This is a genomic window from Paenibacillus sp. GCM10027626 (genome assembly GCF_042676285.1).
In the GTDB taxonomy this organism is placed as follows: domain Bacteria; phylum Bacillota; class Bacilli; order Paenibacillales; family Paenibacillaceae; genus Paenibacillus_Z.
Genome location: NZ_JBHTHC010000004.1, coordinates 1 through 57,671 on the forward strand (window position 1 = coordinate 1; position 57,671 = coordinate 57,671).

The window sequence follows — 57,671 nt, forward strand, 5'->3', positions numbered from 1 at the left end:
CTCGCGTTTGGCGTAGCTGATCCCGGTCGTGTCCTGTATGCACAGAAACACGGTCTCCCCGGTTTGTTTCATCTGCCGCAGCGTTTCCTGTCGATAGCAGTCTATGACGTTTTCTTCAGTGAGCTCGGGATTCTGTAGAAGGCGGTAGATGGCTTTCGCCTCTGCTGCGTCTGCACTAGCTGCCGCTATGGAAGCCCCAGGGTGACGAGACAAAGTCGTCAACGTTTGGATGAAGCGATTCAGAACACGGGTGCTGCGAATATACATGCGACGGAAAAAGTTGAACTGTGGCTGAAGCAACGAGTATGTGGAAGAAGTGGACATGAATCATTCCTACCTTTGTATGAAGAGTTGTCTCTATCCTACCACGTTGTATGGTATATCGCATACCAAAAAATGGAACCCTTGTGGGGCAAGCTTAGATCGTACAATCGTTATTTGCCAAAATAGAAAGGAATATAGCAGTATTTCGTCCGAATAACGATTGTGAGGTTCGTTAAAATTTAAATACCGCCGTTTTTGCAGCTATAACGATTGTCAGATTCGTTAGCTAACTCGGATTCGCTCCGTTGGCAAACATAGGGGTACGCCCCCTTGCCGCAGCGCATTAGCCCGGTACCTTATGGAGGACATCCCGTAAAACAGCCGCCCACTCCTGCGGCATATCAAAAAAAGAAAGATGATGACCCGGAAATGTTACAAGTTCGCAGTCCAGCTTCTCGGCTAGAATGGGTGCTGTTCGTCCGTAATATTTCCCCTTATCCAGCGTCATCCTGCCTGCTGCGGCAAATATTTTCACTCCATTCTGCTTAATCCGCTCGATATCAGGCATATAATTCACACTGGGAATCATTTCGTACCTGATCAGGAAGCTTTCATTACTTGCTTCCGTTACCCGCTTTTGAAAATCCTTTGGAACGCTTTTAAAAGCACTGAAAGGGATGGAAAGGGACAGATTGAACTTGAAGCTGGCCATTTGAATGCCAAAGCGAAACGATGTCCGGTAAACGCCCGCAAAAAACCTTTGCCATTTTTCAGAATCGGGAAGCATTCTCACTACAGGCGGTTCGTGGATCACCATCGCTTTGACGGATTGCGGATGCCGTGCTGCCAATTCCAGCGCAAAAACAGCGCCTCCGCTATTCCCGAAAATATAGGCTGACTGATGACCGGCGGCTTCCAGCACGGCTACTGCGTCTCTGGCCTGCTGGCTTACCTCAAAATTTTGCGGATCGTTTCTGGTGCTGCGCGAATTGCCGCGGCGGTCATATGTGATAACCTGATATTCATCGGCAAGAATATCGGCCACATACGAATAAAAGCCAGCATCTCCATTGCCGCCTGAAATCATTAAAAGCGGTTCTCCTTCTCCCCGAATTTCATAATATAGTTCATCGCCTTCGGTCTTTACTCGTCCAGATTTAACCATATGTTCTCCCTCCTGCTTCGCGCGGTCTTCACTTCTTTAAAAATGGATTAGAACCTCGTATTAATACAAGTGCACCCCAAAACAATGCTAGAGCAAGAACGGGATGAAGCGCACCGGCAATGCCATGCGCCGTATAGTATTGAATATTGAAAAGGACAAATAAACCGAGACTCCCCCAGACCAGCTTCCGGGAAAGTTTCCCGACGATGCCGAGGATAAACATGACAAGCGAAATATATTCAAACATGTGAACAAACGTCCTATGCCATTGCCAAGCGTCCGAATGCTCGAACAAGGCCACTCCGGCTAAAAATACTTGTACGACAATACAAATAAATAACACCCACGAAAGAATGAAATAGGCCATCCTGCAATTTCGTACCCGGGGCGTCTCCGTTTTATTAACTTCAACTGTCAATTTCAAGCTCCTTTCGTCAGATATAATTGTCCATGCCCAATTTTTTTAGTTCTTCGGCAATTTGACCATAAATTTTGTTTAAAGTCTGAATAAGGTTGTCCTTTTCCTCATCGCTCAATTGACTGAAAAATCCGCTGTCTCTTTCGATTCTCATCTGATGCATGTTTTCGTGCTCCTGATAAATCTCTCTGCCAATGTCGGTAAGCTTGAAGTAGATTTCCTTTTTATTGTCAGGCTTCTGATATCGTTCTATAGCTCCCGTCTCGAGTAATCGCTTGGTTACCTTACTGATCGCCCCTCTCGTTACTTGAAAAGCTTTCGCCAGTTTGGACACATTGGCGTCTTGCATCTTCTCGATGAAATCAATGCAGTGAACCTCCATAAACGTGTTCTCTCTCATGAACCTATACTTTTTCTCTTCGATCGTTTTGATCAAGTTATGCCTTTCCGAAACCCGGTTAAAAATTCTGCTTAATTCCTCATCTTTGTCCATAATACACCTCAATATTGTATACTCAGGAAACAATATCATTATAATAACTTTTTGTTTCCTGTGTCAACAAAAAAAGATACAATCTTTGCAGGAATAAAAAAAGCCGCTATGTGACCGCTTCTCTCATAAAGAAAAAGCGATCCAGCAGCGGCTTCTGTTTCAGTCTTTTACATCATCCAAATATTCATTGGCTGGCTCACTGGGTATCGGATTGTGATTTTTGAACATGCTGAGCCGGCCGCTTCTCAGTTCGCCGTGCTCGCTTGGCTGCTTTGTCTTGCTGCCTTGAGCATTCTGCACCGGATCATGCTTGCTGTTGTTGTACTTGTTGGACATGACAGTCTCCTCCTTCGGTTCAAGTCATGCCTTAGGATGCACCAAGTCGCTTGCCATTATGTGCCTGCAATCGTGTGAAGCAGACGAGGCGGAGGCCAGTTACCGCCTTTTTGTTACGACAAGCCGCCATCGAGAAATCGCTCCAGCAGCGCAATCCGCTCCGTGGCCAGCGCTTCGGAATTGTCGAAATACAAAACCGAATCATCCTTCAGCCTCCAACGAATCATCCGGGGCTGCAGACTGGCTTTGAAGCTGTCCCAATTGTCCAGCTTCCAGCGATCCAGTTCCGAATTGCGCGCCCCAAAGCGCGCGCGATACGTCTCCTCCCCGGCAAGCGAGACGCAGATTACTTTCACATCCACCTCCGCCTGCGATAAACCGGCGTTCCTCAGCTCCTGCTCAAGCCAATCCGCGTCGTCCGTTTCTTTCGTAAACGGGCCGATCACAATCGCATCTGTCCCAACCGCTACATTCTCCCATGCAGCATCCATTGTGATCCGGTACCCGAGATCCCGGCATAACCGTTTGTATTCCGCCGAATCCCGGTCATGCGGGTCAAGCCCTTTTAATGTCATAATCGACACTGCAGCAGGCCGCAACAACGTGTCCATATCCAGAAATGCCAGCTTCCGTTTTCCGGCCAAGGCTTTCGCAATCGTCGTTTTCCCTGCTCCCGCTCCGCCAACGACAAAAATCAGTTGAGGCATGCTAGCCGCTCCTTTCTCCCAGTCGTGCTTAAAAAGTGATACTGCTGAGACTGACTATAATATTATAAGTCTTTGACGGTCCTTGGCGCGAGGTAAGTTTCTTCCCTGCATTTTATAGAATTTATCAGGTAAAACATATAAATTCTATAAAATGCATAAAAACCCGCGAAGCTTACCTTTCGCGGGCTCGTATTTTGTTCATCTATGGATCGTCCTCTCCTCGTCCTCAACTGCCATTATGCTCTTTCGGTTTGTTTGGCCGCCTCTCTATTGCTTTCCCGGTACTCGCTTGGCGTCATGCCGGTATATTTCAGAAATACTTTTGTAAAGTAGCGCCGCTCGACATATCCGACCATCTCGCCGATCTGCGCGATATACCGGTCGCTGGTGACAAGCAGCGACTTGGCGGTTTCCATACGCAGCTTCGTCAAATACTCGACATATGTCATCCCGAAATGCTGCTTGAACAACAAACTGAAATAACCGCTGCTTATCCGCAAATAATCCGCTACTTCTTCGACGCTCAAATTGTCGGCAAGCCGCTTATCAATATAGTCCTTGGCCGCCATCATCAGAACATCTCTTGATTTCCTGCCTTCAACGCTCTGCAAGCATTGATTAATAAGCTCATTAATAAGCGAGAGCAGCTCCTTCGGCGATGTACAATGACCGATCTTGCTCCACAACGCTTCCTCATCCGTTTGCGTCAGGACAGCGATCTCGCGCATTTCCCGCAGCAAGTGAAGTACGAGAAAATGCAGTACCTGCTGTATGCGGCGCATAGAATCGTCGGGCAGCGTCATCAGATGCCGGTTCAGCTCGTGAAGCGCTTCTTCTGTCTGGCGGCGGCTGCATTGCTTCAGTCCGGATACAATCCCCTCCGTAAGGTTCCACCATGCTGCGGTAAGTTCATCCTGCCCGCGAAACGATCCCGCCGAGGCCACCAGCAACCCCTCCTCCGGCGCGAGGGCAATCATTTGCTGCACGTTTTTGTAGACAGCGGACAACTGTTCTGCCGATACCAGACGGGGATACACGCCGATACTGACATTCAGCTTAATATTTTCCAGCACCGCCCGGTAAACGCGCTCCGACCATTCCCGCGCCTGCTCGGCGCCATATTCCGACTCGCCGCGCCGATGCTCGATAAGCAGGCACCATTCTCCCTCCCGCATCTGCAGTACCGCGCATTTGCGGCTTTCTCCTGCAAGCACCTCTGCCAGTACATTACGGATTGCAAAATTGCACAGTTTGCGATCTTGATCATTCCATAGCCCTGAATCAGGAGAGAAATGGTTTAAATCAACTAGCAGCAGTGCAAATTCAAGCTCCTCGAGACAGACCCCTTCGGCGGCCAATAACGGGTGAACGAGAACCGATGTATAATCCATCAGCACATCATACAATATTTTCTCATACGCCACGCTAACAAAGTTTCCCCACTTGCGCCGCTCATAGCTGGCTTGCTTCCGCTTGGCCCGAATCGTCTCAGCCGCACGGCGCACCACCTGCTGCAACTCATCATAATCGATCGGCTTGAGCATATACTCTTTTACTCCATATCGCATAACCGAGCGCGCATATTCAAAATCCTGGTAGCCGCTCAGCATGATGCATTCACATTCCAGCTTCAATTCGCGCAACTTGCCGATTAACGCGATGCCATCCATGACCGGCATGCGTATATCTGTCAGGATGAGGTCGGGTTGAAATTCCTGGGCCATCTCTAGCGCCACTACGCCGTTTCCGGCCAGACCGATCACTTCAAACCCGATCTCTTCCCATGGAATAACCACTTGCAAATTGCGAAGAATGTTGATCTCATCATCGACAAGCATCGCTTTCAACATTCTCGTTCCCCTCCTGCTGATGTTTCGCAGCCACTGCAGGAATCGTACACTTGACAGTAGTGCCAAGCTGCGGGTGACTGCATACGAATAACCCGTAACGGGCGCCATAACGAATACGAAGGCGCGCTGCCACATTGCCGACTCCAAGCCCCCTACACTCATCGATTGCGCTTGTTAGCGCCGATTCATCCCCAGTTGGGTTCAGCGCAGCCGCATAGTTGAACAAGTAGAGTCGCTCCGGTGCAATTCCGATGCCGTTGTCCTCCACATAATAGACTAAGTCCCCCTTCTCCAGCCTTACCCGAACACAGATGCGACCCTTGTAGCCGATGCCTTCAAAGCCGTGCTGAATGCTATTTTCTATGAGCGGCTGCAGCGTAAGCTTCGGAACCCGGCAGTTCATCAAATGATCGGGAATGTCCAACTCGTACTCAAATAAATTTTCGAACCGGTAGCTCTGAATCTCCAAATAACTGCGCAAATGCTCAATTTCCTGCATCAATCGCACATCTTCATCCCGATGAATGCTGACGCGCAATATTTTACTGAGCTGGCGAACCATCAGACTGACCTTGCGGCCTTCGTTCTGTGTGGCCAGTGCGTTGATCGACTCCAGCGTATTAAACAGGAAATGCGGCTTAATTTGCGCCTGCAGCAGCAGAAGCTCTGCCTTATTCTTACGCTCCTGCTCGCGCCTTACCTCGTTCAGCAGCTCATTAATACGCGCGACAAGACTGTTGAAGCCGCGTGACAGAACTGAGGTTTCATCATTGGCCCCGGCCGCTACCCGGATAGCCAAATCTCCGTGTTCGACCTTCCGCATCGCCACTGATACCCTCAGAATAAAACGAATAATGCGGTTCACAAACAGAAAGACAAAGATAAGCGCCAGTCCCAAAATACCTGAAAGGCCAATGGCGATCCAGCCCATAATGGTTTTCATCTGGCCGCTGATCGCGCCAAGCGGCGTCACGGCGACAACGCTCCACCCCTCGACCCCCAGACTGTCAAGCTGAAGCTGATGAAACGATAGCATACTGGGCCGGGAATCAAACTCGACACGCTTGCTTTCAAACCAGCTGACTGGCTCCAAGTCAACGCCAACAGTCTGAAAGAGATTTTGTCCGCGCAGTTCCGGTTTATTGTTATCGAATAGCACGAGCCCTTCCTTATTAATAAGCATAAATCGCTGATAGTTGGAGCCGCCTGCAGTATATAGGTTGAAGATGTTCTCCAATTCCTTGAAATCGACTTGCAAAATAAGCAGGCCGCGATCTTTCATATTGTAAAAGTCCTTGATGACGCGCAACTGATAAAAATAAGTATCATCTACCCCGAGCTCCGGATGCTCCTTCGGCCCGATCCATTTCGGCGAACCGGTCAGCCCAAGCACCTTCGGATGTAACGGGCTTTCCATTAATCTGTTGAAAGAAAGCTGACGGCTGAGAGCGCCCACCGCATAAGATGAGCCCGAGTTCGAATACATCGCCACTGAGCGGATGGGCTGGTAGGTCAGCATCGTCCGCCGAATGTTCCGTTCAAAAGATGAGTTTAATTCATCGCTCTCCCGCGAAGGGGTTTTCCGCCAGTACATTTCGCGGTACATGTCCTGCATCTCTTCGCGGATGATCGCGTAGTAGTCCGAAAAATAATTGGCTTCTTTAAACATATAACGGATATTGCGGCCGATCGCCTTAAGCGTCAGCTCCGTCTGCTCATTGTACTTGTCTTCTATCAGCCGTTCCGATAAGGTGTAGGTTACCCAGCCAAGTCCAAGCAGCGGCAAGATGATCAGGAGAATGAATGCGCCGAATATTTTCAGTTTCAATCCCATACATCATCAAGCTCCTTCAAAGACTTAGCCCTTCAGACTGCCGGCGGCCACGCCTTCAATAATTTTGCGCTGCAGGATCGCATAAACGATAATGACGGGCGCCGCGCTCAGAACGACCGACGCACAGACAGCTCCGTAGTTAAAGTTAAACTTATCCATAAAAAATTTAACCGCTACGGGCAGTGTACGCAGCTCCTGACTTGCTAATAGCAAGCTTGCGAAGATATATTCATTCCAATGGCCCAGGAAGTTCAGAATAAACACCGTCACAAGTGTAGGGGTCGTAAGCGGCAGCACAATTCGAAACAACAGGCCATACACCGTCAAGCCGTCGATCACTCCCGCTTCTTCAAGCTCCCTTGGCACCGATTTGAGAAAGGCGGCGATAATAAAGACGGAGATCGGGATTCCGAACGCTGTATAGGGTATGATCAGTGCCCAGTACGTATTATAAAGATTCATATCTTTAATCAGGATGTACAGCGGGATCAACAGCGATACCGGCGGAATAAGCAGCGAAAATAATAGTACGCCATAGACAAGCTTGTTTAGATGCGGAAAACGCATTCGCGATACTGCATAAGCGATCATTAATGCCAGAATCAGGCCTGCAACCGTGGCGACCGTCGTCACAAGCAAACTGTTAAAAAAGTATATACCGATCGTGTTGCTCGTCAACACGTTCTGGTAATGCTCAAGGTTAAAGCTTTTCGGCAGTCCCCAGGGATCAAGCCGGATTTGCGAGCTTTCCTTGAAAGAAGTAGTTAATACAAAATATAACGGATACAGAATAATCAGGATATAAGGCAGCAGAAACAGATGAGGCAGGATTTGTTTGCGTCTGTTCATATTAGTATTGATCCTCCTCTGACCGTCTTGTCACCAAGTGGAATATTATGGTCAGCAAGCTGGTAAAAAGGAAAATGATGATCGAAATGGCATTCGCATATCCGAACTTGCTCATCGAATAAGCTTGCTTGTACATATAAGTAGCCATAACTTCGGAACTGCCAAACGGGGCGCCTGCAGTCATAATCTGCACAATATCAAGTGCCTTCATCGCACCAGTGATCGATAGCAGCATCGTCACCATAATAACAGGGCGAATAAGCGGGATCGTCAAATAGCGGGCTTTGAGCCAGCCGGTCGCGCCGTCGATCTCGCCCGCCTCTTGCATCTCCTTGGAAATGGCAAAGATCGCGGATAGCACCAAAACGACATAAAAGCCGATCCATTGCCATGAATTTGTCACCAGAATGGCCAGAAAGGCAAAATTTTCGTCCCCCAGCCACCCGCGGGTCCACGATTCCAATCCGACCAGTTTCAGCAATTCATTCAACAGCCCGATATCGGGGTTGTAAATAAATGTCCAGATGACGCCGATAACGGCTGTTGACAGCACGCTTGGCATAAAGACCGTCGTTTTATAGAAGTCCTTAATATGTCTTACCCCGCTAATTACTATGGCAACCAGCACGATAATCGGAATTTGTATAATTACGGAAAAAAGAACAAATACAATATTATTCGTAAGCGCAATTAGAAATTTTTCATCCTGAAACGCCGCAATAAAGTTCTCGATTCCGTTAAATCTCGCTTCGTTGATGCCGTTCCAGCTTGTGACCGAGTATCTGAGCGAACTGAATAACGGAGCGACGTAAAACGTAATATACAAGATCAGCGCCGGCACTACATAGATAAGATAGGCGAGCCGATCACGCATAACCCTTTCCATAATCCCCCTCCTCTAAGCTGAGACGGGCACCACGGTTTTGTGGCGCCCGATGAACCCGATTAAATTATTTCGCCTGATCGGCTTTATTGGCTTCTTCCTGGGCCTTTTGCACCGTTTCCGCAGCTTTTTCCGGCGTCGTTTTGCCCCCTACCAGCTCTTCTGCAACTGTTTCAAGCGTCTTTTTCACCGATGCTTGAACGATGGCGTCGAATGCAGGGAATGCCCCTTCCTGCTGGCTTTGAACTTTAACAACATCAACGATCAAGCCTTCAGCATTACCTGTGTTGGACAGCTTCATGGCTGGAAGACGTCCGGAATCAACCAGTTCGCGCAGCTGATTTTCTTCGGTATAGAAATTTTTAATGAAGGATTTGACTGCTTTCAATTGCAGTTCGTCATCGGCCACTTTACTGGAAAAACCGTAACCGTTGGAGAAGCCGCCGTTAATCGTGTTATCTCCGGGGCCGCCCATATTCGGGAAGTTAAAGAAACCGGCTTCTTCTTTAACCGTCGATTTATCCCCGACGATGCCGGCCATAGCCCATGAGCCGTCCATAGACATCGCCGCTTGGCCGGTGTAGAACTTCGCCTGCTGATCGCCGTATTTTTGGGCGAGCACGCTCTTGTCCAAATAACCCTTATCCTTGAGTTCAATCAGCTTGGCGAATGCTTCGACTACCGGGGCATCCGTCCATTTGGCTTCGCCAGTTAAAAACTTTTCCTGAATGTCCATACCGCCCAAGCGCACGAACATCGTATTGATCAGCATATTGATCGCCCAGGCATCACCGCTCCCTCCGCCAAGAGAGATCGGGATATTGCCCTTTGCCTTCAGCTTCTCATTAACATCTAAGAACTCTTCCCATGTTTTCGGAGGTTCAACGCCCGCATCAGCGAACATCGTTTTGTTGTAAAAGAACCCTTCAACGAATCCCGATTCCGGTAGCCCGTAGACTTTTCCGTCAACTGTAAACTCACCAAGATTCAAAAATTTGTCCTTAATCCCCAGCTCTGTGAGGATAGGCGTCAGATCAAGCAACCGCCCGGCTTTGGCATAGTTTCTCGTGTCGTCTCCGCCGAACAAGTTGAAGATGGGCGGCGGATTGCCGCCAGCCATCTCGGCCTTAAGCTTTTGATCGCGGTTCACGACATCCTCTACGCCATCCAGTTCAAATTTCAGCCCTGGATTTTCACTTTCTGTCTTTTGAGCGACTTCTTCAAGCAGCTTAAGGGCGTTTTTCGACGTTTCCCGCACATTGATATGACGGATCGTCATTTTGAAATCTTTGACCTTCTCAGTGTTATCCGTGTTCGTGTTATTCGTCTTGTCCTTGTCCTTGTCCGTTGTGTCCGTTGTAGTGCTGCCGGGCGAGTTGGAACCGGAATTGGGAGTGGAGTTGGGAGTGTCTGACTTGTTACCGCAGCCTGCTCCCGTAACGGCTATAGCCGTAAGGAGCAAGGCAAAAGGCATGAGTTTCTTTTTCTTCAACATTCTTTGACCTCCTGTTAATCGTTTTAAAATGATTCCGCAACCCAATTATAAGAAAATCACTCAAATTCTTATAGACGGCTATTTCTCATAAACAGGGATAAAATTCTCTACAAACTGGAAGCCGTTCCATCTCCCCATTGACAACGAACTTTTTATCGGCACAATTTTAGTATGTAAAAAATATTCTTTTATGAAAAAAATGGATTGCGCCGTCCTTAGCGTATCGCGAAGTTTCTTCCCCCTGAAATTTTATTAGCATTCATCGCCAGCAGCGGTAGTCAGTGATTTGGCCTGAAGAAGGGGCAAGCTGCAAAGCATTTTTATCTTACGGAATCCACAGACCTTATTTCGCCAATAACCCCTCTTTTTGAAATCTAACGGAAGTAAGCGATCTTAATTCGACGTTTTCTTGCGAAATCGGACTCATCATCATCAAATAGCGGCACACAGTTCCGTTACAATTTCAAATCGGTCGAATTTTCTGAAATAGCGGCTGTGACATCCGATTAGATTTGGCCACCTCTTATTGTGAATAATTTCACAATTTACTTCAGTTGGTTAGCCCACACGGCCAATCGACAGCTTCCGTAGGAGGTTGCCGATTCATTGTGGACAACTGTAAGCTCGGGCGAAGCGGGCTGCACGCGGACCATGGATCCGTTATCTGTGAACAAAACAGCAAAAACAGCTGGCTCGCGGACCGTAGATCCTTATCTGCCTCAAATCGCCGCTAAACCCCAGCAAAATCAGTAAATAACGGATCGCCGCCGGATTCATACCTATTTACGACTCCGCAAGCCCTCCCACCCTTTTAATACATAATTTTTGTTTAGCTGAAAAGAATAATTTGTATGTTGTTCTTAAAGTTGAATTATGTAAAGCGGAGGGCAAATATGCGCAGAACGTTTTATCGAGGAGCAGCGGTTATTTTAGTGGGATTAGTGTTCAGTATGGTTGCGGATCTGCGATTTCTCGTCTCAGCGCGGGAAGTTCAGCGGAATGATACAATCACCATGATCATTCGTTCGAGTCCAAACGCAGGATTCGAAAGCCGGCTCGATATTGAAGACTCCAAAATCATTCAGGCGTTGAGGGGCGCGAAGAAAGAGACGATCGCAAACTCCCCGTATCTAACCGATATCTACATAGCTGTACCACAAGTTCAAAAAACACTCTTCCGTTTAGAGTCATCAGGAAACCTTTGGAGTGAAATGGATGGAGAGCGGCTTGTCATACCTCGTGATATTTCCGACAAACTACTGAAAGATGCGAGGATATTGAGAAGTCGCCATTACGGAAAATTAATTGAATGGGAAGAAGCGAAAAAGCTTTTACCTCGCAAAAGCTTTTTTTCTATTAAGGATTTGGAAACAGGACTGGAGTTTCGGGTTCAGCGGCGGGCAGGAAGAGATCACGCGGATGTTCAGCCGGTCACGAAAGAAGATACGAAAATCATGAAACAAATTTACAACGGCAGATGGAGCTGGAAACGTAAAGCGATCGTCTTATCTAAGGACGGAAAACACTACGCGGCTTCCATGAATGGGATGCCCCATGGAGGAGATGGGATTCCTGGGAATAACTTTTCCGGCCATTTCTGCGTTCACTTTTTGAACAGCAGCACGCACCGATCAGCCAAACCGGATCCGGCTCATCAATTGATGGTTCAAAAAGCCGCGGGAAATCTGAGATCGTTTTTCGATTCCGCATCCCCGCTTTTGCTCGTGCAAAGCCTTATTGAAGCTTCTAATCAAAAGGATCTAGAAATGATCCGAATGATCACTGAAGGAATAGCCCGGGAGAAATACGACTTGCTTATTCAGGAATTGTCTTCCCCTTTGTCCATAAAAACGATCAAACAATGTGAAATGAAAATAAACCAAGAAGGTGACCTGTTTGCAACTATAAATCTGGGTATCGGGATTCAGCAAAAAGGGCGGGCCAGACAAAAAACCTCCCTCCAGTTCATTTTCGCCCGGCAACTTCCTCACACTCCTTGGCGCTTACAGACTGTTTATAAAAAAAAACCACAACATGCAAGTAAGCGATAAAAAGCTTAATCCATACGGGTTTAGGACAATATTGCTTTGACGCATCCCAGGTTCCACCAATACAATTCATAGATTTTTTCGGGTGCTTCGGCTTGTCATCCAGCATGGCATGGCATATTTGATCTGTAGATGTATATATTTCTAATGGGATACAGTACCTCCTTGCTTTCAGCAAAAATAGGCTACCGACATTCAGAGTCGAGAGCCTATTTTTCATTTCGCTAGTCATCGAGCGCCGCGGTGCCCAGGTCTGTTAATAGACAGATGCATCAATACTTCATAAGCACCATCCCGTGATGTTGCTTAGCTACTGTAGATAATCTCTCCTTCTATCATTGTCCAAACAACGTTGTACTGATCATCAAGTAAAACCAGATCCGCATCGGCCCCTCGTTCTATACGTCCTTTATGAGACAACCCGAGAAGATCCGCCGGAGATCTGGTCGCCATGGCAACCGCTTCGTGCAGAGGGATACCCAGTTGCACCGTATTTTTCAGCGCCTGGTTCATAGTGACTGTGCTGGAGGCCAGCGTTCCGTCTTGAAGTCTGGCTACCCCGTCAACAACTTCAAGCTGATGTCCGCCAAACACATAAGCACCGTCTCCTAACCCCATGGCTTGCAGAGCATCAGTAATTAAGACCATTCGCTCGGAACCTTTAACGCGATACATGAGACGAACAATTGCGGGATGCAAATGGATACCGTCGACTATGGCTTGGAGGCTAACCTTTTCTTCCTCGAAAGCAGCTACGACCAGACCGGGATCGCGATGATGAATCGGACGCATACCGTTAAAACAGTGCGTGATATGGCTTGCACCTAAGGCAAATGCTTCTTTGGCTTCTTCATACGTAGCGTCGGAGTGGGCAATCGCCACGATTATTCCTTTGCCGACCAGGCTTGAAATCATTTCTGCAGCTCCAGGAAGCTCAGGAGCCAATGTGACCATTTTCATCAAATTGCCGGCGCGCTGCAAAATCTTCTCCATTTCCTCCATATCGGGATGTCTTAGAAAGAGTTCATTTTGCATGCCTTTTCTTTTGGGATGCAAATACGGACCTTCCATATGGATACCGGCGATTTTCGCTCCTGGCTCGCTTCCGGATACCTTTTTTACGTTTTCGACCATATCGATCAGTTGTTCAATCGTAGAGCTGACAGATGTAGCCAGAAAAGAAGTACAGCCGCTCTGCATGCAGGCAAGAGACACCTCTTCAATACTTCGGACAGTCCCATCCATCATATCAAATCCATTGGCGCCATGGATGTGCACATCGATCATACCGGGAATCAGCAAAGCCCCCTGTCCGTCAATTTTGACTGATCCTGGGGTGGAGCAAGCTGTTCTCTCATCTTCCAAAACGATCTCAACAATCCGGCCATCTTCAATCATAACTGTAGCATCACTAACAATTTTATGTTTCAAAGCAACCTGAACATTTGATATACGTTTCATTGTAGCATCCTCCTGTAGTTGTTTTGTCTATAAAGACCTGGCAAGTCGAAACCCAAGATCATCGATGCGAAATGTAGGGTGACTACGGCGGCGGCACGTCGCTCCACAGCCTCTCGCCTCTTCGGCCCAACTGCCGCCGCGGAAAATCCGGTAGGAGCCGTATACGTCCACATCATACAAATCCCAGCACCATTCCCATACATTCCCCAGCATATCATAAAGCCCCCACGCATTCGGCAGCTTTTTCCCAACCTCTTGGGCCATGCCTGCGGCGTTTTCATGATACCAGGCGATTTCATCAAGCTCGCCGTACCGGTAACCACTTGTTCCCGCTTTGCATGCATACTGCCATTCCGCTTCCGTAGGAAGACGGTAACCATTCGCCTCCCAGTTGCACTCGACACGCTCTCCATCATCACTTACTGAGTAACATTCCTGAAAACCCGAGTACCGGGAAAATAAATTACAGAAGAGAATAGCATCCTCCCAGGAAACATCGACAACGGGAGCCTGCAAGTTCTCATTAGCTTCAACGGGCTTTTGCTGCATTAGCGAGAAATACAACGACCTCGTAACCGGAACCGGTGCAAGCAAAAAAGAATTCAACTGGACCGTCCATGTTTTTTCTATTCGATCGTCCCTTAATGCAATTTCACCCGCAGGTATGTTCACCATTGGATATTCAACATGACTGCGCTGTACATTTGACATCCATCATCCTCCATTATCAGTACCAACTCATCACGACTTATATTATACCAGGAAAAACATACCTACAATCATAGATGTAGCACGAATGCCCCTTCCAAGCGCCGCGGGCGGCGTCATGCCGGTCCTCTCCAGGATCGACTGTTGAGCTAATTTTTCAACCTGTCATATAACGCCATTGCTTCAGACCAGGATGCTGCAGGCGATGCCAGAATGAGATCCGTCGTTCCTTTGCTGTCACTGTCAAACGGCTCAAATAACCAAATGACAAACTCATCGAATTTCCCATTCATGCGCATGACGCCAAGCGACTTTAATTCCGGGTTGCCGTTCTTAACAGTAGAATAGATGATATAGCCCCAGCCCTGTCCTATTTTTTTATTGAATACAATCGGTACAAGTTCGTATGTTTTCGTATACTCAAAGCCTTCGATCGTTAATGTGCCTGTAAATTTGGGATCTGAAAACAAACGGATATACAGCTTTCCCTCAATATTGACAGCAACCCGCTTCTCATCGGTCGCATGATTTTATGTAATTTAGTACCCATTAAAAACACCATATCACAAAAAGACCAGCAGTGCTTCTGCTGGTCTTTGTTCCTTATTCAGTGTAGGGGAGACTTTGAGTGCTCAGCTAGGGGGGACACAGAAATCCCTGATTGTTCCATGGAACCATATTCCATTATGCAGCACAGCACAAACCGGTTTCCTATAAAAGGTCTTATACCATTCTCATTGATAGGAATCAGGTCCAATTCTTGTTGAACCTCCCCTATTTACATTTGTTATCCGGCAGAAATCGTGGATTCTTACTTAACATATCATCACCTTGATGAAAGGAGAACCACCCAAAGGGTTTTATACCCGGGTGGTTATTGAAAATTATTATCTACAAATTGAACAGAGAATAATGACGAGCAGAATGAAAAGGACGAGAGTTGAACCACTATTGTTGAATCCTCCAACGACACCAGACATGCTTATACGCTCCTTTCAGTTTAAAAATATATTGCCTTATATTTCTATGCACATAATGCTGACCGCGATTGGACATACGTCGTGCCTTTTAGCCCCATTTGTACTTGGACGGTTACCTTTGGTACAACTGATAGACTTGCCGCCTAATTCTTCATAGCCAAAATACGATTTCATGTTCATCTAGTGTGAAAATAATATGAGCCGCCAAGAAAAGTTTTCCGCACTCCCCATCCCACCACGGAATATACTGTGATGAAAATAACCGGAGGTAAATATCATGGCTCGTAAGAACGACAATAATCCTTTAGATCATTGGTCAGAACTAAATAAAGTTTTCGGATTAAATTTTCCCTTGCCGCCGCACGGAATGCATCCTGATCAAATTGATGATTTTGTAAACGATGTTTTAAGTCATTCCTTATCATCGTTTGATAACCTGTATCAGAGAGATCTTCGTACTGAAACATTTGAAACGCATCAAGATGTCATTATCAAGGTAAAAGTACCGGATGAAGAACAAGCAAGAAATTTGAGAGTTTTCATCAATCCAGGACATGTGAAGCTTGAAGGTTTGCCCGGAAATAGGCATCAGATTATCAAACTGCCAGCCCTCGTTAATGTAAAACAAAGCAGAGCGTTGCTTCGGGAAGAGACTCTGCAAATAAAAATCAGGAAGCTGCAACCGAATGAGAATTATCACGAAACGTTCATACGTTATCTCTGATTGAAAAAAATGTACCTTTCCACGTGAAAAGGTACTTTTCCTTTTTGCTTTTTCCTTAACGTCCAGCACTTATGGCACAATACATGATACTTAAAAATGACTGCATCGGCTTGTGCTATAGCCTAACATTCCAATTCCTTCACATTCTTTGGGCTCGAATCATAAGATAAATCAAATGTATGGGGTAAAGGATGAGGCATATGTCCAATGTTTTTAACATTTTTAATATAAAAATCAGCAACATCTCAAGTAATAGTTCGATGAACCTTGGAAATACCATTTTTAAGGGAAATGCGCTGGATCTAAAAACTATAGGCGGAAATTCCGTTATTGGAGATGCCAGTCCTTCATTCCAAGTAGACCGTAATGCGGTTAATGACTCTGATATGATAGACCATGCTACCAACCAAAACACACTTTAATTATGGAAGGGATTCCTAAAAATGAACATATCGATCACCAACATTAAGATCAATTCGATTTCAAATATAGGGTCTTTCAATATCGGGAAAGTGATCATATGTAAGAATCAGGCAACGATATCATCCTTAGAACAAGCAGCCGCACCACCTACTGGGGAAGCAGCGCCGCCAGTCACGCCCCCAACGCCGGTCACGGAGCCAGCTCCAAGACAATTTTTATGATAATTTAAGCAGCTATCATTTCTTAATGAAGTGAGGTGAGACAATTGCACCACATGCATCAGCAGCAATATATAAATTACATGCACATGATCGAACAACGAATGCGCCAATTGGAGGAAAAACAACAGTTGTTGGAAAAGGAAAACGAAAAATTGAATAACCAATTGCTTCAAATTAAACCCGTTCATATTGAAAACATCAATTACAAGGTCCAGGAATTAACGGTGAAAGAACTGAGCGGCACACTAAATATCGGATTGACTGCTCTTGCAGATCAGGAGCAACTAAAAAAATGGTTTACTGACCCGGGGCAAGGTGAGGAGATTCAGTTTCAGGATTTGGACACAACACAGGCAGGGCAAAAAACTAATGAATAAGCAGGTGAGTCTATGAGTGCGGAGCATTGCTTTCACTGCAACTATAAAGCGAAGGAAAAAGATAAATACTGTACGAACTGCGGGGCTCCACTAACCAACCGTTGTACCAATGACGGAGGACCATTTGGAGACCCATGTAAAAAAGTCAACGAAAAATCGGCTGTTTTTTGTGCGGAGTGCGGATCGTATACCACTTTTTATAAAGCTGGAATGTTGAATACATTATATTCGGATAATAAAAGATTCGAAACGAACGATTTGAATGACTTCATGCACTTCGATCACCATTTTTTTAAATAGTGGTTTTTAGTAGGAGGGGACGGCAACCCAACGGTAACCCCCGTCCTCTCAATCACCATACATACGAGTCCTAATACGGCGGTTCCAAAAAGTTAACAGAACTCCAAATAACGAGAAAGCAAACTTTTCAGCCCATATTGTGGTAAATCGGATCGCAGCATTTGCAGTTCCTCTAGTTGCTGAGTTGCTTATTCACGGTATTTCCTGCAGCCGAATCTACTGATTCGGCTGCAGGGTGCTTACTCTAATCGTTTATTTTGCTGATTGTTCCATTAATCTCACAGCGATAGCCGCAGCTTCCGCCCGGGTCACGATGCCGGCTGGCTTGAACATCCCTGCTCCCGTACCTTCCATTAACCCGCTGGCTGCTGCTTGCGCTACATACGATTGCGCCCATAAAGGTATTTGCTTCGCATCGCGGAACTCGCTCAGCGGCTCCCCGCTTCCAGCTGCAGCCATGCCACCTGCTGCACGTGCCAACACTGCAGCCAGTTCTACCCGTGTAATGCCTTCCTGCGGACGGAAGCTGCCGTCGCTATAGCCAGTAATCCAGCCGGCTTGCACGGCTGCTGCCACTGCCGCTGATGCCCACTTGCCGATTTTCGCTTCATCTCTGAAGCCTGGGGCTTGTTCGGCGCCGGCCTGCGGCTTCAGCGCCCGTGCCAATATCGCAATCAGCTCCTGACGCGTCACGGCTTGATCGGGACGATACGTATGATCGGCAAAGCCTTTAACAACACCAGCCTGCACCGCTTTTTCAATCCAGGATTGGCCCCAGTGGCCGGCGATATCGTTCAGTTCTTTCGGCTCTTTCGTTGGCTGCGGTGGAACAGCCTCATCCTTCACGGCCATGACGGCATACACACCCAGTTGGTCCACCTCGGCAATAAAGCTGTCGCCGTCCACCTTACCTTCTACTTTCATCCACGTTTTTTGTTTAGCATCATAACGCATAAGAGTTGGTATTTGCTCTTTCCCTGCTTTGCCTGCATCGAATGCGATGCGAAGGGTAGCCTTCTTCTTGAATGCACCTGCTGGCTCCTGACTTAACTCAAATACCGGACTAAGCAGGTTTTCTGCTTGCAAATCCTGCAGCTTTTGCCCTTCCAGTTCGGCAATTTTAAGCTGCCCGCTCGTATCTGTAGCTCCAGCCGGGATTGTCAGCTTAATTTGCTGGCCAAGGCTGACTTCACCAGCCACTCCCGCTGGCAAGTATAGCTGCCCCGAATAGGTTTGATAGAGATCTGTTCCTCCCGGGTAAACCGGCGGATCTATTGGCGGATTAACGACTGGCGGCGCCTCAATTGTAATGGTCACAGTCGCTGTGTTCGAATATTGATGGCCATCGTGAACCCGGAAAGTGAACCGGTCTTCCCCAGTTGAACCGTCATGCGGCGTAAACACGAAATTCCCTGTCGCTGCATCACCGAGCTTCACCGTTCCCAGCTTGCCGCCAGCCACAATTTCATAGGTCAGCTTTGTTCCCTCCGCATGCTCGGCAGTCAACTGCCCGGAAATAGCTTTGCCTGCTGCAGTCACGTATGAACCGTTGTGCGCTTGAGGTTTCGCGGGCTCAACTGGACGCAGCTCAAATGAAATGCGATATTCTCGCGTCACAGCGCCGCTTTCGGAAGTAACGGCCACCATTGCCGTACCCGGCACCTGCTCCGCCGGTTCAATACGTACCGTCGCCTTCGTATCAGTCGCTTCCGCCGTTATTTCCGGCAGCTTCGCTCCTTTATCCAGCACGACTGTATACTGCAGCTTATCCGGAGCAAATCCGGCGATTGGCTCGCCATTCAGATGAAGCGACTTTAACGTAGCATCGCCTGGCTCGCCCGAATCTTCCTTGATCTCGGCGGCCTTAAATACAGCGATGGCCGCACTCAACTGCGTCACTCCGGCATCCACCCCTGCCTGCGAAGCTCCCTCATCGGCTACTACCGCTTCCGCTACCTCAATAGCCGCTAGAAACTCGTCTTTTGCTGCGGCCGGGAACTGACCGGCTTTATCGCCGACCACGGCTGCGTCATGAAGCTTCCTTGCCTCGGCAACGGCACTCATCAGCGCGGCTTTATCCGCCTTTTCTTCAGGCACGGTTGCCCCCATAAACTGCATCGGGCGCAGCTCCTTATAATCTTTCGAAGAGCCGATTCCGCCGCCCCATTCGAAGAAATCTCTCCGGCCCGCTCCGTCGTTCTCGTTGAACAACAAGCTGAAGCTCATCATTCCCTTATCGGGATGGACCGGAGCAAGCTCGCTCCACGGAAGGGCAATATAGTAATACGTGTATTTCGTTTCTTCATCGCGGATCACTTTCGCTTCCACATTCGTCACGTCGCCCACTTCGACGCCCTGCGGAGTGCTCCAGCGGTGAACGACGGTTTGCCCGTTCGGGCAAAGCGCAAACCCATACTCGTACTTATCGGGTATCTCCTTGCCCGCAACGCCCGAGAAGATAGCAAATTGGATCCCGTCGCCGGTCCAGGATGAGGAACCGCATTGATCCTGATAATGGATGTCGTCTTTAATCTTGGCGGTCAAATAAAAGTGCTCCTCATCCCAGTTCAACCAAAAATCGCCGCTTAAATCATCCGGCCCCTTCCAGCTTCTCACCCGATTGTTGCCCGTCTCAATTAAATTCAGAGCGTATCTGGGAACCTGGACTTCCTGCAAGCGTTCGCCGGAGACTGTTTTTTTTACGATCGGATTAAACTCAGTGTAGCCCTCCAAAGATACGGGTGCCGTTTCTTTAAAATTCAGCTTCACTTGATAAGCATAAGGTTTGCTGTAAGCGGGAATCGGCACTTCGACGCTGCCCCGCCACACGGAAGCGGGCGGAATCGCTTCGTCGTACGCTTGTGAGCCGGAAAGCTCGCCCAATTGCCATTCCAGACTCGTCAGCGTATAAGCGGATACGACTGAATTGTTCGTATACGAGATTTTTAACTGACCGGATTGATCGTCCAGTGAAGCAATATGAGGCGCAACTTCCATGCCGAACGGTTCTTCGATTTTGGCGGTCACAAGCAAGTGAGCCCTCAACTGGCCGTTTACTTTCACATTAGCAATATAAGTGCGGCTTCCGGTCTCCCGAACGGCAGGCAGGGAGATCGGCACGTTAAGCTGTCCATTCGCCGGGACGGATACAGTCTGCGTAACGCCGGCCACTTCAACCTCGGCTTCCATCGCCGCGGCGCTGCCTGTATTATCTAACCTTACGTTGACGCGAACATGATCGTTCACGGCCGCGACAACGTCATCAGCGGAGAACATGCCGCCAGCCTGAATGCCGGTAACGTTGCCTTTCACATAAAGCACCTGATTGCCGAGCTTTAAATAGACTTTGCCATTCAAAGGTACAAGCGTCTGCTCTTCTCCGGTGAAATCCGTTACGATCACAGGGCTTTCCGTCGGCAAGACTACTTTCTGCGGAGTAAGCGACCATAGAACGCGCAGATCTTCGCCGTTCTTACGGAACAGATAGCTTCTTACATTGCCGTAAACCTGTTCCTGCCCTATATATTCCGCTCCGGTCAACTGCCTCGTTTGAACCGCGTAAGTTGCAAAAGCCGGCTTGGCCGTATAGGCGCCCCGTCCATCTTCTTCGTTTACGATGATACCGAAATTATGCTCCCGGTTCTCTGGCTCTGCACCGTCATTTTTGAAATCGTACCAGGTGATATTTTCCACACCTTCGGAGATCGCCAGAACATTATAACGGGCAAGGTATTCCGCTTGTTTATCCTCCGAGACACCATCTCCGCCCAGCTTTGTATGCCAGCCCATCTCTGTCAGCCAAAGCGGTATCTCCTTGCCAGAAGTATTATATTTTGCAATCAGCTTGTTCAGCTTGTCTAAAGCCAGATCTCCGCCCTCCGGGATTTCCGGAAAACGGTACGGGTGAACGGAGACGCCGTCCAAATAGTTCAGACCGCCCAGCGCAAACAATTCTTCAATCCAGTCGTAGGGAATTGTCACTCCGGCAGGTCCGATAACGCGAACATCTTCGCGCAGGGACTTCACGGCCGCATACGTCTCTTTCAACAGCGGATAATAATACGATGGAGCCGCTCCGCCGCCAAAGGCGTTATATTCGTTCCATACTTCAACCTCCTTGATCTGATCACCGTAATGATTCAATACGGCGCGCGCGTAATTCGCAAAGCCTGCTACTCCTGCAGGGTCTTTAATATGAAAGCCGCCGGGATATAGGTTATTGTTGTAGCTCAGCACGATAAGCGGCGAGATTCGGTGCTGCTTTAAGGCCGCCATATACGAATCGTACATCTCTGGGAATTGATAAACGCCCTTTTCCTTCTCAATCGCACCCCAATAAAGCTCGTCTCGCACCATGCTGACACCCAGTCTGGAAATAAGAGGAACCAATGCTTGATCCAAACTTTGACCGAAATGGGTGGCCAGGCTAAACGGCGATGACTGGCCAATCGTATCCTCGTTCGAAGAGAGCACCGTAATTGGAGTTGTCGTTCTTTTCACGATTCGCTCACCGTCTGCGGCCGTTACATGGAGTTTATAGTACCCCTTGCCCAAAGCCGGCATGGACAAGGTTAGTGTGCCGTCTTCTCCGACAGCGGCCGAACCTTCGCCGAAGGGGGCACCCCAATAATTTTCCAGTTTCCAATCGACCCGTTTAGCAACCGTTTTCAACCCAAGGCTGATTGGTTCTCCCACAAGAAATACGCTTCCGATCGTCGTCGGAATAATCTTCATATCCCGTGTCTCGGGCACGTATTTATTCACCGTGACCGCCGAGATTACGACATCCTGAGCCGTATCTGTAGCAGCTTTTGCATAATATAAACGATAATCCGTGCCATTGGCACGATTAGAAAACTTGGCGTGAGGCAGAGCGACGATATTCGTCTTCCATGTCCCCGAGTCCGTCAATTGAATCGGATTTGCTTTCGTAAACCCGCCTTTTATGGCATCATACTCGGTCACAATCGTGCCTTTGCCAACGTCGAGGTAAGTCACCTCAACTTCGATCGGCATATCCACATCGTAAACATACGTATCGTCTACATTAAAATATAAGTATTTCGCGCCATTTGCTGTATCCGTCGCCCAGCCTTCCTGCTCTGATCTTGCAACGATCGGCGCTTTATTTTTGGCATTGTCTCCCGGGAACACATTAATTCCCTCGTACTTCCAGTCGCTATTCAACTTAGCTTTCACTGTCTGCGCGTCGCTGTAGTTGCCCAAATGCCGGATCGAAACTTCGCTGAAATAAACGTCCTCCTCGCTGGTGCTGCCCATCTCGCTCGACCAAATACCCAGACGCATCATTTGCGTCAAGTCCGCCTGCAGCACGATAAACCGCTCCCGCTTCCAACTGTTCGTGCCTGTCAGGCGAATATGCTTCATATCGCGCCAGCCGGTGCTATTCCGATAGGACAAGGCGAACTTCCCGACAGGTCCGTCATAATATTCGACCGTCACTTCGACGCGGTTATCTCCTCTGGAGACAAATTCCTCATCAGTTACTTCCATATAAAGATAGTTGCGGGAATTGCTTTTATCTGTTCGCCAGCTCTCCTTGCCCCCGATGACTTCGGCCTTGCCGATCTGGTCCCGCAAAAACGGGTCCCCAGGGAACATATGCAGGCCGCTGAATACGGGGTTGGCGCCTAATGTTGCCGCAACGACCTCATGATCGGGCTCCGGATCGTTCGCTTTCGAAACCTTAATGGCACCGATGACGATATCCTCCACGCTGGCTGCCAATCGAATCGCCGAATAGTCGGCGTCCACCGGTTGAAAAACATGTGTTTTCCACTCGTTGGTCCCGGTCATCTGCACCATCTCCGATTCGACATTGCCATTGGCAGTGGAGTAGCGCAAATTAAATTTCCCCGCACCGCGATCGAAATAGTCGATTTCAACCTTTTGATTTTTTCCGCTTCCATAGGAACTGTCGAGATCAAAATTCATGTAAGCGTAATCATTACTGATTTGCGTAGACCACCCCTCCCTGGAGCCATAGGAGGCGATCGGCTCAACGTATTTATCATTGCCGCCCATTCGCACTTTAATGCCCTCATAGGTCCAGTTGCTTTTTAACACCGCCCGCACCGAGCTTGCCATGCTATAATCCGGCAGTTTGGATACAGTCACCGATTTAAAGAAAACATCCTCTTGACTGCTCCCCATCTTAGGCCCGTACAAGCCCAGACGCATTTTCGTAATCAGAGCGCCATCGGAAACGTAAAATCGATGTGTCTTCCAAGTGTTGCTTCCTGTAAGGTGAACATATTTCTCTTCCTGCCACGCGCCTTGCTTTAAATACATCAGATTGAATTTGCCGGTCCCGCCGTCGTAATAGTCGACCGAAACCTCTACCCGGCTCTGCCCTTCGACGAAAAAGCCAGGAGCCGCATTCAAATACATAAACTGAACTCCTCCGCTTTTGTTCGTCCCCCAACTTTGCTCGCCGCCTTTCACAGCCACTTGCGGGGTCGTGGAAATATCCCCGGGCAGTACCGTCAATCCGTCAAAAACCGGATCGTTTCCTAAACTCGCATGGATTACGTTAGGCGTGTCTGTGGATGCCGAAACCGCCCCCGGAGGAATGATTCCTCCGGATACCAATAATACTGATAACATGACGAACCATACACGTATTGCCCTTCTGCTTATCCTCATTTCGTACCTCCATTATCATTTTCGTTTTATACTAGACATTTTGCTTGCTGCAGCCGCTCATCCTTTAACAGCAGAACTTGAGAACCCTTGAATAATATACTTTTGGCCCAGGAAGAAGACGATAAGAAGCGGCACGACTCCCGCCGTGGCGGCGGCCATCATCATGTTATAGTCCACCCCTGATTCCAGCATGAAATTTTGCATGCCGAGCGGTACGGTGAACAGTTTTTTGTCCAACAGAAAAATCAGGGCGTTCTCATAATCGTTCCACGTCCATGTAAAATCAATGATGGCGAAGGTTGCCAGCACCGGTTTGGAAAGCGGCAGAAACAGTTGAAAGAAAATCCGGAAATGGCCGGCTCCGTCAATAAAAGCCGCTTCCGATATTTCATGGGGAATGCTCATAAAAAATTGCCGGATCATGAAGACGCCGAACACCGTAAACAAGCCTGGAAGAATGAGCGCCCAGTGGGTATTGTAAATTTTCATCCAGTCAAACATGATAAACTTCGGCACAAACAACACTTGCGGCGGAATCATCATCAGACATAGATAAAGCAAAAAGATGCCGTTCCTGCCCTTAAACGGAATACGGCTAAAGCCATATGCCGCAAAAGCGGCGAGCAAGGGAGCGCCGATCATCAAAATTAACGAAATCTTCAGGGAGTTGAAATAAAACAGCGAAAATCCGTCTCCGGTCATCCATACCTTAAAGTGGTTGGTCCATACAGGATCGAGCGGGATCCATTGAATCGGATAAGTGAAGACATCCTTTGGTTTCTTGAACGAAGTGCTGATCATCCAGATCATCGGCGACAGCAGCAGCAGACTGGCCAGTGCCATGATGATCGTATTGAAGCTTTTAACGACCCGTTCTCTGATTATTCTTACATTTCTTGTATCCATTGTGCGTCTTCTCCTCCGTTAGTAATGGACCCACTTTTTCTGGCCAACCCACTGAACAAGCGTGATGCAAAGGATGATCAGGAACATGGTCCATGAGACGGCTGACGCGTAACCCATTTCATAAAAGTTGAACGCTTTTTTATAGGCGAAAATAGAGAAAACCGTCGTACTGTTTCCAGGCCCTCCTTGGGTAATGGCGTAAATCATGCCAAAGCCTTTGATGGAGCCGATAAAGCCGGTAATCATCAGAAAAAAGGTCGTCGGGCTGACCAAAGGGAATATAATCAGGCGCAGCAGCTGCCCAAACGTTGCTCCGTCTATTTTGGCGGCTTCCAGCTGCTCCGAGGACAATTCCTGCAGCGCTGCCAAGTAGATGATCATGTTGTAGCCAATGCCGCCCGCGGTCATCATAATCAGCACTGCATACATCGCCGTATCCGGTGAAGCGAACCATAGCGGAGGCTCCGATACGCCAACGGATCGCAGAAATGCGTTAATCGGACCATTAGTAGGCTGGAACAGCACCATCCAGACGAAAGCAATCGCGATGCCGCTCGTAAAATACGGAGCGAAAAAGAACGCCCGCAGCGTCTTCTGCAAGTAGGTACGATTATTGAGCATGACGGCAATCAGAAAGCCAAGCACAATTGAAATCGGTACAGGAATCAACACCAGCAAGGTGTTTTTGACCGATACAGCAAACAAATCGTCTCTCACCATCATCCTGAAATTATCCAATCCAACAAAGCGCGGGGCTTGCCCGCTAGCGAATACCCAATCCGTAAACATCAAATAAAAGGAAAACAGGGCCGGAACGAGCATAAATATCGTCATTCCGATCAGATTGGGCGCAATAAATACATAACCAATCAGCCTCTGCCGCTTCATCCAGCTCACGATCGGTCACCGCCTTTCTATCTCTATAATGTAGCTTGCAGCATCATGCAGCCCGCGGCCAAACAAGGGCGGGGAACCAAAGTTCAACTAAAGTCCATCTAAAGTCCAACCAAAGTTCCGCATCCCCTGTCCTGGCGGCGCTACTGGGACGCCGCTTTCAAATTGTCGTTGTGCACGCGTGCCAATTCCTTCGCGCCATCCTCGGGAGTCAGCTTCTGGGAAAACACATTGTCATAGATCGGCTGCTGCTCGGTTCCCGTCTTCCTGTCCAGACGGCTCAGACCGAGCGGCAGATCGCCGAACATAACCCGCTTAATCGAATCCAGGTCATAGGTGTCCTCTACGCCTTTGAACATAAGGGCAACAGCCTCATCGACCGGGAAGTCCTTGGATGAAGGAACCCTTCCGCCTGCCGCCATCGGCAGCATGCCGCCATCCGCGTACCACTTGATAAACTTCCAGGCGGCTTCCGAATGCTTGGTGCGAGGATTGATGGCAATTACGTCGCCCAATCCGCCGGCGTTAATGTAATCGGTTTGATCTTTGTTCACCTTGGGAGCCGGCGCCGCCGCTACCTTGAATGTGCGCGGAAATTCCGCCACATTGTTCGTCGTGCGGAAGATCTGGTTCGTCGAGAACAGCATTGCCGTTTCTCCCTTTACAAACATCTGATCCAGCGCAGGCTTCGAAGTGATCTGCTCCGTATGCGGCATCAAGCTTTTATCCTTGAACATCATGTCCGAGTAAACCTGAAGCGCTTTGACCGTCAGCGGATTGTCAAAAGCCGAGGTGCCGTCCGGCTTCGTCAGCTGCACGCTTTGCTTCAGCAGAGAACCGTTGATCGGCACATTGAAGTAATAATCGCTTTGCGCCAATCCCCAAACGTTGTCAGCCTTCAGCTTGGCGGCATAATCCCGCAGCTCGTCCAGCCCCCATTCCGTAGGAACCGGCAGTCCCTTCGCGTCGAGCATATCCTTGTTCAGCCAGACAAACGACAAGCCCTTCTGGGTAGGAACGCCGTAATACTTGTCGTCCACTTTCCATAGCGCAGCGCCTTCTCCCATTTTGTCGTCCACGTTGTAGTCGGTGAATGTGCTCAAATCAAGCGCATTTCCCGCTTTGATCCGCTTCTCGTAAAGGCTGAAATCATAGTTCATATACATGTCCACCGGCTGGCTGGACATAAGCGCTGTATCCAGCTTCAGATTGCCGGCATCATCATTGACAAACCGTACATACTCCAGCTGAATATCCGCATTTTCCTTGTTCCAGTTGTCGACAACCTCCTGAGGTCCGTTCTCGGCCGGCACGCCCCCCCATAAGGTCAGCTTGATCGGGTCTTTGCTTGCCGTCCCGCCAGACTCGGCGCTTGAGCCTGGGGATGGCGCAGACCCTTCCGCTCCTCCATTGCCATTCCCGTTGCCGCCACAGCCGGCCAGCATCAGAGACACCGCCATAAGCCAGGTCATTCCTGCAACCAACCGCTTTCTGCTTTTCATCTTTCTTGTAACCTCCCTGATCGATCAGATGTTTGCTGCATCCCAACTATATCAATTCGCTCCTTGGCCTATAAGGGACGAAACTTGCAGATTGGCAGTACAAAACTTACTTATTTTGTTCCCGCCTGAAGGAACTGGGAGTTTGCCCAACCAGACGCTTGAATACTTTAATGAAATAAGCATCGTCAGTGAAGCCCGTCTGGCTCGCGATTGTTTCCACACTGAGCTTGGAATGCAGCAGCAGGCGTTTGGCCTGCTCAATCCGAATATTGCGCAAATACGCGATTGGCGTAAGCCCGGTTTTTTTGCCGAATACGGTGCTCAAGTAGTCCACGTTGATCGCCACCAGACGGGCCAAATCAGTAACCTTTATGTTTTCCTGATAGTGCTCCAGCATATATTGAATCGCCCGGTTCACCTCCGGATGGTCCGTATAGTTTACATGCTCTTCCTTCTTCTGCCGGATCAGTTCGCGAATCGTCTGCAGCACATGCGCAAGCAGCGATTCATGGGTTACCGCAGCATAGACGGCGCTCCAATCCTCCGCTTTCCTGCCTGCCAATATCATTAAAATGTGCAGCAGATCGCTCGCCCGTTTTTTCACTTCCACATGGGAGAATGATGCGGCTTGCATATACGCCCAAATGCGAGCTGCCGCCTCGGCACTTTTGCATTCATCCCGTTCCTCGAAGCGGCGGATCAGCTCAGCCTCCAGCACCTCGACTGGCACCGAGCCGCTTTTCTCCTCTGACAGGTCAATCTCACGGTTGTACCAAACTTCGTTTAATTGCTTCAGTGCTTGCAGCCAATCCTGCTCCAGACAAGCCAGCCCGCTGCCTGCCGTCGTGTCAACCATTCGTTCCGCATCGATCGGGCAAACCGCTCCTTCCTTTTTTTCAAAGTTCCAGCAAAAAAAGGTCGTCTGGCCCGCATCATGGAAGGTTTGAACGAGCAAATATGGTTCAGGCCGAATTCCGGCCTGTTCCGCATAAGCGGGTACAGCGCCGCTTAACACAGCTACAATATCCAGCCGAAGATTGCGGAATTTCTCCATCGACAAGGCAAGCTCAGCCGAATCGGCTTGAACCGGTGCTCCCGTTCCCCAGATCGCCGCCCAAATACGATGATACAGCGGGTAAAGCGCCTCTCCCGCCCCTTTCAGCTCTGCCAGCAATTCCTCTTTGATCCGCGCCAAATTTTCCAGCAAAATATCATCACTCAGGGACAGCTTCAGCAAATAATTGAAGGCCCCGAATTGCAGGGCGTCCCGTGCATAATCAAATTGGCTCATCGCCGTCAGCATAATAAAGCGGCTGCGTATGCCCGCCTTCCGCGTTTCCTTCAACAGCTCAATCCCGTCCATGCCCGGCATCACAATATCGGCGATAACGACATCCGGCTTCAGCTCAAGAATAGCCGCCAGCGCCTCGTGGCCATTGCCCGCCTCTCCCGCCACATAAAACCCGTGGCGTTCCCAATCCAGCAGCTCTCTGATCGCTTCACGGACAAACACTTCATCTTCCACTAATAAAATCGTCCACATGCCCGCCATCTCCTTTCTGCGAATACGGCGCTGCAATCAGCAGAGGCAAGCGAATCCGTACCAGAGTCCCGTTCGTATCCGATATAAGCTCAAGCACGCCCTCCTGCTTAAAGAGCAGCTGCAGTCTTTCCTTTAAATTGCCCAGCCCGATCCCGTGCCCGGTGCCTCTTCCCGGCTTGCGGACCGCTTCCTCCATACCGATGCCGTTATCCTCCACTTCCAGAATAAGTGCGCTTTCCTCTGCCCGCGCCCTGATCCATATCGTGCCGCGGCCTTCAAACATATTAAAGCCATGGGCGATACAGTTTTCCACCAGAGGCTGTAAACTAAGCTTGGGAACAAGCGCGTATTGCACCTTTTCCTCCGTATCATAATGAATGGTGAATTGTTCCCTGAACCGAAACGCTTGGATCGCTTCATAGGACCGCAGCAATTGGAGCTCATCTTTAAGGGGAATCAGCTCAATATCCGAATTGAGACTCGCCTCCAAAATTAAGCCCAATGAGGTGCAAATGCCAGCAATGGCGTCTTGTTTTTCTTTTCTGGCAATCCATTTGACTGTGTTCAAGGTGTTAAGCAGAAAATGCGGGTTCATCTGGTAAAGCAGCATCTGAAAACGAACCGCCTGCTTTTGCCGTTCCTCCTGCTTGAGCATGGCAATGAGCCCAACAACATCATCAATCATCCGATTGAAGCTTTCGCTAAGCGAACGAATCTCATCAGTTGCTCCTTTGTTGATGGAGATTTTAACATTGAGTTTCTTGTCCGACGCTTCCTCCATGCTTCGCTTCAAAACATTTAGCGGCTGGGTCATGCGCGATGTCAGAAAGAAGGTTACCAGCATGAAAACGGTTACTACAATAACAAGAAATAGATAGATGATCAGCCTTAAACGCTGAACCTCCTGCTGCAGCTCACTTAACGGCATCTGGCTGACAACATACCAGTCCAGCTCTTCCACATAACTGTAATGGACAAGCGCCAGGGCGCGTTCATCCTTGTAATAGCCGTTTTGCGACTGTGCAGCAATGATTCGGTTCATGCTTTCCGGGCTGAAGGAAGATTCCTTATTTTGCAAAATGGTTTCTCCGCGGCCGGTAAAAATCGTCAGGCCCTGGTTGGCCGGATTATCTTTCAGCGTATTGCGGAACCATTCCTCAATGTTGATGCTGATCCGCGCCACGCCGTAGCTTCCCCGCAGCTCGTCATCCAGCATCGTGTACAGACTCAGCAGCTTGTTTCCTTGGCTTCCGCTTACATCGTTCCAGTCATCCTCTACCCAGCGGTAAGGACGGGGACCGCTCTTCAGCTCATTTTGCCAGTGCTGCAATTCCTGCTGTTCATTGGTCAGCTGATCATTGGGCGCATAGGAGGTGTATACATTGCCGCTGCGGTCGATAAAGCGAAAATACAGCTCCGTCTGATGGAAAAAAAAGCTGTTGTTTATGCCGAACATTTTGCTTTCTATTATTTTCTTTCGCTCAATCGGATCATACTGATCGGGGCTGTGCATAATCTGGATCAAACTTTGGTCCTGGCTCAGCATCGTACCCGCTTTGTAAGCAAAGGCCATCATATCCGTCAAAGAGATGTACACCTGCTGCATACGTTCAGACATGCGGTCGATCATATCCTGCTGCCGACTCGATTCGAAATGCTGGAACAAATAATAAATGGCCACACACAAAGGAAGCAGCAGAAGTGTGATGTACGCGATAAATAGTCTATGTTTCAACGTATTTGGGAGCCATTTTCGCCTGGTCTGCACCATGATTATTCACTCCTTATAACGTATTCATGTCTTCCAGCCGTACCTTTCATTGTATCACACCCAAAATCTGAACCTGTAGAGCAAAACTTGTATATCGGTATAACAATTCTTAGGGGAAGGATAAACCTTCTTTCTCCTTTCAATCGGAAGCACTTGTCCTTTACACATCATGTATGATCCCGCTTGCTATACTTTTCATAAAATGACAAGTCTTTAAATAGAGTTCTTACTTCCATATAATGAAGAGCGGAGGTGAGACATATGGATATAACTGAGATTTGGGCTGAGAAGTTAAGCCATATCGATTGTAGTAATCAATATATAAAGCAAACGATCAAAGTTGGACGAGAATTAAGGGGAGCTGTATATAACTTTTTCGATCAAGAACAATTGATGACAGCCCTAGTAGCGGATAAAAGCGGCAGCCTTGAAGTATCCATTCAAGAGAGCGGGGTATGCTCTTGTACCTGTTCAAGCGATTCGTTTTGCGAACATATTACTGCGGTTCTATTTTATGCTGAAAGTTTATATCACCCAGGAAAGATGAGTCAGTTATTTCAAATGTGGAGGGAAATGGAAAGAAAAAAAGGCGCTTCAACTTCCCATATAACTCTGGGTAATCCCCTCTATACGGAACGAATCAAGCACATGAAAAGCGCTGTTATTTCATTAGAACGAAGCAAACAAATCAAGTGTAACCTAAGGCCGTATCAGCAATATGGTGTGAAATGGCTTGTGAACTTATATCAAAACCAGCTGGGATCGCTGCTTGCTGATGATATGGGCCTGGGGAAAACCATTCAAGCCATCACATTTTTGAATGAAGTAAATAGCTTAGCTGAAATGTCGCTAATTGTGGTGCCCACTTCATTATTAGCTAATTGGGAGAAGGAATTTGAAGCAATCGCTCCTCATCTTAAGCTGCTTACTCATTATGGAAATGATCGAGAAAGCAAAAGTTTTGAAGGATATAGAGAAAGATACGATGCAGTAGTTACAACTTACACGACAATTACTAATGATGCAGCCCTGTTCAAAAGCACGAAGTGGAATATAATCTGTCTGGATGAAGCACAGCATATCAAAAACGCTGATACAAAACGCTCAAAGGTGATTCGTTCCATCACGTGCAATAGCAGGTTGGCATTGAGCGGTACCCCAATTCAAAATCGCTTAATGGAGCTTTGGGCTATTATAGAATTTTTAAACCCTAGATTTTTAGGAACAAAGCAAGTGTTTAAGCAGTTATTTGTCATTCCGATTGAACAGAAGAAAGATGTGGATAAGCGAAGTCAGCTGCAGCAACTCGTGAATCCGTTCATTTTAAGAAGAACGAAAATGGATAAAGCAATAATCAATGATTTACCAGCAAAAATAGAACAAAAGCAATATTGTACATTAACTGATGAACAGCAAAACCTGTACCAAGCGATTATTAAAGAGGTTAAGGAAAAATCAAAAAAACTAACGAAGAAAAAGCGAACGCCCTATATCATGATGATGATGGAAAAGCTCAAGCAATTATGTGATCATCCTAGCCTATACCTGAAAGAAGAAGGTCTAAAGGAATTTGCGGAGCGCTCAAATAAAGTTACTCTTGTTGAAGAACTCATTGATTCAATAGTTGAATCGAATGAAAGTGTGCTGCTTTTTACACAGTATGTTCAAATGGGCGAGTGGTTAAAAACACACTTAATCGAACGATACAACAGTGAGATACTATTCCTGAATGGCAGTTCATCACAAGAAGCTCGCAGGGAGATGGTGGATAAATTTCAGACGGAACAAGTACGTATATTTATTTTATCCTTGCATGCAGGCGGGACGGGACTCAATTTAACAGCTGCTAATCATGTGATTCATTATGACCGATGGTGGAACCCGGCAGTGGAGAATCAAGCAACAGATCGCGTACATCGAATCGGACAAAAGAAAATAGTTCAAGTCCACAAGCTGATTACACTTGGTACATTAGAAGAAAAAGTAGATCATATATTATCGGATAAACAACATTTAAGTGATTCGTTGTTTTCAGCAAACTCATTCTTGTCTGAAGATATAGAAGAATTGTTATAGAAGTAATTATTCAAAATGTAAAGCGGGGGATTACTATTCTAATGCCGTCTATACTGCTTTCCATCATGTACATACTCATCTTTATTCTGGATTTGACATACATCTTTCTGGTCTACAACAAGACAACCAAGACTCAGGCTTTTAAAAGGAGTGGGGGAAACTCAAGAAATGTTACCTTTTAAGCATGGCAACGAAAAAGGCTTCTCACCAAGTTCAAACCTGTGAGAAGCCTTTTTATTTCGATGAGGTCAAATTGTGGTCAAACGGCGTTCCTCCGAAGAAGAGAAGAAACAGCTTATTTCTTGCGCGCCCCTTTTATAAACTGATAGGTTTTATGATAGAGATCATACCCCAAGCCTTCCTGTGCAAGAGAAGCATGATAAAAAGTCAGCCTGTCCTGATAGTAGCCCTTCAGAACTCGAGAGTTATAGCCGTACTTGGCGCCTCCCTCCAGATAGTCCGCATATTTGTTATATGCGTGCTCGCCCTTAAGAGCAGACTCATTCACTTCAATTTCAACACCCATACCGTATAAAGCCGCCCAATCGGCCGCCGCTTTAATCCGGCCGGCATCCGAATCGCCGAAGAAGTAGTTAGGCTGCAGGATCGCAGCATCAAAGCCAAGCTCCTTCCATCGCCAAAAGCCGGGCGCTTCAAAGTAAGGAATCCAGTAATACTTTAAGCCGAGCTCATGGACAACACTTCCTGCATAGCGAATAAGATCCTGCTCTCCAGGCGACTTATGATTGACATTTTCATTCATCCAATAGAAGCCCGCAAGCTCCAAATGGCTGTAACCAGCCGCCTCCCAACGGCTCAACGCTTCGTGAATATACCAATCGATAACGGTACATTTATGCCGGTAAGCCTCCATCGGATCAATGCTGCGGTGGTCGAAGTTCATCATTTCTCCATCTTCAGCCAGCTTTCCGAACGCTGCTTGCCGGTCGGAAGGATATGGTATCATCAGAACCGCCTTCATGCGGTAATCTTCGTTCTGCAGTTGCTCCGCGCTGTGGCTTACATGATCGTTAATCATGTCAAGCATGCTGCCGCGGCAGAAGGTGTGCTCCAGATACCAGCGCCAGTCATTTACATCTGCGGGGGTGCCATGATCGATAAAGCTGTTGCCGTTAGGCGCCCACAGCTCAAGCAGCAGCACGCTGTCAAACATCCAGTCCTTAATCCGGCCCGCCGAATCTGTATAGGCAACGAATGGCAGCAGCTGTTCCCTGCTCCAGGGAACCCTGTCCCCTTTATCGTCATGCTTGGAATATCCGTTGTAAAGCAGCACCATATTGTGAACACCGCCGCTGGATTCACCTGCAGCATGATAGCCCCGCATAGCCGGCCCAGCCGCTTCAGTAAATAGCCCGGATAAAACAACAGCCGTCTCTGCTTTTTCATCCGTCCCCCATAGCTCAATGGAATCCATAAATACCCATACGTCAACCGGAACATCGATCCGAACATGCCGGGTATAGACCATATCCGCTTGAGGCTCACCAGGGACGCCGTCTGTCTTCCCGTCCCATTGATATGTTTGAACCGATTCAGCTTCATCGTACAAAGGAATTCGGGTATGAATCCTTGCCAGAGAGGACCAATCTTCGCCATTATCGGAGACGTAAATGGTCACAAACTCCGGATAATACACCGCATACTCAATCCCTTGAAAGAAGCGCAGCTTGATCGATCGAATCGATTTCGCACGATCAAAATGGAAGGCAAACTTGCGATCAACCTTCGAAAGATGTCTTTGCCAGCGCGGATCGGAAACATCACAGGCAGCATATTCCCCTTGTGTCAAACATTTCTCGGCGGCTATATTTTCAGGAAGCCTTGAACAGTCATAATCTTGTCTGAATGCTAAATTTCGCAGCTTGGTCACTATGTTTCGTTTTCCTCCCTTTCTTACTCCGATGCACCCTCCAGCCGGACCCGGAAGCCAATTTCAAAGACCCGGTCCCAAGGAAATACAAGGTCGGTGATATGAATCCTGTCTTCTCCGAAATCATGCAGCCACTCTGCGGCAAACTGTTCGAGCTGCTCCTGCAAATACGCCGTTAATTCCGCCCTCCTGTCGGCAATGTTCACATGATTGCTGCCCTGAAAGGAGATAAAGTCGCTTTGATAGATTCGATTTCGAGTCATGGCCTGGTAACCCCAATCTTCAATAAGACGGGAAATATAATACTCGCGGCTGGCCCTTCTTCTTGCTTCGCTGTCCTGCTCCGGATGCTCTTTGTAAAAAGCCTCCATAATGATATGGGCAATGACGGTACCCAGAGAATTTCCAACGGTATTCCAGCCCGCATAAGCGTTCAGCTGCTTTAATATTCCTTGCTTGGCAAGCAGCTGCATCAAATAATGGTCCGCTCCGTTAAGCACGGCAACATCGGCAAGGGCAACGGGCTTGCCTTTGCGCAAGCAGCCCTTCAAGTACGCTGCAAATTCCGTGGCCGCCGCTTCTGTAAAATAACAGGATGGGCGCTCCTCCAGATTGTGCACAGTTTCAACCATCTGCTCCTGGCCCGCAGCAGTACCATGTACAGCCAATACGGCATTGGCTTCAAGTGAATGATCCGCCGCATAGGCTCCAGCCGCACATAAATGAGATTTGATCGACTCGTGCAAACTACGATCTTCCAGCTTTGGAATCGATGATGGCGCCAGGGTCGAAGAATAACGCACGAAAATTTCCGGCGTATACTGCTTCATATGGCAGAAAGCACGCGCCATCAGTGTACAGCCGGCCTCGTCTGCTCCGGAATGCAGCAGCACACGGTCCATCAGATTGTAACGTTCCGCCAATCTGCGAATCTTTGCCTGCTCTTGCGCGGAAAATCCGTACTTGGCATTGTCATCGAGCGGGATTAAAAGCGCATCTAATACGCCCTCACGCGTATATTCAACCGCCAAAGCAGTTATTTCACTATTTTTCGCTCTTCTTCCCGTGAAATCCGCGAGAACATCGTGCGGCAAAATATCGGACAGCTTCTCCATTTCCGCCTGCTCTCCGGCTGTAAGACCTGCTTGGCTCGCTTTATCCTGCAGCCAGGAATGACGGTAGATGGAATAGCCATGCTCGGCATAATAATCCGGCTCTTCCTCTGCGGAGCTGTAGCCGGGCACGCGCATAATCAAGTTAAAAGCATAAATAATCAGTCCGGGATTTTTATGTTTGATCTCCTTCAGCACCTGCAATCTGCTTTTACATTCCGCGGAAGACAACTCGTGAAGACGGGAAGGCACAATACCGCCATACAGAAGCATATCAAGCGATACAATTAAATAATCCGCATCTGAAGCTTCCTTCTGCAGCCATCGTGCCAGGCCGGCACAGTCGGCGGCCCTCTTCTTAAGCCCGAATAGACTTTGCGGCGGCACAACGAGATTCATATCTGTTCTGGCAGCAAGCTGTACGGGATTGTGAAAGGTGCATGGACGCTCGTCCAAGGGGACAAATACAACTTTATTCACGAATGCATATCTCCTTTTATGGAATTGGCTTCACCGTATAGGTGCCTTTTATAAAGCGGTAAGTTGCGTCATACACTTCCCGCACATCTAAATAAATCGAGCTTGATGCGCTGTACAGCGTCTTGATCCAATCGTACCAGGCTACTTTTGACTGCGTCATATAGCCGTAGGTAACGCCGCCGTTCAAGTATTGATAGTACTTGTTTCTATGCTCCTGATACATCGAGACATAGCCGTCCAGCTCCATCTCAACACCCATGCCGTAGCGTTTTGCAAGCTTGGCCGTCTCGCCAATACGGGAAGGCAGAGAATTGGTGAACATATAGTTTGGCTGCATAAAGGCAAAGTCAACCGCATTCTTATCCCAGTCCCTGAATCCTTCGGCCTGATGATAAGGAATCCACTCCAGCTTCAGCCCGCGGCTCCTTACCTCTTGCCCGATCTCCTGCAAAATGGTCAATTCATCCGGGCTTTTGCTGTGCGGAATCGATTCTGCCACCCAGTAAAAGCCCTCAAGCTGCAGCTTTTCATAGCCGCCGCTGTTGAAGCGAAGAATGACTTCATCAATGAACTGCTTCACTGCCGCTTTCCTGTTATTGAGAGCCGTCTGCCGGTCCGTCCCGGAGCCAAAGCTGTCAGCGTCATTGATCACGCCATCATTGTTAATGTCTCCCCACCGCGTTTGCTCCGGCGAAGGGTATGGAATCGTGATATATACCGTTGGCTTGAAGCCGGATTGACCTGTCGCCTGCCTTACTTCGCCTACCGCCTTGTTCAAGGCGTCGATCTGCTGATTCACGGCAAAGAAGCGGTCTAGCATGTAGTCCCAATCTTCTTTGTTGGATGGCGTACCGGATTCATCGAAGCGTCTTCCCGAAGGTGCCGTTATTTCCGCCGGCAGGAACAGGAAGCTGTTGAACATCGTATCCACAATATCGCCATTCGTATTTACATAACCCGCGTAACGCCGAAAATGCTCCTGCGTCCATGTCGCGAAGGACGGGTCTTGCGGATAGTGTCCTGCATACACCAGCAGTTGTCTCATATTCCCGGCCGGATATCCTTTATCCGCCTGAACATCGGGGGTACCGCCCGCAGGAGTCGAGCCTTCATGCACCCCATAACCGCCATAGACCTCCAGCTCATCTGCAAACACCCATACACCTGAAGGCACCACTGCACGTATATAACGGCCGGAATCATTTAAATTGTCCAGCGTAAACCATTGTGTTAACGCTCCCGGCTCGCTGCGGTATATGCCCGTAGGCACTTCACCTAAAGTTCGCCAATTGATCTTGTCATGGGAGATGTCATAGCGAACATATTCAGGAAATACAATCGAAGCTCCCTTATTCTGAAAAAAACGCATACGAATCTGATGGACGGTGCTTTCGTTTTGCAGATCAAGCGTAATATGTCTCATATCCTGTCTAAGCCAGCCTTGCCAGGCCGGATCAGATAACGTGCTGCTTCCAAGCACGCCATTGGTCAACTCTCCGCCGGCATCCGGGTAGCCGCCTTCATCTGCCGTCAAAAGACTGTCGGGAAAAGTAGCGCTGATCGTATACGGCTTTGAGGAGGAGAGCTTTTCTTCTTGCCCTGCAAAACCGATGATCCTGATTTCATCGCTGAACACCCATATGTTTACGGGAAAAGTGATTTTTAAATATCGGGCCTTTACATTAGCGATGTCTTGGGAAAACCATTGTACATGCGTTCCCGGCTGCGCCGCAGGCACAGCGCTGGGCACCTCGCCTGCCAGTGACCAGCCTTGACCGTCATCCGACAGCTCGAATCTCACCCATTCCGGAAAATATATACCGTTTTCCCCATTTTGGATAAAGCGCATTTGCGCCTTCTTAATAGCAGCATTGCGCTCAAGGTCTACTACAATGGTTCGCTGCCCTTGCTTATACCAGCCTGCATAGGCAGGATCGAAAGGATTGGCATCACTTCCTTGCGTGCCGTTCGTAAGCTTGGAAGAGTTGTCCGCATAGGCGGCCTCGGTCGCCGCATCGCCTCCGTTCGGCACTGATGCTGTCGTCGAATAAGACTTGCCATAAGCGACATTCACCTCGGACAAGCTGTTAATTCCCCATACCTGGATTTCATCGGTAAACACCCACATGTTTACAGGGATATGGATGCGAACATATCGTCCAGGCTCCTTGAGACCGGACAGTACAAACCAATCTGCCTTCAACTGATTGGTTTGTACAGGCGATACATGCCCGGCACCTGTCCATACTGTTCCATCGTTTGAAACCTCGAATGTCAATTTCCCGGGAAAATGCACACCGGATGCAGGGTCCTGAAGCAAATGAATGTGAATGCCATGAATGAAATTGGCACTTTGCAAGTCGATCGTTACGGTTCGTTCCCCCTGTTTGTACCAGCCGGTATAACGGGGATCCCAGAAATTATTGGAGGAAGCCAGCAGACCATCGGTTAATTCGGCACCGCCTGTATCCGGATAGCTTGCTTCTTGATTTTGCTTCGATTGATTGGGGCTTTTCACCGAAATGCTATACGGCTTGCCTTGCGCCAGATTAACAAGCTGTCCGCTTGCATAGATCACCGAACTTTGCTGAAATGACATCATCGTTACTAATAGAATGACTAATGCGGTTAAGTACGTTTTGTTCATATAATCGCATCCTTTAGTTTATTCATTGTCATCTTACCTACCCCACCAAGCCGGTACGCTCTACACCTTCCACAAAATATCTCTGTACAAAAAAATACATAATGATCAGCGGCAGCATCACGAGCAGCGCACCCGCATTCGTCAAAATTGAGGAATACAGCGGGTCCATGGTAATCCACCGGATTGAGTTCGGCATAATAACCAGCTGCAAGGATAGTACCTTGGTGGATGATAAATATTGGGAGACATAGAAAATATCATTCCACTGCCATACAAACGAAAATAACAGAACCGTAATCGCTGCCGGTACGGCATTAGGGAGCATCACCCGGTAGAAGGTTTTAAATGCGCCCGCCCCGTCCACGTAAGCTGCCTCTTCAATTTCTTTGGGCAAAGAACGGAAAAACTGTCTGAAAATAAAAATATACAACCCGTTCTTCAGTCCCATAGCTAATGCGGAGGACAAAATAAACGGCCAATAGCTGTCCAGCAAATTAATTCCCTTGCTTCCTGTCAGCCAGCCGATCAAACCAAAGAAATCAAAGAAACGATAATTCAAATAGTTCGGAATCATAATCGTTTGCGGCGGAATCATAATCGTGAAGATGACGAACGTAAAAAGAATACCGCTCCCCTTAAACTTCAGCCGCGCAAACGCATATCCGGCCAGTGCGCAGGAGGCTACCTGAAGCACGGTTGTCGTACTTGACAATACCACCGAATTGAGCAAAGAAACCCAGTAGGACATATGATCAATCACGACGCGAATATTGTCCAAGGTGATATTTCTGGGAATCCAGACAACGGTTGGATCAAAGATATCTGACCGGCTTTTCAGCGAAACCGAAATTTTGACCAGAATGGGATAAATAATGGCAAAACAGATGCCGACGATCATCACCATACGAACGATCGACCAGATCCCGGATTGCAGCATTCTTCCCGCGCGGTAAAAGCGCAGCCGGTCTTTATTTACTGATAGCAAGCGTCTCATGCTTCACCAACTTTCACTGTTAATCCTGGTAGGATACTCTTTTTGACAGCACATAGGTGGTAACAACCAAGATCATGGCGATCACGATAAAATAAATCCATGACATGGCTGCGCTCAAACCAAAATCATGGTTTTTAAACGCCGTGTCATACAGCAGTGTCGTCATTTTATTATTCAGAAAGGAGTCGATAATCGTATACAAGACATTGGTCAATATTAGCGGCGACATCATCGGAAACGTAATTTTCCAGAATGATTCGTAGCCTGTTGCGCCTTCAATCTTGGACGCTTCATACAATGTCGGCGAGATCGATTGCAGACCGGCCAGGAAAATAAGAATCTGAACTCCTGAGGCGCTAATAATCTCGTAAATGCGATTAACGGCTCCCAGCAGGTAGCCTACTACCGCAGGACTCATGCCGGATTCAAGCAGAAGCTCTATGATGTTCATATTCCTCATCAGATTAAAGCTGGAGCTCGTATCCGGACTGCTTGCGCCAATCACTTGAGCCATATAGTCATTGGCATCCAAATTTGCAATAACACCCGAGGCGAGAATGACCGGCAGGAAGAAAATCGCTCTTGCCAATGCTCTGCCGCGAAACTTCTGATTCAGCAATACCGCGGAAAATAGACTGAAAATAATGATCAACGGTACGTTGAGCGCCATATTGACAACCGATTCCGTCAACACCCTGTTATACGTAGCATGGGATAAAACGGCGGAACGATAGTTCTCCCATCCCAAGCCGGTGAGCGAGAAACCGTCCTGTGTAACTGTCAGCTTGCTCAAGCTGAACTGAAAGGACTGAAACATCGGAACGGCAAACAAAAATATGAATCCGATCAACCAAGGGGTTACAAATAGGATGCCAAGGAATGATTTTTTTTGCTCTAAAGTAAAACCTTTTGACTTCATTCCTTATTCCTCCCAACCCAATAGCTCTTTGCGTCAATGATCCGTTTCTCTACGGTAACAGCCTCATCATTGAAATTCACAACCGATGCAATGCCGTTCTCATAGACAGTCTTGTAGACGTTAGGGGCTACCTGCTCATGAGCAATCATTCTTTGGCCTCTCATAGGCTTAAGCGCCTCGTTAACCTCTTGATACATCGCAACGGCTTCCTCCATCCAGTCCGCATAATAGTTGGAGTATAAGGAATTAAACGAGGTTCCCTTAAGTGAGGACGGCTTCTCATACATCCATTGATAGTAAACGATAGAGCCCGTCTCGATTGCGCGAAGCAGATTATAGTTATAATCCTGATTCAAAGCCAGATTAAACGGCTCTCCCGCGTAGTCGATATAGCCGCTAATCACCATTTGATAGAAAGGAACGGGATCATCCTCGATCATAAACTGATTGCTTGTCATGGGTGCGTTCAGAATCGTTGAAGCATACGGCAGCGTATAGGCATTGCCTCCGCGAACCGTAAGATCTGTTATCCGGCCTTGGATTTTGGCCAGTTCCTGCTCGATAACTTCTGCAGCCCCCTGGCGGTCATACAGCTTTTTGGCTCTATAATCGGCGTTTATTTCATCGGCCATATCCCGCAACGTTAAACCGGCAGCCCCCAGCTTCTGATACTGTGCCAGAAAACGATCGACGACAGACGGCAGCTTGGATGGGGACAGCACATAATGAGAAAAACGATCCCGATCAAATAAAAGGGTCGCCGGATTATAGGCATACAGCTTAGCTGGCTTGTTCGCTATCGTTTGCGCTGCATCGTCGCTAACCTTTAAGCCGCTCCCGCTGCTGTATACATCCAAAAAAGCCGCCTCAGGATAAAAGCCGATTTCATTTTGCTCCAGAAAATGCTGAAGCTCCTGAAATTGCTTTTTGCCGCCCAATTGGCTGTCCAGCTTGATTTTATGCGGCAGGGTGTGCTCTACCCCTTGATTAAACCAGCCGTTTAATCCCACCTTCATATGGCTCACCCCGGAAGCCTTCAACTGCTGAACAATCTCTTTCATTTGCTCATAGGTCGTCAAGGGCTGGACTGTCTTGTAAGGGATGCCAAGCCATCTTTTAGTGGCACTTACGCCGCCGATCAGCTCCAGAAAGAAAGGCATATCTGCCTGCGACTGCACATCAAGCCTTTTCATCTTGTTCTTGCTGACCAGCTCGGCCTGATAGTATTGCGCCATTCCGGAATAATTGGCCTTGCCGCCGGATAGAAAGCCGTAGGCTACCGTCAGATTCCCCTGATGCATCTTCTTCTGGAACAGCGTCGAGGAATTGGTCCGTTCCCCGCCGCGCAAGGTTACCGTATCTTTATTCGTTAACAAAAAACTGCTGAAAACCGCATTGTAGCTATTTACTCTTCCGCTAATATCCGCTTGAACGGCCGCAATGGCATCCCCCTCTTGAATCATGGCAATGAAGGCATCATTCCCTTTCTTCATCCCGAATACAGGCATGCGCGCGGCGATATTGGTTGTTAATTTCTCCTCCCTGGTAAGGAGCTTGTCCTCCCCGTAAAGCGGTATATAAGCCGCTTCCGCATAGAGCTTATTATTATTCAAACGGATCAGCGCGCCTGAGCCGTCAGGCACGAACATATAGCCCTCTTCGCTCTTTCCCGCTGCTCCGAAGTATTCCAGCAAGGAGACGGACAACAAATAGGTATCTCCTGTTTGGCGGATTTCTGACGCCGGAATTGTCACCCTAAGCTGATTATTGGCCAAGCGATACTCGAGCGGAATGGTAAACTGGGAGGCTTGACCGCTCTCCTCAGCGGCAATATTGTTTTGCTCATTATCCGTTTTCAGATCCTCTTCGGAATAGCCCGCTTTATCCAGTATGGAAATGACCTTCGCGAGAACAAAATCGGCGATATCCCGGCGCTCATAAATTTGCTTATCCTCCACAAATCTGAAGCGCTTCTTGAGCTCTGCCTTATCCTTGTCCTCTGTAAGCCTCTCTAATATACCTTCGAAGCGGTCCTTGCTGACCTTGGCCGGCACAGCTTCAATGCCGCGTTCCATTTTCCCCAGCGTGTATACAACCCGCACGCCATCGGCCAGTTTTGCGATTTCAAATTGCTTTAACGCTACACTGTCATGATAGCTGTCATATTCCTTCTCCTGCCCCGTCTTTGTCACGTAGGTCAGCGATAATTGGGACATCAGCTTCCCCTGGTGATACGGAGTTGCGATCGGGTCCTTAGCTGCCTGCGGCGGGTTGGAGAACCACATTTGCTTGCTTCTCGTATTTTTAACGGCAATTTCTGTCGTTTCATGGTTTAGAAATAGCTGAAGCTCGCCTTGCTCCGCAACAAGCTCCATGCCGGGGGACAAGGCTTCCTGCTCCTCTTTCGCCGCAGGGGGTATGGACACCGGCTGTTCAGCGCCAGCAGCAGAGAGGCTTGACCACCCGGCAGGCTGGGATGCCGCCTGCAGCAAAAAGCCTGCCAGCGCAGCAGCTAGTATAGATTGGAATAACCGTTTCATTTCTTCATCCCCCCTGAAGCCTGTAAGCAACTTCTTCATAAATGGTTGTAACAAAGTTTATGATTTGCTGTATAAAGGTGAAGAACAGCAAACCTAGGAAAATGATAATCCCCATCACAAGCAGGGTCAGCAGCATGGTCAATATCGTTTTGGAGGCGGAATATTGATGAATAGTCATCATCCCTACAAAGAGCAGGCCCGCGGACCATACATAAGCTGCTGTTTCAAAGAAATAATAGAAGGCTGCTTCCTGCTCCGTAATGACTTGGCTGAACAAAATTTGCGGAATATAGATGACGAGCACTGGAATTAAGGCATAGCCCGTCGCCATCAGGATGTCCCTGAATGTCCCTTCGCCTTCCATCAGCGTGGTCAGCGCCCAGTTAGCAACACACCATAGGAAGAACGGCAGCAGTACGTACAGCACTTCCATCAGACTGTTGAGCTTGTCGGTCTGATTGTAGTTCACAACGAAGCCGGCATATTGACGCTTGACAATAAAAGTGAGCGTCAGCACGCCAAGTAATGCAAAAACGAACCAAAGTCTTCCTCGCTTCTCATACTTCAATTCCCAGAAGCCTTTAAAGGGATGAAACGCATTGTAGATGCTGTAACGCAGTACGCCATAATCATCAACCTCTGTTTTTCCGAGCCTTCTGGCCAGGAAGATGACGATTGCCAGGACTGCAAACAGGCCGGCAACAATCATGGTGAAATGCTCCATCATATATGCCTTGCGGAAGCGTTCGAATGCTTTGGAGTAAAGCGGTTTGCTATTTCCGAGCTGGTAGCTTTCCATCGCTGCCTGATTGGCGCCTTCCTTAAGCTCGGTTTTACCGATGCCGATATAAGCAAGCTCCAAATTGGCATTCATGCGCTGCGCTTCCTTCCATGCCTCGGCGGCAATCTCATGCTCGCCCCGATTGTACGCCGTTACACCTGTCTTGATAAGCCGGCCATAGCGGGTTAGCTCAAATACGGTGATTTGATTAAGCTCTTTATCCAGTACAAGCATTTTATCTTCCCACATATGAATAGCAACGGGAATTTTGAATGTACCTGCCCGATTGCCGAGCTGGCCGAACTGATACATGAAATTGCCGTCTCTGTCATACGTGAAGATTCTTCCCCTTCTGGAATCCAGCACACTATAAATCCCGTCACTCTCCACCTCTACCGCTGCAAAAGCAGATTTCCCCGCCATACTGCCGGTTTTGGCGTACTGAATATCCCCCTCAGGAGAAAAATTCCCCCAGCGGCGCAGCACATCGTCACCAGAAGGATTCAATCTTTTGACCGGCTTCTCCGAGCCCGGATCAGCTACTGTAGCATAAATAAAGCCTTCATCATCAATACCTACATTGTTAAATTCTACCGGAATAAACTGGATCATCTTATCCTGCTGCTCTTTGGTCGAAATTTGCTTCCAAAATAGATCGGCCGCATCAAACTTGACGGGGTTTTGCCCGATAAAATTAGTAAAACTGCCGCTTTCATCGAAGACGATAATGCCTTCAAATGTACCTTTACTTACCACATACAAACGTTTAGCATGATCCACCGTCACCTTGATGGGTACGTATTGAAAACCCTGCTTCAACATTTCCGATTCCGGCGGTCCGACAATTTGCTTCAATTCGCCTTCCGGAGAAAGAATGACGATCCTCTTGTTTAATGTATCTGCAACGTACAGATTGAAAGCTTCATCTACAAATATGCCTTGCGGACCATTAAACGTATCCTTCACTCCGTTATTCATAAAGTGATCGATAACGAATTGAACCTCTCCGGCATGGTTCATGATGATGACGCGATTGTTGCCCGTATCCAATACATAAAGCCGCTTGCCCATCGTATAAAAGTCTTCCGGAGACTGCCAGGCGCCTGCCTTCGTTTGATCTCCGCGGATGACACTTGCCGGCAAATAAGGAAGCGGTGCTGGCTCTGCCTCTCCCCAGTAAGAATAATTATAGCCTTGATACATGGGGGTACTGGCAAGGGCTACGGTATTATTCATTCCGGCGAGCATGACAACCAATAAAAGCAGTATGCTCCCAACTCGTTTCATGTAGTTAAATTCACCTCTTATTCCTTCATCCCGGAAGTGGACATCGTTTCAATAATTCTGCTCTGTGCGAACACAAAGATTAGAATCGGTACAGAGATCAAAATAAGCGTTGCCGCCATCGAAGGACCTACACGCGCAATTCCTCCGGCAAGAATTTGTCCCATCGCATAATCGATCGTTTTCAACTGCTCGCTATAAAGATAAAGCCGCCCTGGCGAAGCTCCCTCATTACTGATCATCCACAGGCTTTGAAAGGAAAATATCGTTAAGGTCAACCAAGCCGGTTTCACATTAGGCATTACAATAGACCAATAAATCCGGAATTCGCTGCAGCCGTCAAGCTGAGCCGCCTCCAGCAGCGCATCCGGAATTTGCTCCATGAACTGCTTCATTAAATACAAGCCAAGAGACATCCCGAAGGCCGGGACAATAATGGCCCAATAAGTGTCAATCAGGTTTAACCAGGACATGGTCATAAAGTTAGGGATCGCCGTAACTTGTGTTGAAAACATCAATGACATGACGACGATCGAAAATAAAATGTTTTTGCCCGGAAACTTTCGTTTGGCCAAAGGATAAGCGGCCATTGAGGCAATAAAAATATGTCCCGCCGTGCCTGCTGCGGTAATAAAAAACGTATTAAACAAGTAACGGGTGAACGGAATCCACGACGCTGACAGCAAATGATACAAATCGACAAAGTTGTTTAGCGTAGGATGCCTTACAAAAAACTTGGGCGGATACAAAAACACCTCATCGAGCGGCTTGAAGGCATTGCTTATCACAAATAGAAGCGGCAATACCATAAATGCGCCGACTGTAAACAACAGCGCCATCAGCAGAAAGTCAACGAATCTTGAGCGATTGATTTTCTTTTGTTTGCGAAGCCTGAACTTCATCTGTTTTATTCACCGACTTTCCTGAGAAACTTCTGCACGGCCAGATTCGTACCCAGCATCATCACAAACAATACGGTTGCAATGGCGGAGGCGTAGCCCATCTCATACCGGATAGAACCGTAATCCATCAAATGGGTAACGATTGTATGCGCAGCATATTGGACGCTAGGAAAGCCGGCTATTCGAATGGCAACTTCAGCAACGGCAAAAGACGCCGTTATTTGAATAACCGCACCGAAAAGAAGCTGCGGTCTCATGGATGGCAATACGATATACCATAGCTCCTGCCATCGATTGCGTACACCGTCAATCGCGCCGGCCTCAATTAATGACTTGTCAATTCCTTGCAAGCCGGCAATAAAGGCCAGGAAGCTTGTCCCCAGGCTTAGCCACAGCTGGACCACGATCACAATGCCGAGAATATACTTCGGATCGGCCAGCCACATGATCGGCTCCAAAATAATGCGGTATTTCAGCAGGAAGGAGTTAATGAAGCCATAAGCATCATTAGAGAACATGAGCTGCCACACGACAAATGCGCTGCCGGACAAGGAAGGCGCATAGAAAATCAGCGTGGCAACCGCCCGCATTTTAGGGCTAAGCTCATTAATCAGCCAAGCCAAAATAAAACAAGCCATAAAGCTTATGGGTCCTGTAATGGCCGCAAATAAAAAGGTGTTTTTCATGGCAATGAGGAAAACGTCATCTGTCACAAACAACCTGGCGTAGTTTTGCAAGCCGACCCACTTTGGAAATTCCAGCATATTAAAGTTTGTGAAGCTGATAACGATAGACATCAGCACCGGCAGCAGCGTAAATACAAAAAAAATCAAATAGTAGGGAGCAAGCATTGCATATAGTTGACGGTTTGCCCGGATCTGCTTCATTAATCGATTCATCAAGCCTCTGCCTCACTATTCCGTAGGAAGATTAAATTCCTTCCTCTTAATCGCAATTTCCATATTGATCGTATTGGCATATTCTTCAATCGTCTCTCGCGGATCGCTGCCGCTAAGCAGCACTTCGAAGAATGCATTGTTCAAGTGACGGGCCGTGAAATAGCCGCCCGGTACATTCGGAATGCCCTGCACCCAGTTTCCTTGCTCCTCCAGCTTGACATAATCCTCGGAGCTCCAAGGCAATTCCTGAAGCGCCTCCAGATTTGCTGTCGGGTAGCGGGCCGATGCGCCCATAAGGGACTCCATCTCTCTGCCGAACGTAAGCTGTGACTCCTTGCTCGTCCACCATTTCATAAATTCCCAAGCGTCCAGCTTGTTGGCTGTCTTGCGGAACATGATCGCCCCCGCTGTACTTGCGCCCGTCTCGCGGTGAATCTGTCCATTCTCGCCCTTCATGCCCGGTACTGGCGCAAAATCCCACAGACCGCGAATTTCCGGAGCAAATACCATCAATTGATTATAGGCCGTGTAATCCGCAATCCCGATCGGCATTTCTCCCAGACGGAACCGGTTATTAAAATCAAATGCCTGCGGCAGCTTGTAGTTGGTATACAGCTCCGTCCACTTGCTGAACGCCTGAACGCCGATTTCCGAATCAAGATCCGTCGCTTTGCCGCCATCTCTGTAATACTGGCCCCCATTCTGGAACAGCAGCATCTCCATAATGACATTCGGCGTCATCGCCAGATCTAAATGCTTTTTCTTTAAAACCGGAATAATGGCATACAGATCCTCCCAGGTTTGAGGCACCTTCAGCCCAAGCTCCTGCAAAATATCCTTGCGGTAGAACATCATCGGGTAGATTTGTTTTTCCGGAAGCGCATAGATTCCATTCTCAAACTGAAATGGCGTGAACGCACTCTCTCTGAATCGTTTGCTCACCTCATCAAAGCCGGGATATTGGGATAGATCCTCCAATGCGTTACGCATCGCAAGATCAACAGCGTTAACCTCATTTAAAGCAATATCCGGGCCTCTGCCTGCAAGTGTCGCAGATAATAATACGGCGGGATCAACGACCCGCAAATTGACATGAATGTTCGTTTTGGCCGTAAAGTCAGACTCAATCATCGTTTTCAAAATTTGCGCCTGATCGCGCCCCTCGTTAATCCATACCTCCAAAGCGCCGGTCTGCTCGTCCACATTGCCTACATTGCTGTAATCCTCTACAAAGGAGCCCATAAACGACAACACATGGTGCTTCAGCGACTGCGGCAAAGACGGGCTAACCTCCGGGAGCTCGGCATCTGCAGATGAAAGCAGCATATAATCTATTTCCAGAGGCTGGCTCTTCATTTGCAGCAGCCATGTCCCAAGCGCGCCCGAGTTCGCTTTAAATTGCTCCAGCCTTTTAATGATCGATTCCGGATGGTCAGCCAGATCATTCAATTGATAGGCAACCGTTTTAATGACAGCGGCGTTATCACTTCCGCCCTTGGCGATTTTCTCCAGTCTGTCCAGAACTTCATTTAACCGCTCGCTTTGGCTGCGGAACTGCTCTGAAAGATCCGGAATCAGCTTTTCCAAATGATAATCGCGATAAGGATCAGGGACTGCGCCGGTTACCATAACAATTTTTTGATAGATTTGGTTAAGCCCTAAAATACTCGACTCTACGTAAGGAACGGTCTCCGACAGCTCTCCTAACGTCACTTCCATCTTAATGGAATGCTTGCCTTTCGTGAAATAGAGCAGAAACGGCTTTTCTTCCTGACCTAACACGCCCATCTGCCAATTTGCATCGTAACCGAAAGAAAGATTCTCCGCCTCTTTGAATGGAACAGCTCCGTCGATGGTCAATCTTCTTGACACGTTTAATCCCCGCAGCAGATTTTGTCTGTATTTGAATACAAGTTCGTACAGCCCCTCTTGCGGGACTTCCACTTCCCATTCCATCCACTGCCCGGCTGTATTCCAATTCATACCCCCGATTGTATTCAAACGGATTTTTGATGGATGGTAAGGCTCAGTAGTCGGACTAGTCCGGTCCATAATTGGATATAAGGTAGGATCTGATTTGTAGCGGGCATCTTCGCCTTGAATTTTTACTTGAGCATCCTTGACAGGGGTATACTGCTTCAAGCGATATTGCTCTTCCAGCTCAGCATAGGATGGAGGCACATCCTCCTGATGCAGCTGCACATACGCAATAACAAGCGGCTCTCTGACAGACATAAGCTGCACCTGATTAAGGCCTTTTTCGAAATAAAACTGATAGGGCTTCGAGTAGCTGCTGTCGCGATCTTTAAATATAGCTTCTTGCCATTGCGGACTTTCGATCTGCGAAGGACGCAAATCATTGCCGCGGTTAGCCCTCTCGATCGGTCCTTTATTTTCCCATACTCTCGTAAAGGTAAGCTTCTTCGCTTCTACAAAAGGAGTCTTGCCATTAATCCTTAATTCCCTTTCAATTGCTGCGCTGTTGCCTGCAACGGGATAATACTTCATGCTCATGTTATACAAGCCTGATTCCGGCACATCGATTTCCCACGAAACATACCCATTTTCATCCGTTTGAATTACCTGGCCGTCTGCTTGCTCAAAGTTTGAAAGTATTTGGGCCCCTTCGCTGGCCGTAACCTGCTCCGCACCAAGCTTGATGGTCCGCTTTGGCTGCTCCTTCCCGATGTACCGATGAATATAATCGCTGTACTTTCCTTCTTCAAGCCACATGTCTTGTTCTTGCGCATTGGCAACAGCCGACAACCATTTTGCGGAATTGCCCTGGCCCTTGCCGTACAGCATCGATGCCGCGCCAAGCAATAGTAATACAATGCCTCCGATTGCGATCGTAACGGTTGTTTTACGTATTGAAGACCTCGTTACGTTGTTTACCTTCAAGTTGTTCCCCTCGCTCCCCAAGGAGTGCAATAAGAGAAGCGCTTCCATTAATGGCTGCCCTCCAGCCACTAATGGAGCCTCCTCATTGTGCTGCCTCTTTACTTTTTCATCGCCTCATCGATTGAGCCTTGTACAGACTGCTTAATCGATTCCATGGCCACCTCTGCCGTTTGCTCCCCAGTCGTAATGGCTGTCCAAGCGTTATGAATTTGCCAGTCTACATTCGGGTAGGATCCGTATAAAACAGGAACCGGATTTTTCATCATTTCGAGCGCCATTTCAACCTCAGCTTCTGATTTCAGATTGGATTCAGCAAATTCTTCATGCTTTGTATCAAGCGTATCCCACAGAACCAGCTCCTGCCAGATGTGAGCCACATCAGCAGCGCGCTTAACATTTGCAGGCATGTACCACAAGTTAATATTTACTAGCGCATTGGTGTAGCTGTCTGCTTTAGGACCTTTCGGAAAAGCTACAAAGCCGAAATCATCCGCCATATTGGCTTTACGATCCGCGCCTTCCCAGATGTCGCCATGAGTCATGGCTACTTTGCCTGTGTTAAACGAAGTGATGTAATCATCCCATGCATTCGTCTCGTTTGGCTTCATCACTTTGTGCACGTTGTATAAATCTCCCATAAAACGCAACGCTTCCAATGTATTCTCATTCGTACCGGTGAAGGTTGGCTTGCCGTCTACCGTCTCCACGATTGTACCCTTGTTGGAATAGATCAGACCTTTCGCCAAAACGTTAGCGCTTGCTGCGAAGCCATATTGATCGTTTTTGCCGTCACCGTCTGTATCTTTTGTCGTTTTTTTGGCGATTTCCAGAAATTTATCCCATGTCCACTCGCCTTTTTTCTGCAGCTCCGCCAGATCAGGGAAGCCTTCACGCTCGAGAATGGCTTTATTGTAGAAAATACCCGATGCATTCATCATGTTATCCTCAGAGAAACCGTATACTTTGCCTTCAAAACTGCCCATCTGCTTCAAGCTGGCAGGCCATTTCGGATCGTTGAAGTCAAAAATATTGTCCAGCGGTTGTACAATACCGCTCTTCATAAAACCAAGCGCCCAAGGGACCTCCAAGCGTACGATGTCAGCCACAGGCTCGCCGGATAGTCCCGCTGCAGTCAGCTTGTTGATCGTCTCTTCTCCCCAGGGAATCGTAATATATTCGATTTTGGTATTATATTTTTCTTCGATCATTTTTTGATGGGCGATCATCCGGTCTCCAACCTCAGTACCAGCCTTTGGCGTGATGTCAACCCAGTGAGAAATTTTAATCGTTTCACCGTTCATATCGATAGCTGGTTGTTCATCTAATTTCTCATTTGACTTCTCATCAGAATTTCCATCCGGCTTTTCCGTTTCCTCTCCCTGCTTGGCAGGCTGATTGTTTTGTTCGGCCGACTTGCCGGACTGGGAGCATCCAATTAGACCCATCATGAGAACAAAGATAAGCAAAGCAACAATACTAAACTTTGGCTTCATATTACTTCCCCCTGTATGTTTTTTCGTTCAAACCGCGGTAGATCAGTTACATCATAACAAGCTGCCAGTTCCCTTACTTTGACTTTTTTTGCGCTGCTTTTGTCATTTTTTTCTGCTGCGCAGGAACGCTTGGTATTCGGAAGGCGATATGCCAAATTTATTGCGAAATGCTTTGCTAAAGGTATGAATCGATTGATAGCGAAGGCGATCTGCAATCAGGGTAATCGTCATCTCTCCCCGCTTCAGCCATTCAATCGCCTGCTCGAAACGTTTGCGATCGAAATACTCCTTAATCGTCATCCCCACTTCCTTCTTGAAAATTTGAGACAAATAAGGATAGCTGTAGTGCAGTTCCTCTGCTACCTTGCTCAATTCCGAGATATGAAGCAAATTTCCATCGATGAACTGGAGAACTTCATAAGCGGTTTTCTTCTGCGCATCCATCTGCACATATGAGGTTGATTTTAAGGTATGGCGTTGTTGTTCGACAAAGTTGCGGTAGGCGAGCACAATGATTTGGTGCAGATACATATTAATCATAATTGCGGAGTATTCGTTCAGGTTGTGAAGCTCATCCAATAGACGAACGAAGGGCGCTTCAATGTCGAAGCGGTCCACTGCCACAGGATGCTGCACATGATCAAAAAGCTCCCGAATATGCGCCAAGGAGTATCCCTCTCTTGCCTGATCATCAAAATTGAACCCGATATAAAAAAATCGAAAGGGATCGGTCGGATCTGCCTCGCCATTATGCACTTCATTCGGTACATTCAAATAGATGTCCCTCTCCTGTACGGCATAGGTCTGGCCATTCGTCGAAAAGGAGCCTTTACCAGATACAACGTAGCAAATCTCATAGCAAAACTGATGATGCGGACCAGTAGCAAAACCGGCGGCACAGCTAACATCGCCAATCTGGTAGAGCAGTACAGATTCATGAAGCTGGGGATTGTGAAAGTATGAATGATCGAATTGAAACTTAATCTGATCGCGGTCATAATAACCTTGTTTCCTCTTTGCCATCCACATGATCCTCCATGGTGAGCGTGTCTTCCTTAAAGTGTACTGGTCCCACCTGGAAATAGCAACGCCGCACAGCCAGAATCATCCGGGAAAGTCGCCTCACATTATCCCTCCGAGGTAGAAGCATGTTGCTCCGTTTAACAGGTAACAAATATCATTAAAACAAATAAATGGAAATTTTCTTTTTTTCAAATAAAATTAAAGGAATAATCATCCGTTTCAAGCCAAAAAAAGAGAGCCCTGGGCTACTATTTTTTAACGATGCCAACCTTCCCATCCTCTACGACTACTTCATATTTGAGCAGCCGTGGCTTTCCTTCCACCAAGCTCTTTCCTGTCATAATATCAAATTCCCAACCATGCCACGGACATCGCACAATTTCACCAACCCTGCCGTAATTATATTCATACACCCCGGATTCCAGGTTGGTTCCGCCCACCGGCCCTTTGCAAATCTCCGCCCCTTGATGCGGGCAGTTATTCAATAGAGCATAGTACTGATCCTTTATGCGATAAATAACGATCGATTTGCCGGCAACCTCTACGACCTTTTGACTGCATGCTGTAAAGTCGCTAATCTCGGCTACGTAATGTACATTCATAACAATTCCCTTTCTAGAGGCCGTACAGCTGCTTTGCATTAGAGTAGAAAATTCGTTCTCGTGCTTCTGGTGTCAACCACCGCAAAATTTGATCAGGCGCATCAAAATCCCAATGCGGATAATCGCTGGAGTACATAAGAACATGTTCCGCATCAATCATATCGAATATTTGCTTTAAATGACTGTGTTTCTTAGGCTCCTCAATCGGCTGTGTCGTAAACAGACAGTGCTCACGAATATATGTACTTGGCAATTTTTTTAGCCATGGCACCTGTGAACGAAGGGCAGTAAAGTTTTTGTCCAGTCTCCACATCAAGTGTGGCAGCCAGGCAATTCCGCCTTCGATAAATACAAACTTCAACTTGGGAAATTTCTCGAATACGCCCTCACATACGATACTTGTCAGCTGCGCCATGAAATTTTGAGACAAATTCGTATGCCATTCGATATACCAGCTCGGATATCCTGCCGCAGTAGGGGGATTGGATTGTCCTGCTCCCTCTGCACCGGGATGAATCGCAATCGGCAGCCCATTTCTTTCTGCAGCTTCATAAATCGGGTGGTAAAACCTCTGTCCCAGCGGCATCCGCGTTGCGCTGCTTAATACAACCTGTACAATGCCTGGGTGTGAGCCCAATCTGTCGATTTCGCTTGCTGCTAGTTGCGGATCCAGGAAGGATACGAGCAATGAGCCTTTAAACCTTGGATCCTTGCTCAGCCAGTGATCGATCATAAAATCATTATAAGCACTTGAAAGCGCTGCTGCATAATCAGGGTCATGTCCGACGGATACACTGAACAAATTTCCGGTTAAGATCGCATATTCTACATGATAAGGCTCAATAAGCTGGCTGATTATGAAATCCGGATCAGATCCGACAGGCCCCCCATTGGCTGGCACTGCATCTGCTCTACCGACTCCAACTGGTGAGTAATAACCCGAATACATTAAACCGAGCCCTTCATCTATTACCCGCTTTTTCCAATGCTCTGGCAAGTAAGGAAGCAAATCAAGATGGCTCTTTAAAGCATTATGAACATCACAATCAATAATTTTCATCTTTTCTGCCACTATTTTTCCTATCCCCCTCCTACAGTTGTCACAAGAATGTATAGCCATTATAATAAAACCAAAATCAAAGAACCATGAATTAATGCGTCACACTTGAACTATTCAATCATTTTTAAAAAGAAAATCATGTTTCCTACGAACGCGAAACGGGGAATAACCTAATGTTGGAGATCCGAAATATCGTCTATGACGATATGATTGAAAATTGGCGGTTTCTTGCTGAACCTGCGCCGCATAATATTCTCATTTACATCGTACATGGCAAAGTAGTCTATCAATTAAATGGAACCGACGTTATCTTGAGTAAGGGAGACGTCTTATTTGTACAAGCAGGCACTTTACGCGCTGCACACAATGACAAAAGCGGGGCGCATCAAAAATACGCCGCCCATTTTGATTTTACCGCTAATATCCCTCTGTCCAAATTAGCGATTCCGGCAGAGGGCTTTCTGAAAATGAAGCTGCGAAATACTGGCTATTTTCGGCAAAGATTCTCCATTCTGCTTTTGCAGTGGTACGATACCTACAGCAAACAATCTTTCATATGCGACGGTATTCTATTGGAGCTGCTTGGCATAGCTTTTCGCAAAACCGATAATGAAAAGATATCTGCACAGGCAGAAGAGCTGATCTTGAAAATTAAAGATTATATTTTTCACAACTATACCAAACCTTTACGGCTTACGGACCTTGCCCAATTCGCAGGAAAATCTCCGAATCATATTTCAAAAGTGTTCAAGCAAGTGCTTGGACAGACGCCAATCGAATACATTAACGAAATAAAAATTGCAATTGCAGAGGATTTGCTGACAAAGACGACAATGACGGTAACCCAAATCTCCGATCATTTGGGTTATTGTGAACAATCCTACTTCCATCGCATCTTCAAAAAGCATACCGGAAAATCTCCCTCCTATTATCGCAAAGAGGTAAAGCAATCCTAAGAGCGAATGCGCATCTGTTTTTCATGTATAAAAAGGGATCCCGGGAGATCCCCTTTTCCTTGATATATAAGGGGTTATGATACTGAACTCGAGCGTAATCAAACTATGCTATCTTTCCGATTTGACGCCAATCCGCTCCAACGGCTTCGCATTGCCATATACAGGCTTCGCTCTATGTTGACGAGTACGAGCTCATCCGGTCTATACAATGGATAACAAAAAGGCTTCTCACCAAGTTTGAATCCGAACCTGTGAGAAGCCTTTTTTCGATGTTGTAAAAATATGGTCATTGACTACCCCTACACTGTCAGTGGCGCGTGAGGGTTTTGTAATTGAAGGCATCTGCGCCGAAAAGCCTTGTGACGTGGCTTTTTGTATTTTATTATTTTGCTCTTCGTTGAATCGTCCATATGCGAATACATCTCACTCGGTTGTCACTTTACAGGCTCTTGCTCCATTCGTCCACTCTGCGGTAACTTTCTTCCTCGGAAATATCCTCAATTCGAGTCATAATCGACCATCTAATTCCAAACGGATCCAGGATGCTGCAGTATCGATCCCCTGAAACAAAGTTCGCAAGCGGCTCTCTGACTGTTGCTCCGTTGTCTACGGCCAGTGCAAATGTCTGGTCTGCATCGGGCACGTAAATTCCTAAAGAATAACACGCATTGCCTTCCCCCGGCGGCAAAACTAACCGATATGCAGGATTAGCAGCTCCCAGCTGCAAAAATCCGTTGCCAAAATCGATATCTGCATGAACAATAAGTTTATTGCCGTCATCGCCAATTTCTGTCACACTTTTCGCCTTTGCCTTAAATACGGTTTCATAAAAGGCGATCGCCTCGGAGGGGTTGCTCACGACGATAAATGGCGTAAGGGCGGTGTAGCCATTAGGCGTCCCATTGTTGGTATACTCCCCTGTCACACCCGCATTGCTTCGATTATTGGTCATTTCCATACCTCCAATTAGTAAAGTCGATGTCAATCGCCGCCGATCTGATCCGGATTTTGCATCGCATTCCGTATTGTGAAATCGACTAACATTTGCTAGTCTTCATTATAGGGGTACATGCTTCTGATGTATTGTAAAAAGGCGACAACGACATCCCCTTTCTGTCCCATCCAAACAATAATTGGATAACAAATGTCTTTAAGGGAGGAAGCTATCATGAGCGATGAAAAAATGATTCACCCCATTACCATGCATTTGTGGTTTGACAAGGAGGCGAAAGAAGCCGCGGAGTTCTATTGCTCCGTATTTCCGGATTCCGGTATTACGAGCACAGCGACCCTTCACAATACGCCTTCAGGCGATTGCGATCTCGTTTCTTTCAACGTCCGGGGGCAGCCGTTTATGGCTATTTCGGCGGGGCCATTCTTTAAGTTCAATCCTTCAATCTCGTTCATTGTTAATTTCGACCCGTCCCGGGAAAAGATTGCGAGAGATAAAATAAATGAGGTGTGGAATAAGTTGTCCGATGGCGGCATCGCGCTTATGCCGCTTGACAAGTACCCGTTCAGTGAACGGTATGGCTGGGTTCAGGACAAGTACGGTGTTTCATGGCAGCTCATGCTGACGAATCCCGGTGAAGAGCCGCCGCCTGCGATTGTCCCCTCCTTGATGTTCACGGGCGACAACTGCGGCAAAGCGGAAGAGGCCCGCGAGTTCTATCTTTCAGTGTTCCGCACTGCCAAACCCGGCGCCTTACACCGGTATGGACCCGAACAAGAGCCAAACAAAGAAGGAACGGTTATGTTCACCGATTTTCTTTTGGAGAAGACCTGGTTTGCGGCAATGGACAGTGCGCTGGAACATTCGTTTAACTTCAACGAGGCGATTTCCTTGTTGGTCAGTTGCGAAACGCAGGAGGAGATTGACTACTATTGGGAAAAGCTTTCCGCCGTACCCGCGGCCGAGCAATGCGGCTGGCTAAAAGACCAATATGGCGTTTCGTGGCAGATCTCTCCCGCCCGGCTGGATGAAATGATGACCAAAGGCACGCCGGAACAACGCAGTCGCGTCACGCAGGCGTTCTTGAAGATGAAAAAGTTCAACATTGATGAATTGCAAAAAGCATTCCAAGGGGAATGAGCGTACAAGGTGGCATTTGCCATACACCAATGTAAGATTATACTCGATTCTGTACCTTCGCTCCTTGCGCCTCGGGGGCCCTAGTCAGTTTTGATTGTATGCTGATGAGCAACTCGACGAAGACTTTTAGCGGCAGATACAGACGCCGTACTCCTCCGTTCGAAGTTGCACTGTGTTGAAAGCCCTGTGTGACAGGGCTTT

42 protein-coding genes and 1 pseudogene are annotated in these 57,671 nt (G+C 47.8%); 8 read left to right on the forward strand and 35 right to left on the reverse strand.

Annotated features, from left to right (window positions below):
* The 11 genes and pseudogenes from ACFQ0N_RS09910 to ACFQ0N_RS09960 form a co-directional block, all read right to left on the reverse strand.
* Positions 1-324 (reverse strand): transposase DNA-binding-containing protein (locus tag ACFQ0N_RS09910; RefSeq protein WP_379325409.1); only part of this gene is annotated, 324 nt, incomplete at its 3' end.
* 283 nt (positions 325-607) lie between these two features.
* Positions 608-1,429, reverse strand: coding sequence for an alpha/beta fold hydrolase (locus ACFQ0N_RS09915; RefSeq protein WP_379325411.1), 822 nt, complete (start codon positions 1,427-1,429; stop codon positions 608-610).
* Positions 1,430-1,571: 142 nt separating this feature from the next.
* Positions 1,572-1,796, reverse strand: a pseudogene (locus ACFQ0N_RS09920) (DUF6220 domain-containing protein); the annotation flags it as partial.
* A 67-nt stretch (positions 1,797-1,863) separates the two neighbouring features.
* Positions 1,864-2,340, reverse strand: a complete 477-nt coding sequence (locus ACFQ0N_RS09925; RefSeq protein ID WP_379325413.1) for a MarR family transcriptional regulator — start codon at positions 2,338-2,340, stop codon at positions 1,864-1,866.
* Between the two features lie 159 nt (positions 2,341-2,499).
* On the reverse strand, positions 2,500-2,676 hold the full coding sequence (locus tag ACFQ0N_RS09930; RefSeq protein WP_379325415.1) for a hypothetical protein: 177 nt from the start codon (positions 2,674-2,676) through the stop codon (positions 2,500-2,502).
* Between the two features lie 113 nt (positions 2,677-2,789).
* Positions 2,790-3,383, reverse strand: a complete 594-nt coding sequence (locus ACFQ0N_RS09935) for a P-loop nucleotide/nucleoside kinase family protein (RefSeq protein ID WP_379325417.1) — start codon at positions 3,381-3,383, stop codon at positions 2,790-2,792.
* Between the two features lie 236 nt (positions 3,384-3,619).
* Positions 3,620-5,233 (reverse strand): response regulator transcription factor, encoded by a 1,614-nt coding sequence (locus tag ACFQ0N_RS09940; RefSeq protein ID WP_379325419.1) that lies wholly within the window; start codon positions 5,231-5,233, stop codon positions 3,620-3,622.
* Complete coding sequence (locus tag ACFQ0N_RS09945) at positions 5,208-7,067, reverse strand: cache domain-containing sensor histidine kinase (protein WP_379325421.1); 1,860 nt, start codon at positions 7,065-7,067, stop codon at positions 5,208-5,210. Before ACFQ0N_RS09945 ends, ACFQ0N_RS09940 begins: the two co-directional genes overlap by 26 nt.
* A 24-nt stretch (positions 7,068-7,091) precedes the next feature.
* Complete coding sequence (locus ACFQ0N_RS09950) at positions 7,092-7,916, reverse strand: carbohydrate ABC transporter permease (protein WP_379325423.1); 825 nt, start codon at positions 7,914-7,916, stop codon at positions 7,092-7,094.
* A gap of 1 nt (position 7,917) precedes the next feature.
* On the reverse strand, positions 7,918-8,802 hold the full coding sequence (locus tag ACFQ0N_RS09955; protein WP_379325425.1) for a carbohydrate ABC transporter permease: 885 nt from the start codon (positions 8,800-8,802) through the stop codon (positions 7,918-7,920).
* Positions 8,803-8,866: 64 nt separating this feature from the next.
* Positions 8,867-10,294, reverse strand: coding sequence for an extracellular solute-binding protein (locus ACFQ0N_RS09960; RefSeq protein ID WP_379325428.1), 1,428 nt, complete (start codon positions 10,292-10,294; stop codon positions 8,867-8,869).
* Between the two features lie 606 nt (positions 10,295-10,900).
* On the opposite strand from ACFQ0N_RS09960, the gene ACFQ0N_RS09965 reads away from it, so the two are divergent.
* Positions 10,901-11,047, forward strand: a complete 147-nt coding sequence (locus ACFQ0N_RS09965; RefSeq protein ID WP_379325430.1) for a hypothetical protein — start codon at positions 10,901-10,903, stop codon at positions 11,045-11,047.
* 140 nt (positions 11,048-11,187) lie between these two features.
* Positions 11,188-12,345, forward strand: a complete 1,158-nt coding sequence (locus ACFQ0N_RS09970; RefSeq protein WP_379325432.1) for a hypothetical protein — start codon at positions 11,188-11,190, stop codon at positions 12,343-12,345.
* Between the two features lie 303 nt (positions 12,346-12,648).
* Here the strand turns inward: ACFQ0N_RS09970 and nagA are convergent, their stop codons facing one another.
* The 3 genes from nagA to ACFQ0N_RS09985 form a co-directional block, all read right to left on the reverse strand.
* Positions 12,649-13,803 carry an N-acetylglucosamine-6-phosphate deacetylase gene (nagA, locus tag ACFQ0N_RS09975; RefSeq protein ID WP_379325434.1) on the reverse strand — a complete coding sequence of 385 codons (1,155 nt, stop codon included), beginning with the start codon at positions 13,801-13,803 and terminating at the stop codon, positions 12,649-12,651.
* Positions 13,804-13,830: 27 nt separating this feature from the next.
* On the reverse strand, positions 13,831-14,514 hold the full coding sequence (locus ACFQ0N_RS09980) for a formylglycine-generating enzyme family protein (protein ID WP_379325436.1): 684 nt from the start codon (positions 14,512-14,514) through the stop codon (positions 13,831-13,833).
* Positions 14,515-14,660: 146 nt separating this feature from the next.
* Complete coding sequence (locus ACFQ0N_RS09985; RefSeq protein WP_379325438.1) at positions 14,661-14,981, reverse strand: hypothetical protein; 321 nt, start codon at positions 14,979-14,981, stop codon at positions 14,661-14,663.
* 787 nt (positions 14,982-15,768) lie between these two features.
* Between ACFQ0N_RS09985 and ACFQ0N_RS09990 the strand changes: the two genes are divergently transcribed.
* The 3 genes from ACFQ0N_RS09990 (at position 15,769) to gerPC (ending at position 17,236) form a co-directional block, all read left to right on the forward strand.
* Positions 15,769-16,215 carry a CS domain-containing protein gene (locus ACFQ0N_RS09990; RefSeq protein WP_379325440.1) on the forward strand — a complete coding sequence of 149 codons (447 nt, stop codon included), beginning with the start codon at positions 15,769-15,771 and terminating at the stop codon, positions 16,213-16,215.
* 200 nt (positions 16,216-16,415) lie between these two features.
* Positions 16,416-16,637: a spore germination protein gene (locus ACFQ0N_RS09995; protein WP_379325442.1), complete on the forward strand. Its 222-nt coding sequence runs from the start codon at positions 16,416-16,418 to the stop codon at positions 16,635-16,637.
* 275 nt (positions 16,638-16,912) lie between these two features.
* Positions 16,913-17,236 (forward strand): spore germination protein GerPC, encoded by a 324-nt coding sequence (gerPC, locus tag ACFQ0N_RS10000; protein WP_379325444.1) that lies wholly within the window; start codon positions 16,913-16,915, stop codon positions 17,234-17,236.
* Positions 17,237-17,788: 552 nt separating this feature from the next.
* On the opposite strand, the gene ACFQ0N_RS10005 is transcribed toward gerPC, so the two are convergent.
* The 6 genes from ACFQ0N_RS10005 to ACFQ0N_RS10030 form a co-directional block, all read right to left on the reverse strand.
* On the reverse strand, positions 17,789-24,202 hold the full coding sequence (locus ACFQ0N_RS10005) for an S-layer homology domain-containing protein (protein WP_379325446.1): 6,414 nt from the start codon (positions 24,200-24,202) through the stop codon (positions 17,789-17,791).
* Between the two features lie 57 nt (positions 24,203-24,259).
* Positions 24,260-25,108, reverse strand: coding sequence for a carbohydrate ABC transporter permease (locus tag ACFQ0N_RS10010; RefSeq protein ID WP_379325448.1), 849 nt, complete (start codon positions 25,106-25,108; stop codon positions 24,260-24,262).
* An 18-nt stretch (positions 25,109-25,126) separates the two neighbouring features.
* Positions 25,127-25,996 (reverse strand): carbohydrate ABC transporter permease, encoded by an 870-nt coding sequence (locus ACFQ0N_RS10015; RefSeq protein ID WP_379326002.1) that lies wholly within the window; start codon positions 25,994-25,996, stop codon positions 25,127-25,129.
* Between the two features lie 149 nt (positions 25,997-26,145).
* Positions 26,146-27,504, reverse strand: coding sequence for an ABC transporter substrate-binding protein (locus tag ACFQ0N_RS10020; protein WP_379325450.1), 1,359 nt, complete (start codon positions 27,502-27,504; stop codon positions 26,146-26,148).
* A gap of 106 nt (positions 27,505-27,610) precedes the next feature.
* The gene (locus ACFQ0N_RS10025; protein WP_379325453.1) at positions 27,611-29,047 is read right to left on the reverse strand and encodes a response regulator; all 1,437 of its coding nucleotides are present in this window, start codon (positions 29,045-29,047) and stop codon (positions 27,611-27,613) included.
* The gene (locus ACFQ0N_RS10030) at positions 29,019-30,818 is read right to left on the reverse strand and encodes a cache domain-containing sensor histidine kinase (protein WP_379325455.1); all 1,800 of its coding nucleotides are present in this window, start codon (positions 30,816-30,818) and stop codon (positions 29,019-29,021) included. The genes ACFQ0N_RS10025 and ACFQ0N_RS10030 overlap by 29 nt, the downstream gene beginning before the upstream one ends.
* Positions 30,819-31,079: 261 nt before the next feature.
* Between ACFQ0N_RS10030 and ACFQ0N_RS10035 the strand changes: the two genes are divergently transcribed.
* The gene (locus tag ACFQ0N_RS10035; protein ID WP_379325457.1) at positions 31,080-32,894 is read left to right on the forward strand and encodes a DEAD/DEAH box helicase; all 1,815 of its coding nucleotides are present in this window, start codon (positions 31,080-31,082) and stop codon (positions 32,892-32,894) included.
* A gap of 295 nt (positions 32,895-33,189) precedes the next feature.
* Here the strand turns inward: ACFQ0N_RS10035 and ACFQ0N_RS10040 are convergent, their stop codons facing one another.
* The 14 genes from ACFQ0N_RS10040 to ACFQ0N_RS10105 form a co-directional block, all read right to left on the reverse strand.
* Complete coding sequence (locus ACFQ0N_RS10040) at positions 33,190-34,785, reverse strand: DUF4855 domain-containing protein (RefSeq protein ID WP_379325459.1); 1,596 nt, start codon at positions 34,783-34,785, stop codon at positions 33,190-33,192.
* Between the two features lie 23 nt (positions 34,786-34,808).
* Positions 34,809-36,377 carry a DUF4127 family protein gene (locus ACFQ0N_RS10045; protein ID WP_379325461.1) on the reverse strand — a complete coding sequence of 523 codons (1,569 nt, stop codon included), beginning with the start codon at positions 36,375-36,377 and terminating at the stop codon, positions 34,809-34,811.
* Between the two features lie 16 nt (positions 36,378-36,393).
* Positions 36,394-39,024, reverse strand: a complete 2,631-nt coding sequence (locus tag ACFQ0N_RS10050; RefSeq protein WP_379325463.1) for a DUF4855 domain-containing protein — start codon at positions 39,022-39,024, stop codon at positions 36,394-36,396.
* A gap of 37 nt (positions 39,025-39,061) precedes the next feature.
* Positions 39,062-39,961 carry a carbohydrate ABC transporter permease gene (locus tag ACFQ0N_RS10055; protein ID WP_379326004.1) on the reverse strand — a complete coding sequence of 300 codons (900 nt, stop codon included), beginning with the start codon at positions 39,959-39,961 and terminating at the stop codon, positions 39,062-39,064.
* Between the two features lie 76 nt (positions 39,962-40,037).
* Complete coding sequence (locus ACFQ0N_RS10060) at positions 40,038-40,937, reverse strand: carbohydrate ABC transporter permease (RefSeq protein WP_379325465.1); 900 nt, start codon at positions 40,935-40,937, stop codon at positions 40,038-40,040.
* Positions 40,934-43,477 (reverse strand): DUF5696 domain-containing protein, encoded by a 2,544-nt coding sequence (locus ACFQ0N_RS10065; RefSeq protein WP_379325467.1) that lies wholly within the window; start codon positions 43,475-43,477, stop codon positions 40,934-40,936. Before ACFQ0N_RS10065 ends, ACFQ0N_RS10060 begins: the two co-directional genes overlap by 4 nt.
* Positions 43,478-43,481: 4 nt before the next feature.
* Positions 43,482-45,545 (reverse strand): YIP1 family protein, encoded by a 2,064-nt coding sequence (locus ACFQ0N_RS10070; protein WP_379325470.1) that lies wholly within the window; start codon positions 45,543-45,545, stop codon positions 43,482-43,484.
* A gap of 17 nt (positions 45,546-45,562) precedes the next feature.
* Complete coding sequence (locus ACFQ0N_RS10075; protein WP_379325472.1) at positions 45,563-46,444, reverse strand: carbohydrate ABC transporter permease; 882 nt, start codon at positions 46,442-46,444, stop codon at positions 45,563-45,565.
* 5 nt (positions 46,445-46,449) lie between these two features.
* A complete protein-coding gene (locus ACFQ0N_RS10080) occupies positions 46,450-47,343 on the reverse strand; it encodes a carbohydrate ABC transporter permease (RefSeq protein ID WP_379325474.1) in 894 nt (297 codons plus the stop codon).
* A 15-nt stretch (positions 47,344-47,358) separates the two neighbouring features.
* Positions 47,359-50,313 (reverse strand): extracellular solute-binding protein, encoded by a 2,955-nt coding sequence (locus tag ACFQ0N_RS10085; protein WP_379325476.1) that lies wholly within the window; start codon positions 50,311-50,313, stop codon positions 47,359-47,361.
* 29 nt (positions 50,314-50,342) lie between these two features.
* Complete coding sequence (locus ACFQ0N_RS10090; protein WP_379325478.1) at positions 50,343-51,737, reverse strand: extracellular solute-binding protein; 1,395 nt, start codon at positions 51,735-51,737, stop codon at positions 50,343-50,345.
* A gap of 102 nt (positions 51,738-51,839) precedes the next feature.
* A complete protein-coding gene (locus ACFQ0N_RS10095) occupies positions 51,840-52,760 on the reverse strand; it encodes an AraC family transcriptional regulator (RefSeq protein ID WP_379325480.1) in 921 nt (306 codons plus the stop codon).
* Positions 52,761-53,008: 248 nt separating this feature from the next.
* On the reverse strand, positions 53,009-53,362 hold the full coding sequence (locus ACFQ0N_RS10100; RefSeq protein WP_379325482.1) for a Rieske (2Fe-2S) protein: 354 nt from the start codon (positions 53,360-53,362) through the stop codon (positions 53,009-53,011).
* Between the two features lie 13 nt (positions 53,363-53,375).
* Positions 53,376-54,422: an amidohydrolase family protein gene (locus tag ACFQ0N_RS10105; protein WP_379326006.1), complete on the reverse strand. Its 1,047-nt coding sequence runs from the start codon at positions 54,420-54,422 to the stop codon at positions 53,376-53,378.
* Between the two features lie 173 nt (positions 54,423-54,595).
* Between ACFQ0N_RS10105 and ACFQ0N_RS10110 the strand changes: the two genes are divergently transcribed.
* Complete coding sequence (locus ACFQ0N_RS10110; protein ID WP_379325484.1) at positions 54,596-55,378, forward strand: helix-turn-helix domain-containing protein; 783 nt, start codon at positions 54,596-54,598, stop codon at positions 55,376-55,378.
* A gap of 439 nt (positions 55,379-55,817) precedes the next feature.
* On the opposite strand, the gene ACFQ0N_RS10115 is transcribed toward ACFQ0N_RS10110, so the two are convergent.
* Positions 55,818-56,330 carry a VOC family protein gene (locus tag ACFQ0N_RS10115; protein ID WP_379325486.1) on the reverse strand — a complete coding sequence of 171 codons (513 nt, stop codon included), beginning with the start codon at positions 56,328-56,330 and terminating at the stop codon, positions 55,818-55,820.
* Between the two features lie 216 nt (positions 56,331-56,546).
* Here ACFQ0N_RS10115 and ACFQ0N_RS10120 point away from each other — a divergent pair, with 216 nt between their 5' ends.
* A complete protein-coding gene (locus tag ACFQ0N_RS10120; protein WP_379325488.1) occupies positions 56,547-57,470 on the forward strand; it encodes a VOC family protein in 924 nt (307 codons plus the stop codon).
* Positions 57,471-57,671: the final 201 nt, after the last annotated feature.

What these genes read in the sequence shown, in the direction of transcription:
- ACFQ0N_RS09915 (WP_379325411.1), bottom strand. Translation starts at nt 1,429, where the DNA reads ATGGTTAAATCTGGACGAGTAAAGACCGAAGGCGATGAACTATATTAT.
- ACFQ0N_RS09925 (WP_379325413.1), bottom strand. Translation starts at nt 2,340, where the DNA reads ATGGACAAAGATGAGGAATTAAGCAGAATTTTTAACCGGGTTTCGGAA.
- ACFQ0N_RS09930 (WP_379325415.1), bottom strand. Translation starts at nt 2,676, where the DNA reads ATGTCCAACAAGTACAACAACAGCAAGCATGATCCGGTGCAGAATGCT.
- ACFQ0N_RS09935 (WP_379325417.1), bottom strand. Translation starts at nt 3,383, where the DNA reads ATGCCTCAACTGATTTTTGTCGTTGGCGGAGCGGGAGCAGGGAAAACG.
- ACFQ0N_RS09940 (WP_379325419.1), bottom strand. Translation starts at nt 5,233, where the DNA reads ATGTTGAAAGCGATGCTTGTCGATGATGAGATCAACATTCTTCGCAAT.
- ACFQ0N_RS09945 (WP_379325421.1), bottom strand. Translation starts at nt 7,067, where the DNA reads ATGGGATTGAAACTGAAAATATTCGGCGCATTCATTCTCCTGATCATC.
- ACFQ0N_RS09950 (WP_379325423.1), bottom strand. Translation starts at nt 7,916, where the DNA reads ATGAACAGACGCAAACAAATCCTGCCTCATCTGTTTCTGCTGCCTTAT.
- ACFQ0N_RS09955 (WP_379325425.1), bottom strand. Translation starts at nt 8,802, where the DNA reads ATGGAAAGGGTTATGCGTGATCGGCTCGCCTATCTTATCTATGTAGTG.
- ACFQ0N_RS09960 (WP_379325428.1), bottom strand. Translation starts at nt 10,294, where the DNA reads ATGTTGAAGAAAAAGAAACTCATGCCTTTTGCCTTGCTCCTTACGGCT.
- ACFQ0N_RS09970 (WP_379325432.1), top strand. Translation starts at nt 11,188, where the DNA reads ATGCGCAGAACGTTTTATCGAGGAGCAGCGGTTATTTTAGTGGGATTA.
- nagA (WP_379325434.1), bottom strand. Translation starts at nt 13,803, where the DNA reads ATGAAACGTATATCAAATGTTCAGGTTGCTTTGAAACATAAAATTGTT.
- ACFQ0N_RS09980 (WP_379325436.1), bottom strand. Translation starts at nt 14,514, where the DNA reads ATGTCAAATGTACAGCGCAGTCATGTTGAATATCCAATGGTGAACATA.
- ACFQ0N_RS09990 (WP_379325440.1), top strand. Translation starts at nt 15,769, where the DNA reads ATGGCTCGTAAGAACGACAATAATCCTTTAGATCATTGGTCAGAACTA.
- ACFQ0N_RS09995 (WP_379325442.1), top strand. Translation starts at nt 16,416, where the DNA reads ATGTCCAATGTTTTTAACATTTTTAATATAAAAATCAGCAACATCTCA.
- gerPC (WP_379325444.1), top strand. Translation starts at nt 16,913, where the DNA reads ATGCATCAGCAGCAATATATAAATTACATGCACATGATCGAACAACGA.
- ACFQ0N_RS10005 (WP_379325446.1), bottom strand. Translation starts at nt 24,202, where the DNA reads ATGAGGATAAGCAGAAGGGCAATACGTGTATGGTTCGTCATGTTATCA.
- ACFQ0N_RS10010 (WP_379325448.1), bottom strand. Translation starts at nt 25,108, where the DNA reads ATGGATACAAGAAATGTAAGAATAATCAGAGAACGGGTCGTTAAAAGC.
- ACFQ0N_RS10015 (WP_379326002.1), bottom strand. Translation starts at nt 25,996, where the DNA reads ATGAAGCGGCAGAGGCTGATTGGTTATGTATTTATTGCGCCCAATCTG.
- ACFQ0N_RS10020 (WP_379325450.1), bottom strand. Translation starts at nt 27,504, where the DNA reads ATGAAAAGCAGAAAGCGGTTGGTTGCAGGAATGACCTGGCTTATGGCG.
- ACFQ0N_RS10025 (WP_379325453.1), bottom strand. Translation starts at nt 29,047, where the DNA reads ATGTGGACGATTTTATTAGTGGAAGATGAAGTGTTTGTCCGTGAAGCG.
- ACFQ0N_RS10030 (WP_379325455.1), bottom strand. Translation starts at nt 30,818, where the DNA reads ATGGTGCAGACCAGGCGAAAATGGCTCCCAAATACGTTGAAACATAGA.
- ACFQ0N_RS10035 (WP_379325457.1), top strand. Translation starts at nt 31,080, where the DNA reads ATGGATATAACTGAGATTTGGGCTGAGAAGTTAAGCCATATCGATTGT.
- ACFQ0N_RS10050 (WP_379325463.1), bottom strand. Translation starts at nt 39,024, where the DNA reads ATGAACAAAACGTACTTAACCGCATTAGTCATTCTATTAGTAACGATG.
- ACFQ0N_RS10055 (WP_379326004.1), bottom strand. Translation starts at nt 39,961, where the DNA reads ATGCTGCAATCCGGGATCTGGTCGATCGTTCGTATGGTGATGATCGTC.
- ACFQ0N_RS10060 (WP_379325465.1), bottom strand. Translation starts at nt 40,937, where the DNA reads ATGAAGTCAAAAGGTTTTACTTTAGAGCAAAAAAAATCATTCCTTGGC.
- ACFQ0N_RS10065 (WP_379325467.1), bottom strand. Translation starts at nt 43,477, where the DNA reads ATGAAACGGTTATTCCAATCTATACTAGCTGCTGCGCTGGCAGGCTTT.
- ACFQ0N_RS10070 (WP_379325470.1), bottom strand. Translation starts at nt 45,545, where the DNA reads ATGAAACGAGTTGGGAGCATACTGCTTTTATTGGTTGTCATGCTCGCC.
- ACFQ0N_RS10075 (WP_379325472.1), bottom strand. Translation starts at nt 46,444, where the DNA reads ATGAAGTTCAGGCTTCGCAAACAAAAGAAAATCAATCGCTCAAGATTC.
- ACFQ0N_RS10080 (WP_379325474.1), bottom strand. Translation starts at nt 47,343, where the DNA reads ATGAATCGATTAATGAAGCAGATCCGGGCAAACCGTCAACTATATGCA.
- ACFQ0N_RS10090 (WP_379325478.1), bottom strand. Translation starts at nt 51,737, where the DNA reads ATGAAGCCAAAGTTTAGTATTGTTGCTTTGCTTATCTTTGTTCTCATG.
- ACFQ0N_RS10095 (WP_379325480.1), bottom strand. Translation starts at nt 52,760, where the DNA reads ATGGCAAAGAGGAAACAAGGTTATTATGACCGCGATCAGATTAAGTTT.
- ACFQ0N_RS10100 (WP_379325482.1), bottom strand. Translation starts at nt 53,362, where the DNA reads ATGAATGTACATTACGTAGCCGAGATTAGCGACTTTACAGCATGCAGT.
- ACFQ0N_RS10105 (WP_379326006.1), bottom strand. Translation starts at nt 54,422, where the DNA reads ATGAAAATTATTGATTGTGATGTTCATAATGCTTTAAAGAGCCATCTT.
- ACFQ0N_RS10110 (WP_379325484.1), top strand. Translation starts at nt 54,596, where the DNA reads ATGTTGGAGATCCGAAATATCGTCTATGACGATATGATTGAAAATTGG.
- ACFQ0N_RS10115 (WP_379325486.1), bottom strand. Translation starts at nt 56,330, where the DNA reads ATGACCAATAATCGAAGCAATGCGGGTGTGACAGGGGAGTATACCAAC.
- ACFQ0N_RS10120 (WP_379325488.1), top strand. Translation starts at nt 56,547, where the DNA reads ATGAGCGATGAAAAAATGATTCACCCCATTACCATGCATTTGTGGTTT.